This is a genomic window from Edwardsiella sp. EA181011, from assembly GCF_000800725.1.
Taxonomy (GTDB): Bacteria; Pseudomonadota; Gammaproteobacteria; order Enterobacterales; family Enterobacteriaceae; genus Edwardsiella; species Edwardsiella anguillarum.
The window spans coordinates 1,150,646-1,208,316 of record NZ_CP011364.1; the positions used below are offsets into that span (position 1 = coordinate 1,150,646).

The following is a 57,671-nucleotide window of genomic DNA, read 5'->3' on the forward strand; positions in this document are numbered from 1 at the left end:
CTTTGGCGTCGAGGCGGCTAAACAGCATATTGCCCGTCGTGAAGGTGGAATTATCTGGCATACGCAGGGATCGGGTAAAAGCCTGACGATGGTCTGGCTGGCAAAGTGGATCCGTGAAAACGTGCCCAATTCGCGCGTGCTGATTGTGACCGACCGCACCGAGTTGGATGAACAGATCGAAAGCGTGTTTATGGGCGTGGATGAAGAGATTTATCGCACCTCCAGCGGTAGCGATCTGATCGCAACGCTCAACCACCCGAACCCGTGGCTCATCTGCTCGCTGGTGCATAAGTTCGGTCGGCGTAGCGAAGCGGAAGACGCTGCGGCAACCGACGACTTCATCACTGAGTTGCAACAATCCCTGACCAAAACGTTCCGCGCCAAAGGTGATCTCTTCGTCTTCGTGGATGAGTGCCACCGCACGCAGTCTGGTAAATTGCATAACGCAATGACTGCGATTCTGCCGGAAGCCCTGTTTATCGGTTTTACCGGCACGCCGCTGATGAAGAAAGATAAAAAGAAATCAGTGGAGGTGTTCGGCCCTTATATCCATACCTATAAGTTTGATGAAGCCGTGGCTGACGGGGTGGTGCTGGATCTGCGCTATGAGGCCCGCGATATTGACCAGTATCTGACGTCTGAGAAAAAGGTCGATGACTGGTTTGAGGCCAAAACGCGCGGCCTGTCGAATTTAGCCAAGACCCAGCTTAAGCAGAAATGGGGCTCAATGCAGAAACTGCTGTCCAGCAAGTCGCGGCTGGAGCAGATCGTTAATGATATTCTGTTGGATATGGATACCCGCCCGCGCCTGATGGACGGGCGCGGTAACGCCATGCTGGTATGCAGTAGCGTGTATCAGGCCTGTAAGGTTTACGAGATGTTCAGCCAGACCGATCTGGCGGGAAAAGTGGCGATTGTAACCAGCTTTCGTCCCGATGCTGCCAGTATCAAAGGTGAAGAAACTGGCGCGAGCCTGACCGAGAAGCTGTTTAAATTCTCGACCTATCGCAAAATGCTGGCCGACTATTTTGAGCAAAGCGAAGAGAAGGTTGCCGGACGCATCGCAGAGTTCGAGCGGGACGTTAAACAGCGCTTTATTAATGAGCCGGGGCAAATGCGTCTGCTTATCGTGGTGGATAAGCTGCTGACCGGCTTTGACGCGCCGTCCGCCACCTATCTCTATATCGATAAAACCATGACGGACCATACGCTGTTTCAGGCGATTTGTCGGGTAAACCGGCTGGATGGGGAAGATAAAGAGTACGGCTATATTATCGATTATAAGGATCTGTTTCGCTCGCTGGATAAAGCGATAACCGATTACACCGCAGGCGCGTTTGACGATTACGATCGGGATGATGTTGATGGCCTGCTGAAAAATCGTCTGGAGCAGGCGAAGCTGGATCTCGACAGCGCGCTGGAGGTGGTTCGCAGCCTGTGCGAACCCGTCAAGGCACCGCGCGAATTGCAGGACTATCAGCACTATTTCTGTGGTCAGTCGGGAGAAAACCAGGCGGTATTAGGCGAAAAAGAGGCGCTGCGCCTTTCGTTCTATCAGAATGTCGCCCGCCTGCTGCGCGCTTACGCCAGCCTGGCGAATGAAATGCAGGAAGCGGGTTATACCAATGAGGAAGTGGAAAGCATTCGAGCCGAAGTCGCTAAATTCGAGAGACTGCGCTACGACATTAAACTAACCAGCGGCGATCTGCTGGACATGAAGCGCTTTGAGCCCGCCATGCGCCACCTGCTGGATATGTATGTTCGCGCCGACGGTAGCGAAGTGCTGATGGATTTCGAAGAGTTAAGCCTGATTGAGCTGATTGTTGAAAAAGGCGCAGCAGCAACTGCTGCTCTGCCGGACGAGATCCGCAATAATCAGGATGCGATGGCAGAAACCATCGAAAACAACGTGCGTAAAACCATTGTGGATGAAAACCCGGTGAACCCAAAATACTACGGGCGCATGTCGCTGTTGCTGGATGAGCTGATTACCCTTCGCCGCCAGAATGCGCTTGATTATCAGCAGTACCTGGAGCGTATCCGGGATTTGAGCAAGCAGGTTATCCGCCCAGAACAAACCAACGGAGCATCCTATCCAGAAACGATGGATACGCAGGCAAAGCGGGCATTTTATGATAACTTCGGCCATGACGAGGTGCTGGCAACCCGTATTGATACGACAATCCGCTATACCAAAAAAGCGGAGTGGATTGGCGATCGTTTTAAGGAACGAGAGCTTGCCCGTGCACTGCGTGAAGAAACCGCCAGTTATAACGTCAATATTGATGACGTTCTTGAGCTTGCCCGTAAGCAAAAGGAATACCACTGATGCCGGTCATGCAGATAGGCACGCTGCGCTTGCAGGTTAACCGTAAGGCAATTAAGAACTTGCATATCAGCGTCCTGCCGCCTGACGGCAAAGTCCGCGTTTCAGCCCCGGAACACATGACAGAAACGGCGATACGGATGGCGGTCGCTTCCCGCTTTCGCTGGATTCGAAAACAACAGCAGGATTTCGCCAGACAGCCACGCCAGTCCGAACGGGAAATGGTCAGCGGAGAATGCCACTATCTTTGGGGTCGTAAATATCGTTTGTTTGTGATCGAGCGTCAGGGACGTCATGAGGTGAAAATTGCGGGAAATAATAAACTCCAGCTTTATGTTCAGCCAGGAACCAGCAACGAAAATAAGGCACTGGTATTAACCGACTTTTATCGGCATGAGCTGAAACGGCAGGTCGCTAAATTACTGCCCGAATGGCAGGACAGAACCGGTGTTTCCGCGACGTTCTGGGGCATTAAAAAGATGAAAACCTTTTGGGGCACCTGTAATACCACCACAAAGCGAGTCTGGTTTAATCTGGAACTGGTCAAGAAACCACCTGAGTGTCTGGAGTATATTCTGGTGCATGAACTGGTTCACCTACTGGAGCGTCATCATAATGAGCGCTTCCGTCTACATATGGACCGCTTGATCCCTAACTGGCGCGAGCGGCGAGATTTGCTCAATAAGATGCCGCTGGCGTTTGAGGCGTGGGAGTATTGATCATCGGTACACTTGTCCCTCTTCATATTACAGGAGGGGGACTCCCTCCGTGTAGCGCTGGTTCACCTGACACTTCCCCTGAATGAACGTTCTTCCTTGTTGTAAACTTGGTGCGCTCTTTGGCAAAGTAGCTAAGGTGGCTCCTCAGGTTCAGTGTAAGCGTACAGCGTGACTTGCAACTACCCACAATTATATTAAGGTAATCATTATGATAGTTGGCTGAATTACTTTCAGGGATGGTTGAATGATTAATCAGGAACAGACCTCGCCTTCATGGCTCGATGAGGAAATTAATTCTTCTGTCTTTAGCGATCGCCGCCATGCCAACCGTTTTAAAAGTCTCATGCAAAAACTCTGGCGGGGAATGGGCAACAGCCTCCCTTTTGCCTGCCAGGATAATGCAGCAACAAAAGCCGCTTACCGGTTCCTTTCCAGCAACAGGATTGATGAGCAGCACCTGCGGCAGGGACATTCCGAGGCTACCAGTCAAAGGATACATGCACTGCAAGGCGAGAAGATTCTACTGCTTCAGGACACCACAACATTTGGCTACCACCGGGATAACCCTGATGCTGTAGGATTTGCAGGCAATCACACCGCTGGTCTAATCAAGACAGGGAATGATGCAGGTGTCAATTGTGGGATCCTGATGCATTCGAGCCTGGCAGTGGCGACATCAGGGCTCCTGCTGGGTCTGACCGCGGTGAAATTCTGGACCCGGAAAAAATTTAAAGGTACTAACGCACTTAAAAGGAAAATTAATCCGACTCGCGTTCCCATTGAAGAGAAAGAAAGTTATCGCTGGCTGGAGAATTTACGGCAGTCGACGGCATTACTGAAATGCCCGGAACGATGCGTTCATATTGGTGACCGTGAGAGTGATATTTACGAACTGTATTGCCTGGCATCGGAGTTAAATACACATTTTCTGGTCAGAACATGTGTTAATCGTCAGGCTGAAAATACAACTATGGAGGAGGAAATGAAAAGTGTGACTCCCGACCATCAGGGGCGTCATCGGATCTTTCTTCGACATGACCAGGAAGAAGTACGCGAAATAATACTAAATGTCAGATGGAAAACACTTACATTACATCCACCGATTGGTAAGGCAAAGCAGTATCCCGATCTACAGCTGACGGCACTTATTGCGACAGAAGAATGTCCGGATAATGATACCAGGGTTGAGTGGAAGTTGCTGACTGACCTGCCAGTGACAAATCTGGCTGAAGCCACGGAAAAGCTGGAATGGTACAGCCACCGCTGGAAAATAGAGACTTTCCATAAGGTTATGAAGTCTGGTTGCCAGGCTGAACGTTCCAGGTTGGGTTCGGCGGAACGGCTGACAAATTTATTATGTTGTTACTGTATCCTGAGCTGGAGAATATTCTGGCTGACAATGCTAAGTTGGGAAATGCCCGCAGCCCTGCAGAAATTGCTTTCAGCGACACAGAGCTAAAAATACTGGACGCGATGGTCAAAGACACAGCACAAATCATGTCATCGCCTCCACTGGAAAAATATACGATAAAACTTGCCCAGTTGGGCGGATACACGGGGAATAAAAATAAGTATCCACCCGGTAATATTGTTATCTGGCACGGTTTACGACGATTAAACGAAATCCAAATTGGATGGGAAATTGCTACCGGGAGATGTGGGTAGTTGCAAGTCACGCTGTACGCTTACGGTTCAGTAACTGGTGTCCAAAGCGCTTCACCTGAAGACTGGCTGAAGGCACGACCTCCTTCAGCCATCGTGATTGTTTAACGCAAAGTAGAAGTATCGGTGATACGCACGTAGATGTTCCCATCCTTCTGCATGTTGGTGGTGACGGGCACCTCGTTACCGTTAGTGATCAATACCGTACCGCGATAGAACTCAGTACCTTCTACACGATTCAACTCCATGGTCTTAACACAGGATCCCTGAATGCGGTTATCGTGCATGATTTCGGTCACCAGTTCGCAGGTGCGTGTTTTCACCAGTTGGTTAGATTCTTTCGCATCCGCCGCTAGGCTGATCAGCACCATAACCACAACGGATACGCACCAGAGCAGAAACAGGGGATGTTTGGCTCGGCTGTCCAGGGTGTCACGTTTCCACAGATAGACCGGTGATAACAGCCACCACCAGAATGAGGGTGAGTTCACCCCGGCCTGTTTGCGCTGCTTACGGTCGGCGTAAATATAGAAAATGCAGCTCCCGATGCTGGCAGGCCCGATGATCGCTGGATTAATCCAGGCACCCAGCGCTGATAAAATGAGCGGGACGATGATCAGGCTCAGGGCATTTATATCTGATTTATTGAAATTGAACATAACGTGTTTCCTTTTGCATTTTAACCACACCAAATAGAGTCTTTCAGCATATGAAAAAGCTCGCTAAGCTAAATTTATTGTTTTTAGTGCTGCAGATATGGGTAGCCCCGATTTATTACGCTTTGTATAAAGTTGCTCCATGTCTCGATGAGATTTTATACAAAGTCACTCATCTGCTCTGTATCTTAATTCATGGGGGACAACCGATACGGGGTTGGGTTTAACTATCAATTACGGATAGACTATTCGATTATATAAAGTAACGAACGGTTACTTCTTTTTGTAATATGAATAATTTTATCACGACAATAGTTTTTATTAAAGGGAAAGGAAGTATTACATTCTATTCACATTATTGTCACGGTAACGTTGGTGAAATGAAAAATAAAAACACACCCGAAAATGAAAATGTATTGTTAAAGTTGCGGCATAAACTGGTTTGATGTTTATATGTTTTTAACGTTTAACCCTCGGTGAGGGATCTTCCTGAATCGGACTGACCCTGGATAAAAATTAGCGCAGTGAAAAATGAGAGATTTTCATCTGCCTGGTGCGGGATATATACACCGGAGGCCGGAAAACAGTGCTGAGATGTGGCTGGTTAGAGGCGTTTAAAACTTGTGGCCTTTATGACCTGCGTGGATGGTCTGAAAGATTTCCCGGATGCAATCAACAGCATCTATCCATACATTCATATCCCGCTGTATATCATCTCTATAGCGCGTAACTGCCAGAAATACGTGATTGGAGAGACGGCAAGGCTGTCACCGACGGGCTTTAGGCTCCGGCAGCCATCGTAGCCTTGATGGTTCGGTTCCGGCTCGCAGAGGTCTGGGATGACAAATGTTCGCCAATCTGCAACGGTTGACGTATCTACAGGGAAAATCTTGACAGGCCTGTCGGCTATCCACCCGATATCCGCAAAGCTATCTACGCGATCAATACCGTCGAATTACTGAACAGCATTATCCTTGTGGATACCAAGAAACGCAGAGTGTTCCCGGCAGATGACTCGGTGCGCAGGGGGGATCACCGGTGGTACTGGCAGCATCGAGAACATGGATTATGTCGCGCTAGGGCTATCGGCTGGCGAGAGGGCGTTTTATTATCGAGCTCAGGTGACCGCCTGCGCGATCACCTGAGCTCAGTGGCCGTTACACTGTATGATTTACAGGGTCTGGATATTTCTTTAAAGTAATTTTTTTCAATGAATACCACAGGTGCTCTTTATCACTGTCTCTTAAGTTGGTTTGATTAAGCCTTTTCATAAAAGCGGCTTTGTCAGTCAACGGATCGCCCGCCGTTAACTGTGTCCTGATATCGGTAAGAATAGTGGTGTTTAACATACTGATTTTGGCTCTTACCTGCTCCAAGGACTCAGGTTGCCAACCCTTTTCCGGCATCGATAGCCAGTCAGCGCGATAGCGATATTGAATCGCTTTAGCCGTATCCATTTGTGCCTGTATGAAGGGCTTTACTGATTCACCATCCAATCCTAACGTCGCGGCCTCGCGCATCGCGTTTGCTAATACTTTGGCTTCCTGAGGTAAATCTTCAATCGCCAGATGATGGTTCGCTTTGTACCCAGCAACGTCTTTCATGTAAGACAAACGCTGATTAATTAATGAAGCGATATCTTCGCTTGGTATCGACCTCGCCAATCCTGTCGTAGAGGAGAATAGCCAAGCTAAAATAAGTAATTTTCCTGTTATTTTACGACCCACTTAACATCCCCTCTATTTTAACAAGCCGGTTTGCAGGTGCAGTTAATGTCAATCTGCGTATTGCATTATTTCCCCGGGAAATATTTATCCACTAACGCATAGAGGATTGCTGCTGTTTCAGCATCAGCGATCCCGTCATAATTTTTTTGTCGGAAGTGAAGCTGAAATGCACGGATTAAATTCTTGTATCCGTTGTCTGTTCCAGCATCTGAAGTGTCATACCCGTATGTCTTTAACTTGGCGATGATATCTGCTTTCGCTGGCTGAGTTCGGCTGAACTGTGCCAGGTAGTTCTGCATAGTCGACTCCTGATACCATGCGCCGATACCTGCATCGTACAGCGCTTTCCACGGGAAAGCCGCCCCTGGATCGCTTTTTCTCCCCGGGGCGATATCACTGTGACCGACAACATTCGTAGGTGTAATATCGGGATAGCGCTGTAGGATATTAGTTGCCAGCGCTTTAATGGCTTCAATTTGCTCTGGATTATAAGGCGGGAAAATAAATATATTATTGTTTTCAGTGGCTAGATTGACTGTCTCTATACCGATGGCCGTGTCGTTTAGATTGCTACGCCCTGACCATGAGCTGACGCCTGCATGCCAGGCACGCTCATTTTCATCAACCAGGTTGAAAATACGCATATCCTTAAAGCCGGCATCAATATATGTTTTTTCTGAAGGGTCAGGGATAAGATAGTGGGCGCTTACAGAAGATCCGGTCAACGCGGTAACTGACGCCTTAAAATCAATAGCAGTGTAATGCATGACCAGGAATCGAACGCGACGACTGAAGCCTTTTACCGAGCGATAACTATTATAATCAATCAGATACATAGTAAACCCCTTTTCTTGTAGTGTCAGTCATTAATACCAGTACATATGACAACAAAGAGTATACAAAGTTGATCCAGGCATTATCTCTGAAGCATTTTTGTGGCGTAATTTGCTGTTAAGGTAGAAAAGTTCTACGTATCTAGGCTGTGCTTCTTATGCACTAGCGCTATAGTCATCGCCATTTCCACAATATATTGAACTATGGTTCGCTGCGATCCTCTCGATGACGCATGGATTTTCATTCAGCCTTGACCGTCGGCAGAGTCCGCAACGCCATGGACAGGCAGGTAGAGTATCGTATTTGAGGTACTGTGCTCAGGCGAGCCATGGCGTGGCATAGCTGAGCGATACAGCCTGCGGCGGGCTATTTATAACCGTTTTAACCCGTGGTCAAAATCGGGATATCATTGATATTATTTTCGCGCGGCTGATATTTTTATTCGTGCTATGCCTATTGTCGGCCGTATAGAGATATGGCCTCTGCGGATATTCTTTTGTTTGGCGTTTCCGGCTGCGGCGAGCTTTGTCTGACCGGCGCAGCGCCATTCCGCGGGCGAGCCTCTCCGGCGGTGAGATTGAGTACCCGTACGCGGGGGCGAATCGCGGCGTCGGGGACGGTGATGACATGACGCTCTCGGCCCTGAGCGCAGTACCTCTTGCCGGCCGGGGGCGATATCCGTCGTGGATATGTGCGGCGTAGCGACAGGCAGAGGTGCGCAGGGGGCGCGGGTACCGGAGCGGCTTAGGGGGAGATGCCTGCGGCAGGAGGTCGGTCCGGTCGATCGCGGCTATAGCTGCCGGTATTCTCTATGTTGGGCCAGCTAATGGCTTTAACACGCAGTCCGGGGAGTCAGTCTGTGAAGCTCACCCGTGGCCAGCGGGAGGCGTGGCTGACCTTTATCCGGGAATGCGGTATGACGCAGACAGTCTACCCCCGGAAGACGGAGGCGTTATTTTCATCTAACCCGTTTGTTGGCGGTAACGGGTATAAATCGTCTTCAAATATTATGTCGGTCAGGGATCGGATTAATGGAGGATATGAGCTCAACCTTATGTCGTGATAAATAACGCACCTGAATAGCGGATATTCATTAAAGCGTTATATTTGCGCTGCAACATGGATTAGAAATGGATTTCGTCTGAATCTTATGTTCGGGTCTCCCCCGCGGTTCAATACCTGTGTAAAGTAAAGCACGCGATCTTTCTTCCCCCTGGTGAAAAGTAACGTTATCTGGCATCAACATGCCACGTTATACCGAGTAACGGACGGCGTTTTCCCTGAAGCAGGCGAAAACCGGCAGGCGGGAACAGCGGTCTGGCGAAGAGGGCGATTTCTGAGGCTGCGTTTTGCCGGAGGGAGACGTGGTCTGGTGTGTCGTGCCAGGCCGCCAGCGTTACCTTGTGAACGCGGATGAACGTCTGAAGCCGCTAAGAGTGCGGGTTCTCTAATGGCTGTAGATGGACAATGGCCGCAGATTTATTTTTAAGGTCCAGGAACCCAGGGCCGGCGAAAACGGTATGGTCATGGGCTTCTCGTGGGCGGTTAAGCCTGCGGAGAATGTGCTGATCGCGTTATTGAATCGCTGAGTTCGAGATGGGGAGTGAATGTGCCTGGAGACTCCCCCGGCAAGATGCGCAGGAAAAGATAGAGCGATAGCAATATAACCACTATTGCTCCGGTTCATCGTTAAATAGCTAGACATCGGAGGAATGCATCCGAAGCCTGCAAAAGTGCCGGGAGTGATTATTTACCCTGATGCGAATTTCCGGCAAGCGGATTTGTCATGGTTTTATTGTCCTCAGCCGATTTTATTTTATTGGGATATGTGCTGGACATTCATGTTATGGCTTGGATTAGTCTGTAATCCCACATTGTGGCGAGTTAACAATCAGTCTGGTCGCCCTGCTGGACTGTCGCTGTGAATTACGCCTGATGACTTGATTGACGTTATTTTATGGATACATAGTATGAACCGAATCTACTCTCTCCGCTATAGCACCGTTGCCCGTGGATTTATTGCCGTTCCCGAATTTGCCAGGAAGTGTGTCTGCCAGATCGCCGGGAGATCTCCCCTGAACGCTGCGTTATTATTATCTCTGCTGGGATCTAGTAGCCTGGTGGAGGCCTCTATTGTTAGTTCGAATATTGGTTATCAGCAATACCGTGATTTTGCAGAAAATAAGGGTGCCTTTAAACCCGGAGCCACCAATATCTCTATCTATAATAAAAAAGGTGAGCAGATTGCGACGCTGAATAAGACACCGATGCTGGACTTCAGTTCGGTGGATTCGGGCATCGGGGTTGCGACACTGATTAACCCCCAATATATCGTAAGCGTGAAGCATAACTCTGGATATCAGACCGTCGGCTTTGGTAATGGTGAGAATCAGTACAACATCGTGGCTCGGAACGAGCATGATTCTATCGATTTTCACGCGCCACGACTCAATAAGCTGGTTACCGAAGTCGCTCCCACCGCTGTCAGCGGCGCCTCACAGGAAGAAATACTTGACCCCTCGCGATTCACCGTATTTTACCGCGTGGGATCAGGGACGCAATATATTCAGGATGACGATGGCACTCTCACTGAAATAAGCGGGGCATACAACTATCTTACCGGAGGGCTATTACCTGCGTCGTATTACTCGCACGGTGGCCTGAGCGGAATTCAGGTGAATATGGGCGGGAATATCAATGATTATGGCGTTATGGCCAGTCGCCCCCGCCCCGGAGATAGCGGTTCACCCGTGTTTGGCTGGGATGCGGCTAATAAAAAATGGGTGTTGGTTGCGGTGCACGCGGCCAACGGTGGCGGGGTGACGTCGATAGAGAAATTGATACCCGGCGCTTTCATTTCACAGGTTTTTTCTGATGACAGCGACGCTCCGATCAGGTTTGATGCTTCGGCCGGGCACGAGCTCTCCTGGACCTTTGACGGTAGCCGGGGGATCGGAGCCTTAACGCAGGGAGCCTCGGTATATTCCATGCACGGGCAGCAGGGAGCCGATCTGAACGCGGGTAAGAATCTGGTATTTCTGGGACAGGCAGGGCTGATTGATCTGAAAAACAGCGTTTCACAGGGCGCAGGCTCCCTGACATTCCGCAATGACTACCGGGTAACCGCATCCACCGGGAGCACCTGGAGCGGTGCCGGGATTATTGTGGACAAGGATGCGTCCGTATACTGGCAGGTCAACGGTGTGAAGGGCGATAATCTGCATAAAATCGGTGAGGGAACGCTGGTTATACAGGGCGAGGGCGTCAATGAAGGAGGGCTGAAGGTGGGGGATGGCACCGTTGTCCTGCAGCAGCAGACAGATAAAGACGGCCGGGTTCAGGCCTTCGACAGCGTAAATATCGCCAGCGGTCGCCCCACCGTGGTGCTGTCTGATAACCGGCAGGTGCAGCCGGATAATATTTCCTGGGGGTATCATGGCGGTACGCTGGATATTAATGGCAATAGTCTTACCTTCCATCGTCTGAGGGCAGCGGACTATGGCGCGGTGTTGGCGAATAATGCGGAGGTTCGTGCCACGGTGGCCATGGATTATACCCTGTCACCGGGAAATGTAGCGCTGAATAGCTGGTCCGGCTCTCGCCAGGGAACTGTCGGAAGCCTTTATGAATACCGCAACCCTTATGCGAACACTACCGACTATTTCATCCTGAAAACCAATTCCTACGGTTATTTCCCGACGGATCAGCGCAGCAGCGATACGTGGGAGTACTTAGGTAATAACCTGGTCGATGCTCAAAAACAGGTGGCAGAAAGAGAGAATGCCCAAGGATATCTGTATCACGGTCAGCTAAAAGGGAATTTGAACGTGAGCAATGTCGTAGCCCCAGGCAGTAGCGGGAAGCTAGTGCTGGATGGCTCGGCAGATATATCCGGGAGTTTCACTCAGGAAAACGGACGCCTGACATTGCAGGGGCATCCGGTCATTCATGCGTATAACGATCGGGCTATCGCGGATAAGCTGGCCGCAACTGGTGATACGTCCGTGCGGACCCAGCCGACCTCTTTTGACCAAGAGGATTGGGAAAATAGGTCGTTCACCTTGGGTCGTCTGGTTCTGAAGAATACAGATTTTGGTTTAGGTCGTAACGCCACCCTGAATACCGCCATTGACGCCAGTAACTCCGTTGTCACGCTGGGTGACGACCGGGTATTTATTGATCAAAAAGATGGTGCAGGAACAGATTTTCGCCTGAGCGAGGGCATATCAGCGGCCCGTAACCAGGCTGAGAGGAGCGTATTTAATGGCAGCGCCGCGCTGAGCGGGAACAGCCAGCTGAATATTGTGAATGCTCTCTTTAACGGTGATATTACCGGCTATTCAGGTACATATGTGCAGCTGGCGCAGGGCGGCATATGGAACATGACGCAAGACTCCTCTCTTGATGTTTTGCAAAGCCGCGATGGGGTGCTTTCCCTGGTGACGGCCCGCTGGAAACCGAAGACATTGACGGTAAATACTCTGGATGCCAGCAACCTGCGCATTGGTCTGGGGGTTAATACATCGGACAACGCTAGTGACCGAATCGATATCCTGAATCAGGCTAAGGGCGAACATAATATTCTGGATATGTCTTACCTGTTTGACCAGACGGTGCAGCTAACGAATGACCTTACTCTGGCTTCGGCACCGGCGGGGACATCGCACGGCTATTTCTCTTTTGCCAGCCTGAATCGTGGCTTTACGGTATACACCCCGGACACACAGATCGTGGAGAAGGATGGCCGAGTTCAGTGGCAGTTGAAGCACAGCGCCATTCTGGAGAGCGCTGACAGTGCGACGACGCCGGCTGGCGATGGGAGCAATGGCGCTTCAGGCTCCGCTGGCAACGGCGCGGGCGGTTCGTCGTCGGGCAACGGCGTGGGAGATCCGCCGTCGGGCAGCGGCGCGGGGGATCCGTCGTCGGGCAGCGGCGTGGGCGGTTCGTCGTCGGGCAATGGCGCGGGCGGTTCGTCGTCGGGCAATGGCGCGGGCGGTTCGTCGTCGGGCAACGGCGCGGGGGATCCGCCGTCGGGCAGCGGCGCGGGCGGTTCGTCGTCGGGCAATGGCGCGGGCGGTTCGTCGTCGGGCAATGGCGCGGGCGGTTCGTCGTCGGGCAACGGCGCGGGGGATCCGCCGTCGGGCAGCGGCGCGGGCGGTTCGTCGTCGGGCAGCGGCACGGGCGGTTCGTCGTCGGGCAGCGGCGCGGGCGGTTCGTCGTCGGTCAGCGGCGCGGGCGGTTCGTCGTCGGGCAACGGCGCGGGCGGTTCGTCGTCGGGCAGCGGCGCGGGCGGTTCGTCGTCGGGCAGCGGCGCGGGCGGTTCGTCGTCGGGCAGCGGCACGGGCGGTTCGTCGTCGGGCAATATCAGCACGCCGGTTAATGGGGAGCATCTGTTCAGGAAAGAGGATAATACGGCGCTGCTGAAAAAGGCACGGAGTATGTTTGCCGCACGGGAATATATCCTCAGTGACCACGTAGATCACTGGGAACAGATTATTGATTACACGGATGCGCAGAGCGGGGCATGGGCCATGACTGGCTATAGCCACGGTGGTTATGACGCCTATAGCGTGAGGCAGAACGGCCTGGATTTCGGTTTCAGAAAGCACGGTGATTCAGGTGAATTCTGGGGCACGGCGGTGGAGCTATATGATGGCAACAGCAGCGCTACGGGGTTCCGCGATGATTACAGAGTATGGGGCGTCAGCCTTTTCGCCGGCCAGACATTAGCATCAGGCCTGTTTGTGGATGGTTCTGCGGGATACCGACAGCTGTCTGAGACATTTTCCGTTCAGGGCGATCTGAATGATCTGTCTGGGAATGTGAAGAGCCATATTGCCGCCGCTGGCGCCCGGATTGGGTGGCGGATAGATCTTAAAGACGCCGATATCGCTATCACGCCATCAGTCTCTGTGAACGGGGCCCGTATCGATGGCAATTATCTGCAGGGCAATGGCCGGTCGGCAGAACTGCATGCGGGGGGGCGCTGTGGCTGAAGGCTGGAGTGATGGTGGAGAAGGACTTTGGGATACTGTCGATTAAATCCGGGTTATCCCGGAATATTACGCTGAATGAGATGCCGGGTATCACGCTTACTGATAACTGGAGGGCAAGACACTATAACGCGGAGCGCGCCGATCGCTATACCGCCTCCGTGGGGCTTGACGGCAGAGTGACGGAAAAACTGCATGTACAGCTGACGCTGAACAGCAGTTTTGCCGGGGACTTTAAGACAGACGGTGAGGGGGGCTGGGAATACGCTATAGCTTCTGATATTTGGAGTCTGTAGAGAGCGTTCAGAATTCTGTATCACGTTAAAACTTCTACAGCGTTATCGCATTATTTAGGCGCCCCTCCAAATAAATGGCTAACTGCGACAATGTCGAATTCCAGCTCTGGATCGGCATTGTCCATTTTCCCTGTGCGTTCATCAGTCCCAGATAAATCAGCGTCAATAGACTGTTTTCATTAGGGAAAGTTTATTTTGTTTTCGTCAGCTTCCTGAACTGACGATGTACCGATTCGATAGTATTCGTGGTGTAAACATTGATGGCCCACGTTGCCACATTGGCGTGAGTGGGAGGCAGGCTGGCACCATAAAAAACGCCCCGTCACGCGGGGCGACGGGGCGTCTGTGAGGCAGGGCAGTCGCGCTATCAGCGCACGATGATGCCCAGTAGGATGCCCACCACGCCAAAGTCGGCGTCGCTGAAAGTGGTGTTGGCGATGCCGATCTGGCCGAGTACCGGTAGCAGGAACACCGGCAGGAAGGTGATCAGCAGCCCCTGGGCGAAGGCGCCCAGGATGGCGCCGCGCCGCCCACCGGTGGCGTTGCCGAACACACCCGCCGCCGCACCGACGAAGAAGTGCGGTACCACGCCCGGGATGATCACCGTCATATTCAGCGCGTACAGCACGAACATGCCGATGACCCCGGCGGCGAAGCTGCTCAAGAAGCCAACCAACACCGCGTTGGGGGCGTAGGGGAACACCACCGGGCAGTCCAGCGCCGGCTTGGCGTTGGGCACCAGCTTGTCGGAGATCCCCTTAAAGGCCGGGACGATCTCGGCGATCACCATCCGCACACCCTGCAAGATGATGTACACCCCGGCGGCGAAGGTGATGGATTGCATCAGCGAGAACATAAACCAGTTCTTGCCGCCGCTCACCTCACGCACATAATCACCGCCGGCGAACAGGCAGGTGATGATAAAGATGATGAACATGGTGAACGAGATCGCCACCGGCGTATCACGCAGGAACAGCAGGCTCTTCGGCACATTCATGTCTTCGGTAGAGTGCTCTTTGTTACCGAACTTGCTGCCGATAAAGCCGGCCAGTACATAGGATACCGTCGAGAAATGGCCGATGGCCACGTCGTCTGAGCCGGTGATCTTTTTCATGTAGGGATGGGCGATGGCCGGGAAGAACACCATACAGAAGCCGACGATCAGCGAACCGACCAGCACCAGCATCGTGCCCTGCATCCCGGCGGTCGCCAGGATCACCGCCACCATCATCGACATAAACAGCGTGTGATGGCCGGTGAGGAAGATAAACTTCCACGGCGTCAGGCGGGCGATAACGATGTTGATCAGCATGGCGAAGAACATGATCATCGCCATCTCACGCCCGAAACTCTTCTGAGCGATGGAGACGATGGCCTCGTTATTCGGCACCACGCCATTAATACCGAAGGCATGTTGGAAGATGGCGGAGAAGTCACCCAGCGAGCTGACCACCAGACCGGCGCCGGCACCCAGAATGACAAAACCCATGATGGTCTTGATGGTGCCTTTAATGCATTCGGTAACCGGTTTTTTCTGGGCGATTAAGCCGATGAGTGCGATCAGGCCGACTAATATCGCCGGTTCGGATAGCACATCCTGCATCAGAAAACGGAAGAATGACATAGTGCCTCCACTACAATGCGCCGAGTTTACGCAGGGCGACGCTCAGACGTTCTTTCATCGCCACTTTATCGATCATGTTATCCAGCGCGACGATCTCGCCGCCGACCTGCTGGGCGACCAACTGCTCGGCGATATCGGCGGTACCGACGAAAATATCGCTGGCGGTGCCTTTGGCGGAGCCTAAATCGACATGGTTAACCTCGGCGTTGACCTGCAGATCTTTTAGGATGGTCTTGATGCTCATTTCCATCATCAGACTGGTGCCTAAACCGTTACCGCATACCACTGTGATATTCATAATTATTCCCTCGGTGTAATTCGTAATTAATAACGCGCGATGACTTGCAGGATCTCATCGACGCTTTCTGCCTGTTGCAGCCTATCGATATCGTCTTGGTTATCGAATAGCTCGGCGAGTTTGGCGATGATGCCGATGTGGCTATTACTATCGGTGGCGGCCAATACGATCAGTAATTTAATCGGATCGTTACCGGCGGAGCCGAATTCGACGCCGTGTTTAATCACGGTCAGGCCTAATGCCAATTGATTAACGCCATCTTCCGGGCGTGCATGCGGCATTGCCATGCCTGGGCCCAGCACATAATAGGGGCCGATTTTGTTATGCGACTGAATAATGGCATCGACATAGCCAGGGGTAATCGCATTATTTTCTATCAGTGGGGCACAGGCGGTTTGAATCGCCTCACGCCAGTCCGTTACCTGCTCGATAACCTGAATGACGTTGGGGGTAAGCAGTTTCGTCAACATTCAATCGGCTCCTGGTCATGTCGGCTGTTTTTTTAAAATGATTCTCTTGTGAAAGGCATAGTAGAGAGCAATGGTAGCGCTATCTAGTTCGAGGAGGTGATTTCGTGATAGCGCTATCATTTTGCTGCGAAATTAATCCGCCGGCGCTCAAAGCGCGTCGCTGCGCTGATCATCGGCGGCAAGCTGTGCTACCGTAAGACGGTCAGTGATCAATGTGAATACACCCTACTTCATGGAAAAAACACGCAAGAGAAAAGGCACCGGGCGCGTCACCCTACAAGAGGTCGCACAACGAGCCGGTGTCGGCTCGATGACGGTATCGCGCGCGTTACGCACCCCCGAACTGGTCTCCGCTAAGCTGCGCGCCAAGATCGATCAGGCGATCGCCGAGTTAGGCTACATTCCAAACTCGGCGGCGGGGATCCTGGCATCGGGGCAGAGCCGTACGGTGGCGGTGGTCGTCCCCTCGCTGCGTGATTACGCCAGCTCGGTGTTCCTGCAATCATTGCAGGCGGCGTTGAACGACAACGGCTATCAGGTGGTCATCGGCTGTCACGATTACCAGGCGAAGAGGGAGGCCGAGGTACTTTCTACGCTGCTGCAGAGTAGCCCGGCGGCCCTAGTGGTGTTCGGCGCGCTGAATGCGGAGCAGGCCGTCGAGCTGCTCGCCAACAGCGCGTTGCCGGTGATCTGCGCCGCCGGCGAGGACGCATACCCCTTCGCCCTGAACCTGCAGAGCAATATCGGCGATGCGGCCTACTTCCTCACTGAGTACCTGCTGCGGCAGGGCCACCAGCGCATCGGCTATATCGGCGCCCAGATGGGGCGCAAGATACAAGGGCAACAGCTGAGCGGCTGGAGCCGGGCGATGCTGCACCATAACTATAGCGCCGAACAGAGCATTACCACGCCCTATGTGGCGACGATGGAGTTTGGCCGCCAGGCCATTAGCGACATGTTGACCCGCCAGCCGGAGCTGGAGGCGGTGGTATGCAGCCACGAGGCAATCGCGCTGGGGGTGCTGTTTGAATGCCAACGGCGGCTGATCAAGCTGCCCGGCATGTTGGCGCTGGCCTGCGTCGAAGGCTCCGCCAACTGCGACCAGATCCACCCCTCGTTAACCTCGCTGCGTATCGATTACGACAAGATGGCGCATGAGGCGGCGAAGCGCCTACAGCAATGGCTGGCCGCCCTGGATGGCGAGCATCCTGGCGCGCCGCAGACGGTGATCTTCCCCTATAAGTTTGTCGCCCGGCAGAGCGCCTAGGCGCGCGACCTACCCGTTAAATCCCAGCTCGGCGGAGATAGCCCCGGCGGTGGCGCGCTCCCCATGCGACATCAGGCGCGGTGGGCGAGGTCTGCCTCGCCGTCGCGCTGTACCAGTGCGATCAGGGTGCAGGGGGCCGCAGGCGCGCTATCGGCGCGCACGGGCTGGAGCTTTCCGCTCTCTGACAGGGTAAACAGCGGAATGACGCCCTGGTGCATCGCCAGGTACTCCGGCCAGCCGAAGTTCTTATTCAGGCGAGTGACCTTGATGATGGCGCCTCTGGCTATCAGGCTACTCAGTTTCCCGTAGCTGGCCTCGTGATTGAAAAGGCTCTCGTGGCGGCGGAAACGCGCGCTCTCCGCACGATCGCCGCGTCCCTTCAGCGGCGAGCCGGAGCGGATCGCGAAGACGTTCTCATCGCCGAGGATATGGCCGAAGTGGTAGATGGCCAGGGCGTTCTGGTGGCGGTTGGGCGACAGGGCGAACACCTGTGCCGTTTCGCCGAGATTGAGGTAGTTTTCCGCGTGCTCGGAATAGGCGTGGCCGTAATAGGCGGGGATCCCCTCCATGCGCGCCTGACGGTAATACTCCCAGCTGCTGTCGCTGACGATGACGGGGATCTCCAGCTTGATCAGCGCCTGGGCCAGCAGGCGGGCCACGCCGTTGGCCCCGATGATCAGTACGCCGCGCGGCTTACGTTGCTGGACGCGTAGCAGGCGGGCCACGAAGCGACTGGTCAGGCTCTGCAGGATGACGGTGCCGATGATGATGGCGAAAACCACCGTCACCAGCCGTCCGGCATCCGGGTAGCCGCTGCGCTGCAGCGTCAGGGCAAAGAGGGCGCTGACGGCCGCGGCGACGATGCCGCGCGGCGCGATCCAGCTGAGCAATAGCCGCTCGCGCCACCGCAGCGAGGAGCGCCAGGTGGAGACGGCGATGCACAGCGGCCGGGCGATGAACTGCACGGCGCACAGCACCCCGATGAGCGGCCAGCCCATCTGCCAGAGCGCCGCGATATCGAGGCGTGCCGCCAGGATGATGAAGAGGGCGGAGATCAGGATGACAGAGAGCTCCTCCTTAAAGGCGAGGATATCGCTGGTATCGACATCGCGCATGTTGGCCAGCAGGATGCCGATCACCGTGACGGCCAGTAGCCCCGACTCGTCGGCGATGGCGTTCGACAGGCCGAAGGCGGCCAGCACCGAGGCGAGGACCGCCAGGTTTTGCAGATAGCTCGGTACCCAGGCGCGGCGCAGGCTAACACCGATAAGATAGCCGCACGCCAGCCCGACGAGCAGGCCGGACAGGACGGTGCTGCCCAGCGTCCAGAAAAGATGGCCGTAAGACCGGGCGCTTTGCTGCAGGACGATGAATTCGAAGACCAGCAGCGTGAAGATGGCGCCGATGGGATCGATGATGATCCCCTCCCAGCGCAGCACCTGGTTGATGCGGGCGTTCGGGCGCACCACGCGCATCAGGGGGGCGATCACCGTGGGGCCGGTGACCACGGTTACCGCGCCGATCAGCGCCGCTAGCTCCGGCGGCAGCCGCAGCAGCCACCAGCAGGCGAGGCCGATGACGGCAAAGGTGACCAGCATGCCGATGCTGACCAGGTTACGCACGACGCCGCCCAGGCCGCGTATCTCCTCCCGCCGCAGCGTCAGCGCGCCTTCGAACAGGATGATCGCCACCGACAGGGAGACGAGGGGAAACAGCAGCTCGCCAAAGAGCGGGTCGGGCTGTACCAGGTGGGTGACCGGGCCGAGAACAATCCCAAACAAGAGCAGCAGCAGTATGGCCGGTAGGCGCAGTGACCAGGCGGCCCATTGCGCCAGCAGGGCGCTTAATCCAATCAGCACCAACATCAGCGGGGCAGATAACGCCATAGCGATCCCTTCCTGTAGACAGCGCGGTTAATGGGGACAGGTTTCTCTCTATTCTAGCGGGTCTATTTTTAGTCATCATTTATATAAATTCGCATCGTTCATTGTATTTCTGAATTTGATTTATATTGATGATCAATGGGTTGGAATTGTCTGAATCTGTATCGCGCCGATCGGCGGGGCTGAGCCCCCGAGCCCGGCGATATCGCGTTTTACCCGCGCTGTCCCTCGGCCGCGGGCTGTCCGGTAGAAAATTTCTTCGATCTTTAAGGTAACTTTTACCGTCTCCGACGGGTGTAGAGATGATCCCTGTTTTTTTCTCTACACACTGGAGTGTTGCCATGTTAAAGCCGATTGAAAGCCGTTCCCGTGAGCGTAAGAATCTGAGCGGGCTGTGGCAGTTTGTGCCGGATGTACAGCGTTGTGGTCACCGTGAACAGTGGTGGTGTGGGCCTTTGCCGGGTGCCAGATCCATTGCGGTACCCGCCAGTTTTAACGATCAGTTTGCCGATGAGGCCATCCGCAACCACGTGGGGGATGTGTGGTATCAGACCGAAGTGCGCGTGCCGCGCGGCTGGGCCGGGCAACGGATGGTGCTGCGCTTTGACGCGGTAACCCATGGGGCGACGGTGTGGGTAGATGAAACCCAGGTGATGGCGCATCAGGGGGGATATACCCCGTTTGAGACGGACATCAGCGCTCTGCTGGCCGGACGTGAGCAGGTGCGCGTCACCGTCTGCGTCAATAACGAACTCTCCTGGCACACCATCCCGCCGGGGCGGGTCACCGAGGTCAACGGTGAGCGCCGCCTGCAGTATAGTTATGATTTCTTTAACTATGCCGGGATCCATCGCCCGGTATGGCTCTATTCGACGCCGCAGGATTATGTCCGCGATGTCTGCGTGACGACCGAAATCAGCGCCGACGGGGCGCAGGGGCGGGTGCACTATGCGGTCGATGCCGGCGATGCCGGCGTGCAGTGCCGCCTGCTGGATGAGCAGCAGAACTGTGTGGCCGAGAGCGAGGGAGGCGAGGGGACGCTGACGGTCGCCAACCCACGTCTATGGCAGCCGGGGGAGGGCTATCTGTATACCCTGCAGGTCTGCGCCGGGGAGGGCATCGATGAATACACCCTGCGGGTGGGGATCCGCACCGTGGAGGTCACGGAGAGCGCCTTCCTGATCAATGGTAAGCCGTTCTACTTTACCGGTTTTGGCCGTCATGAGGATGCGGATCTGCGCGGCAGGGGGCTGGATCCTGTGCTGCTGGTGCACGATCACGCCCTGATGCGCTGGATCGGCGCCAACTCGTATCGCACCTCCCACTACCCCTATGCCGAGGAGATGCTGGACTGGGCCGATGAGCACGGGATCGTGGTGATCGATGAGACGCCGGCGGTGGGGATGATGGCCCTGAACGGCTTCACGCTGGATCTCTCCTCCCGTCTGGAGGAGAAACTGTTTTGTGAGGAGCGCATCGGCTCTCAGACCCAGCGGGCCCACCTGCAGGCGATCCGCGAGCTTATCGCCCGCGATAAAAACCACCCCAGCGTGGTGATGTGGAGCCTGGCGAACGAACCTGATGTGCGCGAGGCGGCGGCGCGCGACTACTTTGCTCCTTTGGTGCAGGCGGCACGAGAGCTGGATCCCTCCCGTCCGCTGTGCTGCGTCAACATCATGCTCTGCCCGCCGGACAAGGACACCATCAGCGATCTGTTTGACGTGCTGTGTCTGAACCGTTATTTCGGCTGGTATGTCAACAGTGGCGATCTGGCTACCGCCGGGCGTGAGCTGGAGCAGGAGCTGTCGGTATGGCATGCGCGGCACCACAAGCCGATCATCATTACGGAATACGGGGCCGACACCCTGGCCGGGCTGCACAGCGTATATCCGGAGATGTGGAGCGAGGAGTTTCAGGCACAGTTTTTAACCACCTATCACCGGGTATTTGATCGTCTGCCCTACGTGGTGGGGGAACAGGTGTGGAACTTCGCCGATTTCGCCACGGCGCAGGGGATCCTGCGCGCCGGCGGCAACAAGAAAGGGGTGTTTACCCGCGACAGAAAGCCCAAGGCGGCGGCTTTTACCCTCAAGGCGCGCTGGACGGCGGTGCAATACGGGGTGAAACCCGCGGGTGACAAGGGGGGAGCGCAATGAGTCAGTCACTGAGCTGGAGGGCGGTGATTGGCTATGGCTGTGGCGACATGGCCAATAACTTTGCCTTTGCCATGGGGGCGCTGTTTCTGCTGAGCTATTACACCGACGTGGCCGGCGTCGGTGCGGCAGCGGCGGGGGCCATGCTGCTGTCGGTGCGGATACTGGATGCCTTTATCGATGTGATCGCCGGGCGGGTGGTGGATAAGACCGATACCCGCTGGGGTAAATTCCGTCCCTATCTGGTGTTCGGTGCCCTGCCGCTGATGCTGTGCAGCATACTGGTGTTTTCCGTGCCCGCCGACTGGTCGCACGACGGTAAGGTGCTCTATGCCTATGCGACCTATATTGCCCTGAATATTTGCTACAGCTTCGTCAATATTCCCTATGGTTCGCTGGCGACGGTGATGACGCAGGATCCGGCGTCCCGGGCCAAGCTGGGGATGGCGCGCTCTATCGGCGCCAGACTGACCTTTGTGCTGATAGGTTTTGTGATTTCGCCGCGTCTCAGCTCCTCGACGCCGGCCGAGCTACAGACCCTGTATACCCAGCTGACGCTGGTACTGGCGGTGGTTGGGATCGCGCTGTATCTGTTCTGCTTCGCCAGCACCCGCGAGGTTGTCCAGCGCCAGGTGGCTCAGCCATCGTTTAGGGAAAGCCTGGGGATGCTGCGTCGGAACCGACCGCTGTTTATGCTGTGCGTTTGTGCGCTGTGTACCCTGGGGGCCTCTTTCTCTGTCAGCGCGAGCACCATCTTTTATGCCCGCTACATCTTAAATGATGTGTCGCTTTTGGCGCTGTTTGTGGCCATTCAGACGCTGCTGGGAATGTTGCTGGCGGCGCCCTCGGTGCCGTTCCTGGTACGTCGGTTGGGTAAGCGGAATACCTTTCTGGCCGGGCTGTTGTTGGCCGCATTGGGGTACCTTCTCATGTTCTTTATGGCCTCGCTGCCGGGAGTGCTTATCTCCCTTGTGGTGACCACGCTGGGACTGAGCACCTCGATGACGGTGATGTGGGCGCTAGAGGCGGATACCGTCGAATATGGCGAATGGTGTACCGGTGTGCGTATTGAGGGGCTCACTTACTCGCTGTTCTCCTTTACCCGTAAATGCGGGCAGTCCATTGGCGGTTCAATTCCTGCCTTTATTCTGGGGTACAGCGGTTATGTCGCGAATAGCGCTACCCAGAGCCCCAGCGCCCTGCTCAGTATTAAGCTGTGTATGACGCTGATCCCGGCCGTTTTGATTCTGGGCGGATTTCTAATCATGCTTTTCTACCCGCTGAGCGATGCGCGCTTTGCGGAAATTATCGGTGAGATTAAACAACGAAAAATACAGTCTGGGGGAGGCGCGGTAACACCGTAAAAATAAAGAATGGAACGCTGTCGCGGTATGACGTATCGGCAGGCTATTTTCTGAGAAATAGTCTGCCGGCACCGCAATAAATAAACATGCCACTTTATATTATTTTTCACCGGGATATAAAAATGAAAATTAAAATAATATGCCTTGGTTTATTGGGCGCGGTGATGACGTCGTCTCTGGGCTACGCCGCCGCGCTACAGGATGAAGAGGACTATATCCGTCTGCGCCTACGTAACGATCTGCGCCGGGCCGATAAGCCCAGCGCCGGGGACGGGCGGGATGTCTACGCCTGGGTGCAGGGGGTGATGCTGGATGCGAACAGCCACTACTACCACGATATTATCGGCATCGAGGGGGGGCCTACTATGTGTATAAACTGGGCACCCGCGCCAGCGCATCCAGCCGTTTTTATCTCGACGGCCACGATAGCTTTGGCTATGCCCTGGGGGCGATAAAGGTGAAGCTGGGGGAGTATGGCAAGCTGAAAATCGGGCGCTTCGGCACCGATGCGCTGTATGGCAGTCTGCCCTATTCGGTGCCGATGATCGACGGCGCCTCTAACCGCACCCTGCCGGTGGTGTCAGAGGGGGCAATGGGGCAGTTTGCCCTGACAGATCGCCTCGATTTATGGATGCTATACCGCCAGCGGGTCTTTACCGCCTTCGATGCCGATAAAGGGATTCGCTATGAAGGGGTGTTCAACCCACAGACCGGGGAATACGATGTGCATCGTCCGCTGGGGGCGGTCGCCGCCGTTTACCGGGATGACAACAGCCAGTTTGGCACCGGGGTGTCTTATCAGTCCGATGTGGCCCTGCAGGCCTCCAGTACCCTGAAGTATACTCAGACGCTGCAGAATGATACCGCGCTACAGTACGATGCCATCTTCTATTATGCCAGCCTGGACGGGATGAGCCGACGGGCGGGGAAACCGAATGAATCCATTATTGCTTCTGCCTCGGCGGCGTGGAAAGTGGGGCGCTGGGGAGTGTCGGCGGCGTTTGAGAAAGTGACCCATAATCTGGGATACGCCGTTAATACCGATATCGGCTACCCGTTCTCCCTGTCGATGGATCGTAACCATGAGGGGATGTGGTCCTATCAGGTGGGGCTGAGCTACAGCCCGTTGCCGAATATTAGCCTGATGCTGGCGCCGATCTACACCGACGGCTGGGAGTCATCGGAAAAGCGGGTGCGGGTGCAGGGGATCGGCCTGCTCGGCGGCGTCTCCGGGCGCATACCCTCCGGCCCGCTGGCGGGGCTGACGGCCTTTATCGCCGCCGACCGTACGCGGGAGAAACGCCCGGGCAGCCACCTGGGCGATCGTCTGAACTATTGGGATATTAAGGGCGGCATTCAGTATGACTTTGTGCTGAAGTGAGGCGGCCGATGGCCGCCGCCCCGCGGGCGGATAATCCCCCGCTGCCGCGAATACCGCAGTCATTCACTGCGCGATGGATAGCGCAGTGAATGCGCCCTGGCTGTGGTTAGGGAATTAATGCGTCGACCTGATCAATAATCCGCTGCCGGCGTTTTTCCGCCATTCTCTTTGAAAATGCGCGAATCGCGGCACCCAGCGTCGAGTTCCGGCCAGACGCCGGCGTAGTATCCCGCTGGGGATGATGATCGTCGGCGCTATCAAATGTAGAGGCGCTCGATGTCCGGTTGACCACCGGTGAGCCGATATAGCCAGGGAATAATGTATCGATATACCACATACTACACCTCGATTAAGCGTATAGGTTAAAAATAATTTGACGTCGCGCCGGGCAATATGCGGCGCGTGGACTGACTATTCTTACCTACGCATGAGCGGGTGTTCAGAATCGTCATTCCGTCGCGTTGCCGAACGATGGGGGGTCGTCTGATGCTGCGCTGAACATGTCTGCTCTCCTCAGGGGGAATGAACGGGTGATAGACAGTATGCGCCGATAAAGATAAACGTAACCTGTACCGGCCGGCGGGTTTTATTGTCGGAGCCCCGCCATCGTATTACGCCCGGTTTCGGGGCGCGGATATTTATCCCCGGTTTGTCGCCACATTTTGCCTAGCAAAATGGGATTTGTTGAAATAACGCGGGGGAGGTGTTATCCGTGAATTTGCATTTTGTCATCAACGATAGCGCGGCGCCGGGGGATCACGATCCATATCTCAGACGTGTTTATGATCCGGCGGCGTTACTTAATTATATTGCCGATGGTTATCGTCATCGCGATTAATGCTATGGATAGGGTTAACTTCGCCGTGTGGATTCCGGCGCTTCAGAAAGATTGGCACTGTAGTCTTGCGCCGAACGGCGATATCTCTTTTGTCTGGGGCATGGCCTATGCCCTGTTTAATTTCCCTAGGGGATGGTTGACAGATAAGCTGGGCGCGCTGCGCCAGGGCGGGCCGCGGGTACCACAGGGTGTGTCGGTGATGAGTATTGACGAGCTTACGCTGGCGGCGATCCTGGATGTGCCGCTGACGGCGGTGCACGTTTCGCGCGATGTCCTGGGGAGCGAGGCGGTGCAGGTGCTGCAGCCGCGGCGGCGGCGACCTTGGGCGCCGTATGGCGCGCGGCTGCTGTACGGAGCGCTGGTGGTCAGGGCATCGGTGCGGCGGATCCGAGCGGGAAACCGGCGCGGGGAGGTCTCCAGCGAGGGAGGCGATGACGACCGTCGAGGCCGGCGCCAATATCGATCGGGAGCAGCCCTGTTTTTGCAATATACATATAGCGCGGTCCGTTTCTTGAGTGCGATCTCATTTTTGCCGCTGAGGGGCAGGGATGATAGCGGGGATAAACGGGGTCGCCCGCGTCGCCTGAGCGCCGGGCGGTCGCAGCGTATGACGATCCGAGGGGAGGCGAGACGATGGGTTATCGGTTGGGCGGCGCTGTGCTGCTGTGTGCATTGACGGGGGCGGCCTGGGGGGCGAGCAAGAGCAAGAGCTATGATGTATTCATTATTCCCAGCGACGGGATGGAGACCCTGCTGGCACAGACCACGGCGCAGCTGGGGCAGTATCATTTGACCAGCCTGGCGGCGCAGGGGTTTCAGCCCCATGTCACGCTGTATCTGGCCGAGTATGGGCCCGATGCCCTGCCGCGGCTGAAGCAGGAGGTCGCGGCGCTCAGCCAGCGTCAGCGGGCGTTTCCTCTGCGTCTGACCCACCTGGTCCAGACGCGCGGCGACTGGCTGATGGTGGCGGTAAAGAACAGTCGGGAGCTGCAGGGCCTGTCGGATACGCTGGTGCGCCGGCTGTCACCCTATCGTGATAAGGGCGCACCGCTGCCGAGCTGGGTGAAAGCCTATCCGGAGAAGAAGGCGGCCTTTGTCCGCTATGGCAGCCCGAATGTGTTCAGCCACTTCGATCCCCACATCACCCTGCTGGCGCAGAGCGACCATGCGGCGCTAAGCCAGTTTATGCAGCATGATGGTCAGCGCTTTGGCGCGCAAACCCTAGAGGCGGTTGGGCTGGGGATCGCGGAGACGGACGCCAACGGACAGAGCAAGACGGTGCTGGCCCGCTACGATTTTGCCGCGCCGAGTGCGGGACAGTAAGGCTATCGCTTAGCGACGGATGATGCGACCGTCGTTGCCCTGGCCGTCGCGCGCCTGCTTGAGTTTTTCGGCGCCGGTGGCCTGGATCAGCCACAGCGAGGTGAAGCCGCGCAGATTGCCGTAGCTGTACTTGGGGTTATTCGGCTCCAGCGGCTGGGTGACGGTCAGCAGACGCTCGCCGTCACGGCGGCGGGTCTTATGGAATGAGACATAGATATCGTCGTCTTTCAGGTGAAATAGCACCTCCTGAGCGACGATGTCGGCATTAATATCGTTGTCCGCCACGCTCCACAGGAACATGACGATCTTGACCGGGCCAAAGGAGCTGTCTTCCACCAGATGGACGTTGATTTCGCTGGTCTGCAGTTTATTGCCCTTCAGCGCATCCTTAATTCGCTCAACCAGAATGGCGGCCCGTGATTTGGACATGGTCGTTTCCTTAAATGGTGAAAATGGCCGGGCCTGGGCGAGTATCCGCCCGCCCCACGGCGATACATGATTATCTTATCGGCTGTCTTATCGATTATGTTATCGGGCGCTCACCCGCGGCGTGCGTCGCCGCACGGTGGGCGTTTTTTCCGCAGAGGTTGACGCGGCGCGGGCGATCCCTATTAACAGTCTACCGCAGACACCGCCAGAGTGGTATCGCCTGGGCGGTGCGGATGGGCTTTAGCTGAGGGATAAAAACGCCTACTATATTTGCCCCGCGTAAATGGATGTGACGAAAAACGACAGCGACGCCGTTGTCCCCGCTGTTCTCCTCGTCCCCGACTGCGGCCTGGTGGCGCCCGCCCCTGCGGCGGCCGTCATACCCTGCTAATAATAAAGGTGATAATGATGGGTGTTTCTCAAAGGATTAAAGGTTGGGCTGTGACCTGTTTGCTGGCCGTCTCCTGCGTGGCTTCGCCGGCGTTTGCCGCGCAGTCTGGTAAGGATATGAGCATCTGGTTCGACGTCGGCGGCCCGGTGGGCGAGTCCTACGTGACGGTGGTGCAGAACGGGGCCAAGCAGGCGGCCGAGGATCTGGGCGTCGATCTGCGTCTGGTTTACTCCGACTGGCAGCCGCAGAAGATGATCGAAAACTTTAAGCAGGCGCTGGCGGCCAAGCCGACCGGCATCGTGGTGATCGGCCTGCCGGGCGATACCGCCTATCAGCCGTTAATCAAGGAAGCGATCGATAAGGGGATCCTGGTGACCTCCATCGACACCGAGCTGCCGGGCACCATGGCGGCCGAGCAGAGCAAGGGCTTCGGCTACGTTGGCGATAACAACGCGGTGCGCGGTCTGCGCCTGGCCAAAGAGGCGGTGCGCCGCAGCGGGCTGAAGGCGGGCGATCGCGCGCTGGTGTGGGGGCTTAAAGATCGCGCCGCCCGCAGTGAGTCAACCCTGGGGCTGATCAAGGGGCTGGAGCAGGCCGGGGTGAAGGTCGACTTCCTGCAGATCTCACCGGAGGTGGATAAAGATCCCTCTCTGGGCGCGCCGGCCTTTACCGCCTATATGGCGACCCACCCGGACGTGAAGATGGTGCTGGTCGATCACGGCGCCCTGACCGCGCAGATGGGCAACCTGATGCGCAACGCCGGGATCAAGCCGGGCGAGGTCTACGTGGCCGGCTTCAGCCTGTCGCCGGCGACCGCCGAGGCGATTAAGTCCGGCTATGTACAGTTGGTGGCCGATGCCCAGCCCTACCTGATGGGCTACTTCTCCGTGGTGCAGATCGTCCTGAGCAAGCGCTATGGCTTCTCCGGTCTGGATATCAACACCGGCGCCGGGTTTGTCTCTAAAGAGAATATCGGTCTGATCGCCCCGCTGGCCAGCCAGGGTCTGCGCTGATGACGCAGCCTGCGCTGGAACTGATCGGGCTGAACAAATGGTTCGGCCCGGTTCACGCCTTGCGCGATATTCACTTTCAGCTGTTCCCCGGCGAGGTGGTTGCCCTGCTGGGGGATAACGGCGCCGGCAAATCGACCCTGATCCGGGCGATCGCCGGCGCCGAGCGCTTCGATAGCGGTACGCTGAAGGTGGCGGGGCAGGCGGTCGACGGGCGGCGCTACAACGTGCTGGGGGCCCGCCGCCAGGGGATCGAGACCGTGTACCAGAACGGCGCGCTGGGGCTGGGGCAGTCGCTGTGGCGCAACCTGTTCCTCGGGCGTCACCTGCGCAACCGCTGGGGCTTTATCGACGAGCGGGCGGAGCGACAGCGGGCGCAGGCGCTGCTGCGTCAGCTCAACTTTCGCGGCGTCGGCGCCAACGTCGATGCGTTGGTCGGCCAGCTCTCCGGCGGTGAACGCCAGGGGTTAGCCATCGGGCGCGCCATGCTGTTCGACGCCCGCCTGGTGATCCTGGATGAGCCGACCACCGCCCTGTCGCTGGGGGAGGTGGAGAAGGTGCTGTGCTTTATTGAGCAGCTGCGCGCCCAGGGGAGAGCCTGCCTGCTGATCACCCACAACATGGCCGACGCCTACCGGGTGGCGGACCGTTTCGTGGTGATGGATCGCGGCGCTATCGTCGCCGCCTATCGTAAGGATCAGCTGACGCTGGCCAGCCTGCAGCAGGCGTTGTTGGATGCCGTGAGGTCATGAGTCGATGAAACTGTTTTTTACCCGTCACCGGGCGCCGCTGCTGACCGGGTTTATCCTGCTGCTGCTGTGGAGCCTGTTTGCCGCCATCAGCCCGGTGACCTTTCTGCACGCGCGGATCTATACCTCGCTGCTCTCCACCATTCCGCTGACGGTGCTGCTGGCGCTGGGGATGACGCTGCTGATCATCGCCCGCGAGATAGATTTGAGCTTTCCGTCGGTGGTGGCGCTGGGGGGCTTCGTCTTCGCCTGGCTGTATCAGCATACCGGTTCTGCCCCGCTGGCGCTGGGCGGCGCAGTGGTCAGCGGTCTGCTGTGTGGGTTGCTGAACGCCTTGCTGGTGGTGCGCCTCAATATCCCGTCGATTATCGCCACCATCGGCACTCAGTTCTTTCTGGGCGGTCTGTCGACGGTGCTGGCCAACGGCCTGGCGATCAGCCTGCCGACGCTGCGCGACGATGGGCTATCAACCCTGCTGGTGGGGCGCCTGGGCGATTGGCTGCCGGCGCAGAGCCTGTGGGGGCTCCTGGTGACGCTGGTGATGTGGCTGTATCTGGCGCGTCACCGCTTCGGCGATCAGATCAACTTCATCGGCGACAATCCCGAGTCGGCGCGTCTGATGGGGGTGCCGGTCAACGCCACCCGCTTCTGGCTGTTTATGGTGATGGGCATTCTCTCCGCGCTGGTCGGGGTACTGCTCAGCGTCGAGATGAGCAGCTGGTGGCCGAATCAGGGGCAGGGTTACATGCTACTGGTGTTCGCCTCGGTGTTTATCGGCGGCACCTCGGTGCTGGGCGGGCGCGGTTCGCTGATGGGCAGCCTGTTCGGCGCCTGCATTATCGGCATGCTGGAGGCCGGGATCATCAGCGCCGGTCTGGACGGCTTCTGGACCCGTCTGGTGTACGGCGTGATTATTCTTGCGGCGCTGGTGGTGCATGGCTCTCTGCTGCAGCGCCGCCCGCGACGGCGTTAAGGCTGCGCCGTCGGCGCAGCGTATTGATTAAGGCAATGTAATGAGCAAGATCACCCTGATCGGCGCGGGCAGTATTATGTTTTCGCGTCAGATCATTTCCGCCCTGCTGTCCAGCCCGGTGCTGGCCGGCAGCGAAATCATCCTGATGGATCTGGATGAGCAGGTGCTGGCGCGCAGCCAGCGCCTGATCGGTATGATGGTGGCGCAGTCGGGGGTGCCGGTGACGGTGCGCCACACCACCGACAGACGCAGCGCGCTGCGCGGCGCCGACTTTGTCATCAACGCCATTCAGGTGGGCGGGCTGGCGCCCTGGCGGCTGGATATGGAGATTCCGGCGCGCTACGGCGTGATTCAGGAGGTGGGGGACACCCTGGGGCCGGGCGGTATCTTCCGCGCCCTGCGCCATATTCCCCCGATGCTGGATATTCTGCGCGATATGGAGGATCTGTGTCCGCAGGCGCTGTTCATCAACTATGCCAATCCGCTGGCCCCCTTGACCTGGGCGGCCAAAGAGGCCAGCGGCGTGCGCAGCATCGGCCTGTGCTACGGGGTGCGCTATACCGTGGCGCAGCTGGTCGGCTATCTTGGGCTGGGGCCGTGGGTTGACCACCCCTCCACGCCGCAGCGCTGGCAGCGCCTGATGTACCACGAGGTCCCGGCGGATATTGAGTATGGCTTTGCCGGGATCAACCACATGACCTGGATCACGGCGCTGTCGCGCCATGGCGAGGATCTGTTACCAAGGGTACGCGCCCTGGCGGACGACGAACCTACCCGTCAGGCCGATTTGGTCCGCTGCGAGGTGCTGCGCTTCTTCGGCCTGTGGTGTACCGAGAACCACTGGCACTGCAGCGACTATCTGCCCTACTTCCGCAAGAACCCACAGATGATCGATCGCTTCCTGCCGCAGCGCTGGAATCTGCTGGCGCTGGAGGAGCAGGTGCACGCCGCCGGCAAGGCGGAGATCGATGCTCAGCTGGCGGGCGAGCGTCCCTTCGTTATCGCGCCGAACATGCTCAACGCGCCCAAGCTGATCACCGCGCAGCTCAGCGGCGAGCGCATCCGTATCAACGGCAATATGGCCAACCGTCAGCCGCAGGGGCTGCTGGTGGAGAACCTGCCGGCGGAGTGCGTGGTAGAGGTGCCGATCTGGGTGGACGGCGACGGCCTGCACCCCCAGACGATGGGGCGCTTGCCGACTCAGTGCGCCAGCCTGTGCAAGAGCAATATCGCGGTGCAGGAGCTGGTGGTGCAGGCGGCGCTGACCGGCGATCTGGACGCGGCGCGCTATGCGCTCTCCCTCGATCCGCTGACCGCCGCCGTCTGTACCCTGGAGCAGATCCAACAGATGTTCGATGCGCTGTTCGCCGCCCAGCGGCAGTGGCTGCCGCAGTTTAACGCCGCACGGACGCCGGCCTGAGGCGTAAGGGGGCCGCGTTCTGTGCCCCTCTTACGGAGATCCCTTTCGGCCGTATGGGGCCGTATTGCCTGCCGAGGTGGTGGCGTGTTCAGTGATATCCTGCGGCTGCTGGCCGTGTTTGAGCGGGCGGCGTTGATGCTGATGATGCTGTTTTTCCTCACCCGCATCCGCCCGTTTCAGTCGCTGCTGCAGAAGCAGAAGCATTCGGCCACTGAGCTGGCCACCGTGTCGGTGCTGTTCTGCGCCTTTGCGGTCTTCAGCACCTACACCGGCCTGCGGGTCGAGGGGGCGCTGATCAACGTGCGCATTATCGCCATCGTCGCCGGGGGGATCCTGTTCGGCCCCTGGGTGGGCATTCCCGCCGGGATCGTCTCCGGACTGCACCGCTATCTGATCGATGTGGATGGCTACACCTCGCTGCCCTGTCTGCTGAGCAGCGTGGCGGCGGGGCTGCTGGCGACGCTGATCCACTACCGGGTACGCCGTTCGCGCCTGTGGCTGTACGGCATTCTGGCCGGCATGGCCTGTGAGGGGCTGACCATGCTGCTGATCCTGCTGTTGACCCAGCCCCACGCGGTAGGGATCGCTATCGTCGATCAGATCGGGGTGCCGATGATCGTTGGGGCGACCTGCATCGGTCTGATCATCCGCCTGGTGCAGGATCTCAACGATGAGAAGGAGCTGATCGCCGCGCGTCAGGCCAAGCTGGCGATGGACGTCGCCAACCAGACGCTGCCCTACTTTCGCCAGATAACCCGCAGCGCGTTCGAGTCGGTGTGCGAGATTATCCGCCGCGAGATCGGCGCCGATGCGGTCTCGATCACCGACACCCAGGATGTGCTGGCCTACGCCGGCGCCGGGCGCGAGGAGTATCCGCTGGAGGGGCATCACGCTATCGGTCAGCTGACGCGCGAGGCGGTGGAGAGTGGCCAGATCCTGCTGAACAATAACCTGAGCAGCTATAGCCTGTCGGGCTTTCACTCGGTGATCATCATTCCGCTGCGCGAGCAGCAGGAGGCGGTGACCGGGACGCTGAAGATCTACTACCATCGCCGCTATCGGATCAGCGGCGCGCTGCGCGAGCTGGCGGTGGGGCTGTCGCAGCTGATGTCTACCCAGATGGCGGTGGCGCGCACGGAGCAGCTGCGCGAAGGGACGCGCAGGGCGGAGTTCAGCGCGCTGCAGAGCAAGATCAATCCCCATTTTCTGTTTAATGCGCTGAACGCCATCTCATCCCTGATCCGCATGGATCCGGATCAGGCGCGTCAGCTGATCGCCTCGCTGGCAGACTACCTGCGCTATAACCTGGCGCGCGGCGACAGGTTGATCGACTTGCAGGAGGAGCTGATGCAGGTGCGCAACTACATCGCTATTGAGCAGGCCCGATTCGGCCGCCGGCTGAACGTGACCTTTGCGTTGGATCCGGTATCGATCTCGCTGCCCAGCCTGCTGCTGCAGCCGCTGGTGGAGAACGCCATCCTGCACGGCATTCAGCCGCGCAGCGGGCCGGGGCAGGTGACCATTGAGGTGCGCGATGAGCCGACGCGGGTGCGCATTGCGGTGCGCGACACCGGCTACGGCATCAGCCAGGCGGTGATCGCCCAGGTGGCGAACGGCGAGTCCAGCGGCGACAGCATTGGGCTTGGTAACGTGCAGCAGCGCCTGCTGCTGCTGTATGGCGAGGGGCTGCATATCCGCCGCCTGGAGCCGGGAACCGAGGTCTGTTTCTATTTGCCGAAATCCGGGAGGAGCGCATGCTGACGGCGATCATTGTGGAGGACGAATACCTGGCGCGAGAGGAGCTGGCCTACCTGATCGGGCGTCACAGCCAGATCCGGGTGCTGGCGCAGTTTGAGGATGGCCTGGAGGCGTTCAAATACCTGCAGGGGCACCGGGTGGACGCGGTGTTTCTCGACATTCAGATCCCCTCCATCGACGGGATGATGCTGGCGCGTAACCTGCTGGGCCAGCAGCGCGGCGAGGGGGGACCGGCGGTGGTGTTTGTCACCGCCCATAAGGAGTTTGCCGCCGAGGCCTTTGAGCTGGAGGTGTTCAACTATATCCTCAAGCCCTATAACGAGGCGCGCATCGTTCAGGTGCTGCAGCAGCTGGAGCAGCAGGCGCTGCGCCCGGCGCCCGGGAGCGTCGAGGTCAACGCGCCGGCGGCGACGGTCAACCTGACCAAGGGGGAGCGCATCATCGTCACCCCCTGTGAGCAGATCTACTACGCCGAGGCGGATGAGAAGCTGACCTATGTGTACACCCGCGACGATCGCTTTGTCCTGTCGATGAGCCTGAGCGAGTTTATCAGCCGGCTGCCGACGGAGCGCTTCTTCCGCTGTCACCGCTCTTACTGCGTGAATATCGATAAGATCCGCGAGATCGTGCCCTGGTTTAACAGCACCTACTTGATCCACCTGCATGATCTGACGTTCGAAGTGCCCGTTAGCCGCAGCAACATCAAAGCCTTCCGCCAGCTGATGCGTTTATAGCCTGCATTCTATTCCCCATGGGCTGCATTTCATTCCTCTCATCGTGCATCTCATGCCTTTTTCGCCCGCCTCGCGCGGGTGTGCGCCTATAGTGCCCAGTATTCGGCAGCCCGCCGCTGCCGCCAACTGACATTCACGAGGTAACTATGGATCCGCATTCCCGCCAACGTACCCGCGTACTGACGCTGATCGGTACGGTCATCACCCAGTTTGCCCTCGGCTCGGTCTATACCTGGAGCCTGTTTAACGCCCAGCTGTCGCAGCGCCTGGATTAGCCGGTCAGTCAGGTGGCCTTTACCTTCGGCCTGCTCAGTCTGGCGCTGGCGCTGGCCTCATCGTTGGCGGGCAAGCTGCAGGAGCGTTTCGGGGTGCGCCGGGTGACGCAGGGAGCGGGAATTGCGCTGGGGATCGGCTTTTTTCTGACCGCCCACGCCAACAGCCTGGTGATGCTGTACCTGTGCGCCGGGGTGTTGGTGGGGCTGGCGGACGGCGCCGGCTATCTGTTGACCCTCTCCAACTGCGTGAAGTGGTTTCCGCAGCGGAAGGGGCTGGTCTCCGCCTGCGCTATCGGCGCCTATGGGCTGGGCAGCCTGGGCTTTAAGTTTATCAACGGCCTGCTGCTGAGCCACGCCGGGCTGTCCCAGGCTTTCACCTACTGGGGGGCGATCGCCATGGTGATGGTGCTGCTGGGGAGCCTGCTGATGCGTGACGCGCCGCCGCGTCAGGACAGCGCCGCCGCCGTGGACGGTCAGGATCGCCGCGTGGACTTCACCCTGGCGCAGGCGATGCGTCAGCCACAGTACTGGGTGTTGGCGCTGATCTTCCTCTCCGCCTGCATGAGCGGGCTGTACGTCATCGGGGTGGCCAAAGATATCGGTGAGCATCTGGCGCACTTGTCTGGCAGCGTCGCCGCCGGGGCGGTGGCGATCATCGCCGTGGCGAATCTGGGGGGACGGCTGGCGCTGGGGGTACTGTCGGACAAGATGCCGCGTATCCGGGTGATTTCGCTGGCGCAGTTGGTGACCCTGCTGGGGATGGCGCTGCTGCTGTTCGTGCCGCTCAATGAGACGCTGTTTTACCTAGCGGTCGCCTGCGTCGCCTTCAGCTTCGGCGGCACCATTACCGTCTATCCGTCGCTGGTCAGCGACTTCTTTGGCCTGAACAACCTGACCAAAAACTATGGGGTGATTTACCTTGGCTTCGGCATCGGCAGCATCATCGGTTCGATCGTGGCGGCGCTGTTCGGCGGTTTCCTGGCTACCTTCTACCTGATTTTCGGCCTGCTGCTGGTGACCCTGTGCTGCTCGCTGCGGGTGGCGCGTCCGCGTCTGCCGCACGTCGATGCGCGTCTGGCGCTGGAGTCGTAATCCTTCCTGATGTCGCCCCTGCGCTTCAGAGAGCAACAACAGCGCGGCCTATCGGCCGCGCTGTTGTTTGACGATGCGGCTCGGTTACGCGGCCAGCAGGCTGCGAACATAGTCGATAATCGCCGGATCCTGCCCCTGCTCAAACAGGCACTGCTGGAAACGCGCGCCGCCGACGGCGGTTTTGACCAGATCGCGATCGAGAGCGTTCAGGGTATCCAGATAGTTGTCCTTGATCACCGCCGCCTTTACCCGGTTGAGGATCGCCGCGTTGCGCACCTGCGGTTCGCGGCGCTCCTGCGGGTAGCCCTGGCCGCGCTCGCCGGCGAAGGCCTTTTCAAAGATATAGCGCAGATTCAGCTCGGCGCCCCAGCCAAAGCCCTTGGCGAACGGCAGGGACAGGGCGTTGCCGTTATTGATCTGGGCGAACAGGAAGGCGTCGGCCGGATCGATGCAGTAGCCGCAGACGACGCCGGGGTGCGCGTTGAGGGAGAGCAGGGCGCCCTGACCGGTGCCGCAGCCGGTGACCACAAAGTCAACCGCGCGGGCGTTGAGCAGGATGCTGGCCATGATCCCCAGGTGAATATAGGTCAGATGGTGATCCTGTTCGTCGCACATGCCGACGTTATAGACCTGGTGCCCGCCGTCCTGTGCCACGGCGTTGAGTTCGTTCAGCACCGCCGCGTTCTTGGCGGCCTGGCTGTTTTCCATCATGAGTGCAATTTTCACAACATATCCTTACATCGTAACCCAAAGGAAGGGCGGGAATTGTCGCCGCAGGCGCGGCCCGCAGCGCGAATCCGTCCGCGAATCTCTGGCTAGTCTACTGATGCTGGTCTGCCAATTCAATTAATTTGAAATGATGTTTTATTATTTGTGGGGGCGCCAACCGCGCAGCCGGATCTTGGGCGGGGAAAAAAAGTGCCGACGGACGGGGGCCACCGTAAAGGGCATAGGAGGCTTTAGCGGTGTCCGTCCGTCGGCATCAGGGCTTGTCAGCCGATGTCACGCCGGAGAGATGAGCCGCGGCAGGCAAAGCCTGCGCCGCGGCTCGGGAGACGGCGTGATGACGCGGCGACGGCACGTCGCGTCAGAAAGGGTGGATAAATAGTGAGGGGGAATCTCTTCCTTTCCCCCGGCGCCGCTGCGGCGCCTCCTACGCGCAGCCGTCTTCAGGCAGGAAAATGCAGAAGGTTACTGCGGGGCACCGCGGCGCTCCGCACAAGAGACGCTACTGCTTGAGCACTTTCACCGTATAGCGCCCGTCGGCCTGACGATAGGCGCCGTGGATGTCGGTTTCGAAGCCCGGATAGTGGGCGCCGATTTCGCACAGCATCTGCAGGAACTCCAGCACCGGCCGGCTCTCCTCCGTCAGCATTTCGCCCGGCATCACCAGCGGCACGCCCGGCGGGTACGGCAGGATCATGTTGGCGTTGACCTTGCCGATCATCTCGTCGAGGTAGACCTCTTCGGCCTGGCCGCGCAGCTCCTGTTGGAAGGCGTCGTGCGGGTTCAGCACCATGGTCGGCAGCACCTCGAAGGCGCGGTACATCAGATCCGGCAGGTTATGGTGCAGGATCAGCGCGTGGATGCCTTGGGCCAGTTCCTGGATCCGCATGTGCTCATAGAACTCCGGATCCTCACGGTACAGCGACGGTAGCATGTTCTTCACGCGCAGGTTCAGGTCATAGGCCCGTTTGAAGTCGGTCAGCGCGCGCAGCAGGCTCAGGGCCTTGGTCTTGTCGATGCCGATGCTGAACAGGAACAGCAGGTTGTACGGGCCGGTCTTCTCGACGATGATGCCGTGCTCGTCCAGGTACTTGGCTACGATGGAGGCCGGAATGCCGTCATCCGCCATGGTACCGTCCGGGTTCATCCCCGGGGTCAGCAGGGTGACCTTGATCGGGTCGAGGTACATGTGGTTGTCATCAATGCCCTTAAAGCCGTGCCAGGACTCTTTCGGGTCCAGCTTCCAGCAGGCGACCTGGTCAATATTGTCCGGCTGCCAGACGTCGAAGAACCAGCCGTCGGATTCGCTGCGCAGGCGCTTGATCTCCTTACGGAAGCGGATGGCACGCGCGATAGAGTCATCGATCAGGCGTTTACCGGCGTGGCCCTTCATCATCGCCGCCGCGGTTTCGATGGAGGCCACGATACCGTAGTGCGGTGAGGTGGAGGTGTGCATCATGTAGGCTTCGTTAAAGGTTTCCTGGTTGAAGTCGCCTTTCACGTGGATCATGGATGCCTGCGAGAACGCTGCCAGCAGCTTGTGGGTGGATTGGGTTTCGTAGATAACCTTACCCTCTACGCGCTCGCCGCTCATGCCGCACAGTCCCTGGTAGATCGGGTTGAAGTTGGTGTAGGGCACCCAGGCGGAGTCAAAGTGGATGGATTTTACCTCCAGGGTTTTCTTGATGTACTCCGCGTTGTAGAACAGGCCGTCGTAGGTGGAGTTGGTGACCACCGCATGCACCGGCCAGGTGGCGTTCGGGGTCTTTTTCACCCGCGCCTCGATGGTGTCATGGGTGAACTCGCGTTTGGGGATCCCACCCAGAATGCCGTAGGCGTTGCGGGTCGGCCGCAGGTAGATCGGGATAACGTCGCTCATCATCATCAGGTGGGTCAGCGACTTGTGACAGTTACGGTCGATCAGGATGGTGCTGCCAGCCGGGGCGGAGTACATGCCGACGATCTTGTTGGCGGTGGAGGTACCGTTGGTCACCATGTAGCTGCGATCGGCGTTGAAGGTGCGGGCGATATACTCTTCCGCCTCTTTGTGCGGGCCGGAGTGGTCCAGCAGGGAGCCCAGCTCGGAGACGGAGATGGATATGTCGGACTTCATGGCGTTGGCGCCAAAGAAGTCATAGAACAGGCTGCCGGCCGGACTTTTCTGGAACGCGGTGCCGCCCATGTGCCCCGGGGTACAGAAGGTGTATTTGCCCTCTTTGACGTAGTGGAACAGCGCCTTGGTCAGCGGCGGCATGATGGCATCGATGTAGCCGTCGGTTCCCTGGCGGATCTTGTCGGCGATGTCGGCCGCGCCGCCCAGCGTATACTCAAAGAACTGAATGTTCATGCGCAGGTCGCCTAGGCTGACGTCCAGCGTGGAGTGGGTGTTGGCGAAGGCATACAGCGGCAGCATCTCGTTCAGCGCCGTGATGTGCTTACACAGATCCAGACTGTAGCTATCCCAGTCGAAGACCACCCCGGCCAACTGGGCATTATTGCGCACCAGATCCAGCAGATCGTCGACCGAGGTGCTTTCGATGATGCTAAAACTCCGATCGCGCAGCTGGGCGTACAGCTCCTCCAGCGGAATCCGCTTGAAGGTCGGCGAGGGGTTACACAGGAACAGAATGTCTTTCATTTCACGTTCTCCGAGTTAAACATGTTGGATCTTGTCTTTCGGGCAGGTGTTGTTGTCCCGCACGAACAGGCCATAGCAGCTCCAGCCGGCAAAAGTGACCAGTGACCCCATCAGCATGGCGTCGGAGCCGGAGGAGTAGAGGGCGTAGAAGCTGTAAACGGTGCCGATGATGGCGGTGAGCAGGATCATCACGTGGGTCTTGTTGGCCATCTTGTACAGGCGGTGCATCGGGATCAGCGCCGCCATGGAGAGGATGTAGGGGATCAGGTTGGTGACCACCGCCAGGTTAACCAGCGAGTTGAACTGATTGTTCAGCGACGGGCTTATGGTCATCAGCGACAGGATGGTTTGCGCCACCCCCAGAATGATCATCCCGGCGATCGGCGCATCCTTGGCGGTGACTTTGGCAAAGATCTGCGGGAAGTAGCCGATGTCGGAAGAGGACTTAAACACCTGGGCGACGGTGAACTGCCAGCCCAGCAGGGAGCCGATACAGGCGACGACCATCAGGGCCATGATGATCTTACCGACCGTCGGGTCGAACATGTAGGAGAAGGCTAGGCCGAACGGCGCGGTCGAGTTGGCCAGATCCATGTTGGGGACGAAGCCGGCCATCACGTTGGTGGACAGGATATACACGATGGCGCAGATCAGGGTGCCGCCGAAGACGGCGACCGGGATGTTTTTCTCCGGGTTTTCCACGGCGTCGGAGTTGGCGCAGGCGGACTCCAGCCCCAGGAAGGCCCACAGGGTCATGGCGATGGAGGCACCCAGACCGGAGGCGAAGGAGAGGTGATGCGGGTTCCAGGCCTGGATGTACATATTCGGGCTAAACCAAAACCAGCCGAGAATGGAGATACCGACCACCGGGATGATCACCCCCCAGACGGTGACGGAGCCGATGCGCCCGGTGATGCGCGCCCCGCCGAAGTTGGCCACGGTGGTCAGCCAGATGACGGCGATGGTGGCGATACAGGTCATGATCGGCGACGGATGCCAGTCGAACAGCACGGCGCCGTAGCCGACGGCGGAGATAGCGATGGCGATATTGGCGATCACCAGGCTGATGGCGTAGGTGAAGTTGGCCATGAAGTTGCCGGACTTGCCGAAGGCGTACTCGGCGTAGCCGCCCATCCCGCCGGACTTGCGGCTGAACATCCCGCACTTGGAAAAACCGTAGGCCAGACACAGGCTGCCGAAGGCGGTGACCAGCCAGGAGAGTATCGACATAGTCCCCACGGAAGCCAGCTTGGTCGGCAGCATGATGATGCCGGACCCCATCATGTTCACCGCCGTCAGTATGGTTAACTGCACGACGCCCATCTTATTGCCGCTAGACGTACTCATAGTTTCTCTCTCTCAAAATGCGGGGAGCCGGGCAGGAGCAACCCAGGAGCCGCGGCCCCCCGCCAACCTTGTTTTATTGGTAATGTCGATGTAAAGGCTGTTACTGCTTGATCACATAGCCATAGGCGCGCTTGCGACCATCCTCATCCTGCTGGATGTAGACCCCCTGCAGCTCCGGCGCGAAGCCCGGCAGCAGGTTGATGCCCTCTTCCAGCGCCAGGAAGTAGCGCTGCACCGAGCCGCCCCAGATCTCGCCCGGCACCACGCACAGCACCCCCGGCGGGTACGGCAGCGCCCCTTCCGCCGCGATGCGGCCTTCGGCCTGCGCCAGGGAGACCAGCTCGACGTTGCCGCGCACGAACGCGATGTTGGCCTGCTGCGGGTTCATCGCCACCCGTGGGAAGTGCGCCTTGCGGAACATCTCCTTCTGCAGCTGCTTCACGTCGTGGCTGACGTACAGGTCGTGCATCTCCTGGCACAGCTGACGCAGGGTGTAGCCGCGGTAGCGCGCCTCGTTGGCGCGGTAGAGGGACGGCAGCACCTCGGCCAGCGGGGCGTCCTGCTCCAGCAGGCGCTCGAAGCGGGCGATCTGGGCCACCAAATGCTGCATCTTGGCCATGTCCTCCGCCGGGGTCAGCAGGAACAGGATCGAGTTCAGGTCGCATTTCTCCGGCACGATGCCGTTTTCGCGCAGGAAGTTGGCCAGAATGGTCGCCGGCACCCCAAAGGCCTGGTATTCGCCGCTCTTGGCGTCGATGCCCGGAGTGGTCAGCATCAGCTTGCACGGGTCGACAAAGTACTGATGCTCGGCATAGCCCTCAAAGGCGTGCCAGCGATCGCCGGGGATGAAGTTAAAGAAGCGCAGATCGTTGGCCATCTCCTCGGTGTCGAAGGCGTCCCACGGGCGGCCGTCCACGGTCTCCGGGATGAAGGGGCGGATGTGCTGGCAGGTCTTCAGCAGCAGCTTACGGGTTTCAATGCCCACCCGGACGCACTCCATCCACATGCGCTTGCCGCTGTCGCCGGCGTGCATGCGGGCGTTGACGTCCAGGGCGGCGAACAGCGGGTAGAACGGGCTGGTGGAGGCGTGCATCATAAAGGCGTTGTTCAGCCGTTTATGGTTGACATAGCGCGCCTGCCCCTTGATATGCCGGTCTTTCTTGTGGATCTGCGAGGTCTGGGAGAAGCCGGCCTGCTGTTTGTGCACCGACTGGGTCACCAGGATCCCCGGATCGTTCTCGTTCAGCTCCAGCAGCAGCGGCGAGCACTCTTTCATCATCGGGATGAACTGCTCATAGCCGACCCAGGCGGAGTCGAACAGGATGTAGTCGCACAGGTGACCTATCTTGTCCACCACCTGGCGGGCATTGTAAATAGTGCCGTCGTAGGTACCGAGCTGGATAACCGCCAGGCGGAACGGCCGCTGTTCCCCGGCGCGCGCCGGGGCGACCTCACGCACCAGGTCACGCAGGTATTTCTCTTCAAAGCAGTGTGCGTCGATGCCCCCGATGAAACCGAACGGGTTGCGTGCGGTTTCCAGGTAGACCGGCGTAGCGCCGGCCTGAATCAATGCGCCGTGGTGGTTAGATTTATGGTTATTACGGTCAAAGAGGACCAGATCACCGGGCGCCAGCAGCGCGTTGAGCACCACTTTATTGGAGGAGGAGGTGCCGTTGAGCACAAAGTAGGTCTTGTCGGCGTTGAACACCTTGGCCGCATGCTGCTGGGCGGCGCAGGGGGCGCCTTCGTGGATCAGCAGGTCGCCCATGGAGACGTCGGCGTTGCACAGATCGGAGCGGAACAGGGCCTCGCCGAAGTAGTCGAAGAACCGGCGGCCGGTGGGATGGCGGCGGAAGAACTGCCCGCCCTGATGCCCCGGGCAGTCAAAGGCAGCGTTGCCCTGCTGGACATAGGCCTGCAGGCTGCCGAAAAACGGCGGCAGCAGCTCGGCCTCATATTTCTGCGCCGCGCTTTCCAGCTGCTTGCCATAAAAGTCCTGATTGCCATCGCCGCAGGCAAATACGCCGGTCAGGCGCGGCAGATATTCGGCCGGCAGACGCTGATCGCACGCCTCGGCGACAAAGACGGGCAGGCCAAAGGCGCTCTGCTCGACCTTCTCCAGCGCGCCGCCCAGCGCATCCTGTACCGACAGCACCACGGCGGCAACGTCGGTAAGATCGCTATTTTCGAGTGCCACAAGGTTTCGCTGTGTATTAATACACTGCATCACGTTGTCGCTGATTGCTATTTTTAATGTTTCCATTTTATTGGTCTCATTACATTATTTAGGATAAACCCATCCCGTCGAATTTAATTGAATTAAATTCGCTGTAAGTCATTTTTTATGGCAGCAGTAGGGCACAGTAATCTGTCGTAAAGACACTACTGTCCAATGGATATACGGCTGCCTGATGGCCTTAGCCATCGTCGCGACACGGGTCGGTTACGGATTGTCAGAGATAACGCAAAGCTCTAGCCAAACGCCCGCCGAGTGCGGCCTGGCGCAGATTACAGGTATGGCTGGATTAGGCGCGTGACGATCCGCACGCGACGGATGTCGGGAAGGAGGGTTATCGAGCGTTGAACTTGTGGAAATCGAAGCAGCTGCGGTGAGCCACCATCATAATATGGGTCACACGTCGAATGTGTGGCCAGTTTTTATTATTGTTTTCCATTCTTCGACTCTCTCGCTATCAGGAAATACACTCAACTGAGTTCACCACAGCGTGGATTATTGAACTCCTTGCCGGTCTATGTTTGGCAATCGCTGCCGGACATATCCCCGTTTAAAAAACAGAGTCAGTGTAAGTTGGTGGTAGCGGGATACTGTGATATTTATCACTATTAGTAAAATTAATCCTCGAATACGTTTTTGTAGCGTTGCTTACCGGCGCGTCGGTTTTATCGGCGTTAACGCTTGCGTTAATTTAGCTGATTGACGTGTAAGGGAAATGAGTAAATTGAATGATGGTGTCTCGCGCCGGTCTCTGTTATTCGCCAATTATCGTCCATAAATTAATTATTACATGAGTGACATTCATTTATTGATATTGTCGCAGTGGGTAATTTGCGCGCGGATGGGGATTTATGCACATCGAATGCGCTAGCGGGCGCGGAATAATGGGGATTTCCCGCGGCGTCTAACGGCCACGATAGGGCGAAAAGTGCTTGTCGCCAGAGGGAAAAAAGCGTCGCCGCTGGAAAGAGAGGTAAATAGTTCAGAAAACATCGTAAAAAGACATATCCATAGTTTCTATATTGTTTTTAGCAAAAAACTGGCTACACTTTTTTTACAATATCACCTGACGGCGTACGCCAGTGCAAAGGGAAGGGCGATCGTTATTTTCGCGTTCGCGTCGCGCGCGCGATCCGATGGCTTGCCTTGCTGGGGGACGTCGCCGGCCGACCAAACGCGCCCGGTACACCCGCCGGTGCTGCAAGGAGAAGAGACGTGCGTTATGAATAACGAGGATACCTTTTACCAAGCCATGCGCCGTCAGGGAGTGACCCGGCGGAGTTTTCTCAAGTATTGCAGTCTGGCCGCCACGTCGCTGGGGCTGGGGGCAGGGATGGCGCCAAAGATTGCCTGGGCGCTGGAGAATAAGCCGCGCATTCCGGTCGTCTGGATCCACGGTCTGGAGTGCACCTGCTGTACCGAATCCTTTATCCGCTCTTCGCATCCGCTGGCCAAGGATGTGATCCTTTCGCTGATCTCTCTCGATTATGACGATACCCTGATGGCGGCGGCCGGGACGCAGGCCGAGGCGGTATTCGACGACATCATCACCCGCTACCACGGCAAGTACATTCTGGCGGTGGAGGGAAATCCGCCGCTGGGTGAGCAGGGGATGTTCTGCATCAGCAGCGGCCGTCCGTTTATTGAAAAGCTGAAGAAGGCCGCCGCCGGCGCCAGCGCCATCATCGCCTGGGGGACCTGCGCCTCCTGGGGCTGCGTGCAGGCCGCCCGTCCCAACCCGACCCAGGCGACGCCCATCGACAAGGTGATCACCGACAAGCCGATCATCAAAGTGCCCGGCTGTCCGCCGATTCCGGACGTGATGAGCGCCATCATCACCTATATGGTGACCTTTGACCGTCTGCCGGACGTTGACCGCATGGGGCGTCCGCTGATGTTCTACGGTCAGCGCATTCACGATAAGTGCTACCGCCGCGCCCACTTCGACGCCGGTGAGTTCGTCCAGAGCTGGGATGACGACGCCGCCCGTAAGGGATACTGCCTGTATAAGATGGGCTGTAAGGGGCCGACCACCTATAACGCCTGCTCCTCCACCCGCTGGAACGACGGCGTATCCTTCCCGATCCAGTCCGGCCACGGCTGCCTGGGCTGCGCAGAGAATGGCTTCTGGGATCGCGGTTCGTTCTACAGCCGGGTGGTCGATATCCCTCAGATGGGGACCCACTCTACCGCCGATACCGTCGGCCTGACCGCGTTGGGCGTGGTCGCCGCCGGGGTAGGGGTACATGCGGTGGCCAGCGCCGTCAATCAGCGTAAACGCCACAACCAGCAGCTGACACAGGCAGAACAACAACAGCCGGGCAATGAGGATAAACAGGCATGAGTTACCAGTATCAAACCCAAGGATATACGTTAAGCGATGCCGGCCGTCGCCTGGTGGTGGATCCGATCACCCGCATCGAAGGGCACATGCGCTGCGAAGTGAACATCAACGATCAGAACATCATTACCAACGCCGTCTCCTGCGGCACCATGTTCCGCGGACTGGAGATCATTCTGCAGGGGCGTGACCCGCGCGACGCCTGGGCGTTTGTGGAGCGTATCTGTGGGGTATGCACCGGGGTGCACGCCCTGGCGTCGGTGTACGCCATCGAGGATGCCATCGGCATCAAGGTGCCGGACAACGCCAATATCATCCGTAACATCATGCTGGCCACCCTGTGGTGCCACGACCATCTGGTGCATTTTTATCAGCTGGCGGGGATGGACTGGATCGACGTGCTGGATGCCCTGAAGGCCGATCCGCGCGCCACCTCGCAGCTGGCACAGAGCCTCTCCTCCTGGCCGATGTCGTCGCCGGGCTACTTCTTTGACGTGCAAAACCGCCTGAAAAAGTTCGTGGAGGGCGGTCAGCTGGGGATCTTCCGCAACGGCTACTGGGGGCACCCGCAGTACAAGCTGTCGCCGGAGGCCAACCTGATGGGCTTTGCCCACTATCTGGAGGCCCTCGATTTCCAGCGTGAGATCGTCAAGATCCACACGGTATTCGGCGGTAAGAACCCGCATCCGAACTGGATCGTCGGCGGCATGCCCTGCGCCATCAACATCGATCAGAGCGGCGCGGTCGGCGCGATCAACATGGAGCGCCTCAATCTGGTGCAGTCGATCATTACCCGCACCGCCGACTTTATCAACAACGTGATGATCCCCGATGCGCTGGCCATCGGCCTGTTTAACAAGCCGTGGAGCCAGATCGGCACCGGTCTGTCCGACAAGAGCGTGCTGAGCTACGGCGCCTTCCCGGACATCGCCAACGACTTCAGCCAGAAGAGCCTGCTGATGCCGGGCGGCGCGGTGATCAACGGCGACTTCGCCAACGTGCTGCCGGTGGATCTGGCCGATCCGCAGCAGGTACAGGAGTTTGTCGATCACTCCTGGTATCGCTACCCCAACGAGCAGCAGGGACGCCATCCGTTCGACGGCATTACCGACCCCTGGTACAACCCGGGCAACGTGAAGGGCAGCGACACCAATATCCTGCAGCTGGATGAGCAGGCGCGCTACTCCTGGATCAAGGCGCCGCGCTGGCGCGGTCACCCGATGGAGGTCGGCCCGCTGGCCCGTACCCTGATCGCCTACCACAAGGGCGATGCCGCGACCATCGAGTCGGTGGATCGTATGATGTCATCGCTCAAGCTGCCGCTCTCCGGCATTCAGTCTACCCTGGGCCGCATTCTGTGCCGCGCCCACGAGGCGCAGTGGGCCGCCGGCAAGCTGCAGTACTTCTTCGACAAGCTGATGACCAATCTGAAGAACGGCAATCTGGCGACGGCCAATACCGAGAAGTGGGAACCGGCCACCTGGCCGCAGCACTGCCGCGGTATCGGCTTTACCGAGGCGCCGCGCGGTGCGCTGGGCCACTGGGCATCGATCCGCGATCAGAAGATCGATCTCTATCAGTGCGTGGTACCGACCACCTGGAACGCCAGTCCGCGCGATCCCAAGGGACAGATCGGGGCCTATGAGGCGGCGCTGATGGGGACCCAGATGGCGATCCCCGATCAGCCGCTGGAGATCCTGCGCACCCTGCACAGCTTCGACCCCTGCCTGGCCTGTTCAACCCACGTGCTCGGCGATGACGGCAGCGAACTGATCTCCGTCCAGGTACGCTAAGCGCTAAGGAGAAGAACGATGAGTGAAAAGACATCCCCGCGCGCCGAGGAGGCGCGTGATGATGCCGTCAGCCACTATGTGTTCGAGGCGCCGGTGCGCCTGTGGCACTGGCTGACGGTGGGCTGCATGCTGGTGCTGATGGTGACCGGGTACTTCATTGGCCGGCCACTGCCGTCGGTCAGCGGCGAGGCCACCTATCTGTTCTACATGGGCTATATCCGTCTGGTTCATTTCAGCGCAGGGATGCTGTTCACCGTGCTGTTGCTGATGCGCATCTATTGGGCCTGCGTCGGCAACCGCTACTCGCGCGAGCTGTTCGTGGTGCCGGTGTGGCGCCGCAGCTGGTGGCAGGGCGTGCTGTATGAGATCCGCTGGTATCTGTTTCTGGAGAAGCGCCCGAGCGGTGACATTGGCCATAACCCCATCGCCCAGGCGGCGATGTTTGGCTATTTCCTGATGTCGGTATTCATGATCCTCACCGGGTTCGCGCTGTTCAGCGAGCACAGCCAGTACGCCATCTTCGCCCCGTTCCACTATGTGATCGAGTTCTTCTACTGGACCGGCGGCAACTCCATCGATATCCACAGCTGGCACCGCCTGGGGATGTGGCTTATCGGGGCGTTTATCGTTGGGCATGTGTATATGGCCATCCGCGAAGACATCATGTCTGACGACACGGTTATCTCTACCATGATCAATGGATTTCGCAGTCATAAGTTCCCGAAGCGCAAACGCGACAAGGAGGCGTCATGAGTGAGCAGCGCGTGGTGGTGATGGGGCTGGGCAACCTGCTGTGGGCCGATGAGGGCTTCGGCGTACGGGTGGCCGAACGGCTGTATGCCCATTACCACTGGCCGGATCAGGTGGAGATTGTCGACGGCGGCACCCAGGGGCTGAACCTGCTGGGCTATGTCGAAAGCGCCAGCCATCTGCTGATCCTGGATGCCATTGACTACGGCCTGGCGCCGGGCACCCTGCGTACCTACGCCGGGGAGATGGTGCCGGCCTACCTCAGCGCCAAGAAGATGAGTCTGCACCAGAGCAGTTTCTCCGAGGTGCTGGCCCTGGCGGACATTCGCAGTCACATGCCGTCTCATGTCGCGCTGGTCGGTTTGCAGCCCGCGCTGCTGGATGAGTACGGCGGTAGCCTGACCGAGGTGGCGCGGGCCCAGCTGCCCGCGGCGGAGCAGGCGGCGCTGACGCAGCTGGCCGATTGGGGGATCGTCCCGCAGCCGAGCGAGGAGAGCCGTTGCTTGAACTACGAATGTCTGTCGATGGAGAACTATGAGGGCGTCCGCATTCGCCAGTATCGGATGACGCTGGAGGGACAGGAGGAGTGTTGAACGACAATCCGTTTTCCGCGCTGTGGCAGCGCATGCTGGCGCGTGGCTGGCAGCCGGTAGAGGCGCATTCGCTGGACGGCTGGCTGGCACAGGCGCCGGACGGCGTGGTGCTGCTGAGCTGCGATCCGCGCCGTACGCCGGAGGTCAGCGACAACCCGGTGATGATCGCCGAGCTGCTGCGTGAGTTTCCCCAGGTTGACTGGCGCATCGCGATGGCCGATCTGGATCAGAGCGAGGCCATCGGCGATCGCTTTGGCGTGCGTCGCTTTCCGGCAGCGCTGGTGTTTATCGGCGGCGAACTGCGCGGCGTACTCAGCGGGATCCACCCGTGGGCCGAGCTGATCGCCCTGATGCGCCCGCTGGTTGAATCCGCCCTTCCGCAGGAGTCCTGATCGATGAGCGAGACCTTTTTCCATCTGTTGGGGCCGGGCACCCAGCCCGATGACGACAGCTTTAGCATGAACCCGCTGCCGATCACCTGCGGGGTAAACGGCGATCCGAGTATGGCGGCGCTGGAGCACTGCGCCCACAGCCCGCGGGTCATGGCACTGCTGACGCGCTTACTGAGTCAGCTGGCGCAGGGGATTCCCCCCCTGGGCGAGGTGATCGGCTGGGATCTGTCGGCGCTGGATGACGAGGATATGACCTTTCTCAACGCCCTGCTGGGCGAAGGAGAGGTCTCGGTGCGTATTCAGCATCCGGACGGCAGCGAAAGCGAGATCCAGGAGGCGATCTTCTGTGGCCTGTGGCGGGTTCGCCGTCTGCTGGGGGGCTGCGTGCTGGAGGACCGGCTGGAGGCGGGCTGTGCACCGCTGCCGCTGTGGCAGGCGGCCAGCGCCGATACGCTGCCGAACGATTCGCTGCTGCCGCCGCCCATCGATGGGCTGATGAACGGGCTGCCGCTGGCCCATGAGCTGCTGACGCACGTGCGCGATCCGGCGGCCCAGCCCCACAGCATCAACCTGACCCAGCTGCCGCTGAGCGAGGCCGATCGTCTGTTTTTAACGCGGCTGTGTGGGGCAGGGCGGATTCAGATCCGCACCTTTGGCTACGGCGAGAGCCGTATCGACGCGACGGGGCTGCGCCATGTCTGGCACGTACGCTGTCTGGATACCCTGAAGGGGACGCTGCTCGACAGCTATGAGGTGTGCACCCTGCCGGAGCTGGTGCTGGCGGCGCCGGAGGATCTGGCCGACTCGGCCCAGCGTCTGGGCGACGTCTGCCGCTGGCTGGAGGAGGTGGCCCATGTTTGAGCGCGGCTACGCCCAGACGATCGCGGACGATGCCCGGCTGGAGTGCAACCTGTGCTGGTGGGTGTACGATCCGGCACAGGGGGACAAGGTGGGACAAATCCCGCCCGGGGTTCCCTTCAGCGCGCTGCCGGCGCACTGGCGCTGCCCACAGTGTGACGCGGATAAGCCGCACTTCCTGCTATTGGACTGAGCGCTTTTCGCGCGTCAGCCCGCCTCATTTTGCGCCGCCGTTAGGCGGCGCAGTCATCTGATAAATACGTACATAAAATAGGGTTTTCGGGCCTTTGTGTAGCACGATTGGCCTATATATGGGGGCCGGGTCTGCGGCGGCGCGCGCGGCGATCTACTATTAGGCGGTATCCCGTAAAAGTATGGATATGTCGTCAGTGGTCATGGCGGCTTTGGGCTGCGCAAAAACGGCGGGGGAGCCTCCCCGTTGGCAGGGCGCACGTCCGGGCACGCGTTGACGCGGTGATCCGTTGCGGGAGACAGCCGGGTCCATATTCCCCATCTTATCGCCTACAGGAGTCCGCATGTGGGATGTTATTGACTTATCGCGATGGCAGTTTGCGCTGACCGCGCTGTATCACTTCTTGTTCGTACCCCTTACCCTGGGGCTGATTTTTTTGCTGGCCGTCATGGAAACCATTTACGTGGTGACCGGCAAAGCGATCTACCGCGATATGACGCGTTTCTGGGGTAAGCTGTTTGGGATCAACTTTGCTCTGGGCGTGGCGACCGGCCTGACCATGGAGTTTCAGTTCGGTACCAACTGGTCATTCTACTCCAACTACGTGGGCGATATCTTCGGCGCACCGCTGGCGATGGAGGCGCTGATGGCCTTCTTCCTCGAGTCCACCTTTGTCGGCCTGTTCTTCTTCGGCTGGCAGCGGCTGAACAAGTATCAGCATCTGCTGGTGACCTGGCTGGTGGCCTTCGGCTCGAATATCTCCGCCCTGTGGATCCTGAACGCCAACGGCTGGATGCAGTTTCCGACCGGGGCTCACTTTGATATCGACACCCTGCGTATGGAGATGACCAGCTTCAGCGAGCTGGTATTTAACCCGGTCAGCCAGGTGAAGTTTGTCCACACCGTGATGTCCGGCTATGTGGCCGGGGCGATGTTCATCATGTCCATCAGCGCCTGGTATCTGCTGCGCGGCCGCGAGCGTGACGTGGCGCTGCGCTCCTTCGCCATCGGGTCGGTGTTCGGCACCCTGGCCATTCTGGGGACGCTGCAGCTGGGCGACAGCTCCGCCTATGAGGTGGCCAAGGTTCAGCCGGTGAAGCTGGCGGCGATGGAAGGGGAGTGGCAGACCGAACCCGCGCCTGCGCCGTTCCACCTGGTGGCCTGGCCGGAGCAAGAGCAGGAGCGTAACGCCTTCGCCATCAAGGTACCGGCTCTACTCGGCCTGTTGGCGACCCACTCGCTGGATACGCCGGTGCCGGGTCTGAAGAATCTGATGGCCGACGCCCTGCCGCGCCTGCAGCGCGGGCGCGAGGCCTGGCTGCTGATGAATACCCTCTCGCAGGGCAACCGCTCGCCGCAGGTGCTGAGCGCGTTCCGCGCCGTCGAAAGCGATCTGGGGTACGGCATGCTGCTGAAGCAGTATGCGCCGGATATGAACAATGTGACGCCGGCGCAGTATCAGGCGGCGCAGCGCGGCCTGATCCCGCAGGTGGCGCCGGTGTTCTGGAGCTTCCGTATCATGGTGGGCTGCGGCTCGCTGCTGCTGCTGGTGATGCTGATTGCGCTGGTTCAGACGCTGCGGGTGCGCATCGATCAGCACCGCTGGGTGCTGCGTATGGTGTTCTATAGCCTGCCGCTGCCGTGGATTGCCATCGAGGCCGGCTGGTTTATGACGGAGTTTGGCCGTCAGCCCTGGGCAATTCAGGATATCCTGCCGACCTATTCCGCTCACTCGGCCCTGACGGTAGGCCAGCTGGCCTTCTCGATGGGGCTGATCCTGGGGCTTTACACCCTGTTCTTAATCGCCGAGGTCTATCTGATGCAGAAGTACGCGCGTCTCGGGCCGAGCGCGATGCAGAGTGAACAACCGGCGCAGCAGGGGTAAAGGAGACTGTTATGTTTGATTATGAAACGCTGCGGTTTATTTGGTGGCTGTTGATCGGCGTGATCCTGGTGGCCTTTATGGTGACCGACGGATTTGACATGGGGGTCGGCTGCCTGCTGCCGCTGGTGGCGCGCAGCGACGACGAGCGGCGCGTGCTGATCAACAGCGTCGGTGCCCACTGGGAGGGCAACCAGGTATGGCTGATCCTGGCCGGCGGCGCGCTGTTTGCCGCCTGGCCGCGGGTCTATGCCGCCGCCTTTTCCGGCTTCTATGTGGCGATGATCCTGGTGCTGTGTGCCCTATTCTTTCGTCCGCTGGCCTTTGACTACCGGGGCAAGATCGCCGATGCGCGCTGGCGCACCCTGTGGGATATCGGGCTGGTGATCGGCAGCCTGGTGCCGCCGCTGGTGTTCGGCGTGGCGTTTGGCAACCTGATCCTGGGGGTTCCCTTTGCCTTCACCCCGCAGCTGCGCGTGGAGTACTTTGGCACCTTCTGGCAGCTGCTGTCGCCTTTTGCCCTGCTGTGCGGGCTGCTCAGCCTGTGTATGGTGATCATGCAGGGCGGTGTCTGGCTACAGCTGAAGACCGACGGCGTGATCCGTCAGCGGGCCCGCTCGGCGACCAACCGCAGCGCGCTGCTGGTGGTGCTCTGCTTCCTGCTGGCCGGCTACTGGCTATGGGTCGGCATCGATGGCTATGTGCTGCTCAGCCAGGATGCCAATGGCCCCTCCAACCCGCTGCTGAAGGCGGTTGCGGTGCTGCCCGGCGCCTGGATGAGTAACTTTATCCGTTCGCCGCTGCTGCTGCTCTTCCCGCTGCTCGGCGTGCTGTGTCCGCTGCTGACCCTGTTCGCCAGCGCCCGCGGTCGTGGAGGGTGGGGATTCCTGCTGGCATCGCTGGCGCAGGCCGGGGTGGTGTTTACCGCCGGGGTGACGTTGTTCCCGTTTGTGATGCCCTCCAGCATTAACCCTGTCTCCAGCCTGACGCTGTGGGATAGCACCTCCAGCCAGATGACATTGAGTATCATGTTGGTGATCGTGCTGATCTTCCTGCCGATCGTGCTGCTCTACACCCTGTGGAGCTACTATAAAATGCTGGGGCGGATTAATCCGGAGACCATCCGCCGTCACGATCACGAACTGTACTGAGGAGAGGGCGCGATGTGGTATTTACTGTGGTTTGTCGGCATTTTGCTGATGTGTTCGCTGTCGACTCTGATCCTGGTATGGCTTGAGCCGCGGCTGAAATAGCCTGGGTCAACCGGGGGCGGGTCGATGCCGCCCCCGTCATCGTTCTACCGGCGTCGTCCGACGCCGTTTTTATTCCCGCCTATAATATAATCATCATAACCACCAGATATTATTATCGAGTGATAAAATTTCTGCGTGTTAATTCTTATCGAGTGACGTAATGCGTAATAAGCCCCTATCCCGGGTCTACCGCACGCTCAATCATGAAATTCACTATATGATGAGCTTTATTGGCGGCTGCCTGGAAATCGTCAGTTTTATGTATTTATACAAGGCCTTAATCGGCTATATGACCTCTAACATGATCTTCGGCATTGCGGCGTTGGCCAATGGGGGGATGGACTTTGAGTCGGTCTACCATATTTCTATCATCCTGATCTGGATGGTGCTGGCGGCGCTGCATCAGCTGCTCGTCAACCGCTATCACTCCCGCCTGAACAGCCCGTGGCACGGCTATGCCATTGCCATGAGCATCAACTGCCTGCTGCTGCTGGCGTTCATGCTGCTGGGGGCGGCGATGAGCCACTATGGGCTGCTGGGTGCCAAGCCGACGCCGCGGGTGATGCCGCTGGTGACCATCGGGCTGATCTTTATGTATATCCAGAACTTTGTGATTAAGCACGGGGGAACCCGTCAGCCGACGGCGACCTCGGTGGTGACCACGGTGTACGTGCTGATGATGAGCCGTCTGTTCAGCGTGTTCGATCGTCACCGCAATCGACGTGAGCGGGTACGCCTGTACCATGAGGGCCTGCATTACCTGATGGTGATCGCGCACTTCTTTGTCGGGGCGCTGGTGACCGCGCTGCTGAGCCGGCACATCGGTTTCTACAGCCTGAGTCTGGCGCTGCTGGCGCTGGTGCTGTTTACCCTGCGCATCTGGGTGGTGCATGGCCGCCACCGGGCAGTGCAGATCTAGTTTGGACGCAGTAAAAACGGCAGCCGTTGGCTGCCGTTTTGGTCTATCGCTAGCCTCAGCGCTCCATCGGCGGGGGAAGGCTGGCGCTGCCCATGGCGATCAGCGCCTTGCGGATCAGGTGATGGACCGGATCCTGCGACGAGCGCTCGTGCCACATCAGATGATACGGGAAGTGGATGGCCATGCCGGGAATAGCGACCGCCCGGTACTCCCCGCTTTCGACCAGCGCCTCGCCGACGCTGCGCAGCGTTATCAGCAGGGTATCGTCGTCCACCAGCTCATCCAGCCAGCGGCGGAAGTTGTTGGTCAGGGTCATGGTGATATTCAGCAGTCCCTCATCCAGGCGGTTGGCCTGCAGGAAGCTGTCCTGTAGGTAGGGACTGATATTGTAGATAATCAGCGGCGTGCAGAGCAGCTGCTCGCGGGTCATGGTCAGCATCTGCGTCGGTTGTTGGCCGATGGCGCGGACACGGCGTAGGAACATGAATTCGGAGGATCCGAGCGTCTTCAGGTGAATACCGCTGGGGCAGGCGTGGGGAAAGTGGCGTACGGCGACGTCCACGTTGCCCTGCTTCAGGCTTTGCACGATGTCTTCTGCGGTGGTGGCGCTGGGCGGCCGGAAGTTGATCACCAGGTTGGGATACAGGGTGCGCACGTTGCCGATCAGGGCGGAGACCTCCTGAATATTGAACCAGTGGGGCAGACAGATGTTATAGCGGTGCTTCACCCCGCAGCGCAGCTGGTCGATCATCGACTGACTGGCGTACAGCGTATTGCGCACGATGGTGCACAGGGTCTCGCCGACCGGGGTCAGGGTAAACAGATTATTGCACTTGGTGTACAGCGGATCGTTGAACTCTTTGCGCAGCTCCATCAGCAGCTTGCTCATGGAGGGCTGGCTGATGCTCAGGCATTCGGCGGCCCGGCTGACGCTCTGCTCTTCATTCAGTGCGGCCAGGGCGATCAGGGCACCGTAGTGGGTGTCATACATGGACTTCAGAAAATTATCGTGCGACATGGTGTCACCTGTTGCGGTGTCGTATTCACCGTTAGCGATCATAGACAGGCCGACCGCCGCGGCGGCCGACCGTAGAAAATAGGGGCGGGGTTAGCGTGCGACCCGTACGCCGCCGCTGACGCCGTGGGGACTAAACAGCACCTGCCACAGCTGGATATCCCGGGCGCGGAAGGCGCCGGCGCAGGCACAGAGATAGTAGCGGAACATACGGTAAAAACGCTCGCCGTAGCGATCCTTCAGCTGTGGCCAGGCGGCGCGGAAGCGAGCCTCCCATGCCATCAGCGTCTTATCGTAATCGCTCCCCAAATTGTGCCAATCCTCCATGACCATCATCCCCTCGCTGCAGCTGACGATATCGCGCATGGAGGGCAGGCGTCCATTAGGGAAAATATAGCGGTTAATCCAGGGATCGACACCGTGATCGGAGATATTACTGCCGATGGTGTGCAGCAGAAAACGCCCTTCAGGGTGCAGGCAGCGTTTGACCGTGTTGAAGTAGGTGGCGTAGTTTTTGGGGCCGACGTGCTCAAACATGCCGACGGAGACGATGCGCTCGAATGGCTGGTCCAGATCGCGGTAGTCCATCAGGCGCAGGGTTACCGGCAGACCGGCGCAGCGCTGGCGGGCCAGCTCGCACTGCTCCTGCGAGATGGTGATCCCGGTGACCTCTACGCCGTAGTTGCGGGCCATGTACGCCGCCAGTCCCCCCAGCCGCAGCCGATGTCGAGCACTCGCTGACCCGGCTGCAGATCGAGCTTGCGGCAGATCAGATCCAGCTTGGCCTCTTGGGCCTGCTCCAGCGTTTTGGCCTCTTTCCAGTAGGCGCAGGAGTACTGCATGTGGGGATCGAGCATGGCCTCAAACAGATCGTTGCCCAGATCGTAGTGTTCGCGGGCAACCTGACCGGCGCGCCGGCGCGACTGCAGGTTAAACAGGCGGGCGCTGACGGCATAGATCAGATCGTTGAGGTTGCCGGGCAGCTTCTTGTCCAGGCCGTGGCGCAGGGCGCGGTCAAAAAACATATCCAGGCGTTCGCAGTCCCACCAGCCGTCCATATAGCTCTCGCCCAGCCCCAGGGAGCCGGCCTTGAGCACGGTGGAGAATAGCTGCGGGTTATGGATCTGCAGGTCATAGGGCTGCTGCCCCTCAAGGCCTATGCCGGCCTGCTGCAGTAACGGCTGCAGGATATGGTAACTGCGGGACTGATAATCTATTTCGCTGACTACGGTGCTCATATTTATTCCGGAGATGAATTTTTTTCGCATAATATCCGGCGTTTATTATCGATAACAAAGCATATAAAAATTCCCATTAAGCATAAATTAATAGAATAAAATCATTCCAGTAGAAATATTCCAACCCAATGTCCAGATTGATATGCTATTTAATAATAGAGTCATTTTTTTAGGTCGGCGATTTTATGGTGTTCTGGGATAGCCTCTCTGTTTTGTCTACGTCAAGAATGCCGAGGCCGCGCGCTGGCGCGTGTGACGCCTGGGTCTCCCTACGCCGTGGTCCGGAGCGCTCGCGATGAGGGTATGCGATCGCGTTATTCTGGCCGATCCCGACGGCCGCTTTATGCTCAACGCTATGCGTACCGCGATTGGACTGACGCTGGGGATCGTGGTCGATCAGGTCGGTCCGTTCGCCGAATGGGGGATCTACAGTATTTTGCTGGGCGTATTCTCCGTACAGGTGGTGATGGGCGATCGCCTCGCCAGCCATGCGCTGAGCGTCCTGATCAATACCCTGCTGATCGGTAGCGCGGTGCTGCTGGGCAGCCTGTGCAGTATCCCGCTGCAGGTGGTGATGGTAGCGCTGCTGGCGGCCCTAACGCTGTATCTATTCTCCTGCCGGCCCGCGATGGCCATGGTGTCGCTGTTTGTGACGCTGTTCGCCATTATCGCCAATGGGCTGGCGCAGGAGCGCCCCCCGGTCATGGGGCAGCTGATCCCGGCGCTGCTGGCCGGCGGCGCCTGCGCGCTGGGCGCCTTCCTGTTGCTTCCCGCCCGCACCAGCCGCCGCTACCGGCGGCGCCTGCCGCGCGTACTGCTACACCAGCTGGGAGAGACCTGCCGCTGGCTGGCCTATCTGCCCGCTGTACGCGATTTTAACCAGCTGGCGCCGGCGCTGAAAAAGGCCACCTTCAATCGTCAGGCTACGCTGCAGCGCCTGCTGAGCGCATACCACGCGGGATGCGACGGCGGTGGCGCCCCCCCGTCGCCCCGCACCGCGATGCTGATGGCGCTGGTGGAGGGGGTGATCACCCTGAGTTACTGGCCGGTGGAGCCGCTGGGGCGGGATGATCTACGCCGGGTCAACGCGCTGCGTCGACGCTGCTTTCTGGCGCTGGCCTCGCTGCTGTGTCGGGTGGAGTCGCTGGACTACCGTCAGCGCGCGCAGCAGCTGACGGCGCTGCGTCAGTGGCTTGCATGCGCGCTGCCGGAGGGGGCGCATCCCACGCTGCGCCTGCTGGTCTCCCTGCTGCAGGCGCTGGTCGAGCAATGCGCGCCGCTGGCGCTCCCCGCGCAGCAGGAGGCGTCATGCGATTGATCGGCGCTAAGACGCCGCTGCCGCCGCTGGTGCTACACCAGATGGCCAGCGCCGCGGTCTCCATGGTAGTGGCCCAGCTGCTGATCGCATGGGTGCCGCTGGTACAGGGATTTTGGGTTCCCCTGACCGCGCTGGTGGTCAGTCTGACCATCACCTCCTCATCGGCGGCATTTCGCCGCGGTTTCCAGCGGGTACTGGGAACGATGTGCGGGGTCGCGCTGGGCAGCTGTGGCATCCTACTGATCGATCATACTGCTATCTTCCTAATTCTGCTGGTGTTGACCGGAACGCTGGCCTACTGGAGCAAGTGCCTGAGCCGCTACTACGGCCTTTTTGTCTGCCTGATCACGACCCTGGTGGCGATGCTGCTGGCCAGCTTTTTTAATCATCAGCGCCCGCTGCTGTGGACCCTGCTCAGCTATCGCCTGATCGATACGCTGTGTGGCGCCCTGGTGGCCTATCTCTGTTCGCTGCTGATCATGCCGCGCCACCAGCATGATCAGGTTTTTGCGACCCTGACCGGCCTGCTGCGCC

Annotated in this window: 45 protein-coding genes and 5 pseudogenes (2 of these 50 running past the window's edge); 33 read left to right on the top strand and 17 right to left on the bottom strand. The window is 58.6% G+C overall.

Annotation, left to right across the window (positions count from 1 at the left end):
* The 3 genes from QY76_RS05180 to QY76_RS05190 form a co-directional block, all read left to right on the top strand.
* Positions 1-2,329, top strand: the 3' portion of a protein-coding gene (locus QY76_RS05180; protein ID WP_045427192.1) for a type I restriction endonuclease subunit R. 767 nt of this gene lie to the left of the window's left edge; 2,329 of the gene's 3,096 nt are visible here — the last part of the coding sequence; its start codon lies off the left edge, out of view; it ends in the stop codon at positions 2,327-2,329.
* Positions 2,329-3,045, top strand: a complete 717-nt coding sequence (locus QY76_RS05185; protein WP_012849890.1) for a M48 family metallopeptidase — start codon at positions 2,329-2,331, stop codon at positions 3,043-3,045. The genes QY76_RS05180 and QY76_RS05185 overlap by 1 nt, the downstream gene beginning before the upstream one ends.
* A 244-nt stretch (positions 3,046-3,289) precedes the next feature.
* Positions 3,290-4,504 (top strand): IS4 family transposase, encoded by a 1,215-nt coding sequence (locus QY76_RS05190; RefSeq protein ID WP_049648766.1) that lies wholly within the window; start codon positions 3,290-3,292, stop codon positions 4,502-4,504.
* Between the two features lie 307 nt (positions 4,505-4,811).
* Here QY76_RS05190 and QY76_RS05195 read toward each other — a convergent pair whose 3' ends face one another.
* The 3 genes from QY76_RS05195 to QY76_RS05205 form a co-directional block, all read right to left on the bottom strand.
* Positions 4,812-5,366, bottom strand: a complete 555-nt coding sequence (locus tag QY76_RS05195; RefSeq protein WP_015462350.1) for a hypothetical protein — start codon at positions 5,364-5,366, stop codon at positions 4,812-4,814.
* Between the two features lie 1,154 nt (positions 5,367-6,520).
* The gene (locus tag QY76_RS05200) at positions 6,521-7,090 is read right to left on the bottom strand and encodes a chorismate mutase (protein ID WP_034164770.1); all 570 of its coding nucleotides are present in this window, start codon (positions 7,088-7,090) and stop codon (positions 6,521-6,523) included.
* Positions 7,091-7,155: 65 nt separating this feature from the next.
* The gene (locus QY76_RS05205; RefSeq protein ID WP_015683482.1) at positions 7,156-7,926 is read right to left on the bottom strand and encodes an N-acetylmuramoyl-L-alanine amidase; all 771 of its coding nucleotides are present in this window, start codon (positions 7,924-7,926) and stop codon (positions 7,156-7,158) included.
* Between the two features lie 297 nt (positions 7,927-8,223).
* On the opposite strand from QY76_RS05205, the pseudogene QY76_RS19670 reads away from it, so the two are divergent.
* The 3 genes and pseudogenes from QY76_RS19670 to QY76_RS19045 all read left to right on the top strand — a co-directional run.
* Positions 8,224-8,365 (top strand): annotated as a pseudogene (locus QY76_RS19670) (IS5/IS1182 family transposase); the annotation flags it as partial.
* Between the two features lie 1,529 nt (positions 8,366-9,894).
* Positions 9,895-13,920 (top strand): S6 family peptidase, encoded by a 4,026-nt coding sequence (locus QY76_RS17400; protein WP_235439447.1) that lies wholly within the window; start codon positions 9,895-9,897, stop codon positions 13,918-13,920.
* A gap of 11 nt (positions 13,921-13,931) precedes the next feature.
* The gene (locus tag QY76_RS19045; RefSeq protein ID WP_053111562.1) at positions 13,932-14,213 is read left to right on the top strand and encodes a hypothetical protein; all 282 of its coding nucleotides are present in this window, start codon (positions 13,932-13,934) and stop codon (positions 14,211-14,213) included.
* 34 nt (positions 14,214-14,247) lie between these two features.
* On the opposite strand, the pseudogene QY76_RS17665 reads toward QY76_RS19045, so the two are convergent.
* The 4 genes and pseudogenes from QY76_RS17665 to QY76_RS05225 all read right to left on the bottom strand — a co-directional run.
* Positions 14,248-14,469 (bottom strand): annotated as a pseudogene (locus QY76_RS17665) (transposase); the annotation flags it as partial.
* 111 nt (positions 14,470-14,580) lie between these two features.
* Positions 14,581-15,837 (bottom strand): PTS ascorbate transporter subunit IIC, encoded by a 1,257-nt coding sequence (locus QY76_RS05215; RefSeq protein ID WP_015683476.1) that lies wholly within the window; start codon positions 15,835-15,837, stop codon positions 14,581-14,583.
* A gap of 10 nt (positions 15,838-15,847) precedes the next feature.
* On the bottom strand, positions 15,848-16,135 hold the full coding sequence (locus tag QY76_RS05220; RefSeq protein WP_005289977.1) for a PTS sugar transporter subunit IIB: 288 nt from the start codon (positions 16,133-16,135) through the stop codon (positions 15,848-15,850).
* Positions 16,136-16,161: 26 nt separating this feature from the next.
* On the bottom strand, positions 16,162-16,605 hold the full coding sequence (locus QY76_RS05225) for a PTS sugar transporter subunit IIA (protein WP_005289978.1): 444 nt from the start codon (positions 16,603-16,605) through the stop codon (positions 16,162-16,164).
* Between the two features lie 232 nt (positions 16,606-16,837).
* Here QY76_RS05225 and QY76_RS05230 point away from each other — a divergent pair, with 232 nt between their 5' ends.
* Positions 16,838-17,872, top strand: coding sequence for a LacI family DNA-binding transcriptional regulator (locus tag QY76_RS05230; RefSeq protein WP_034164767.1), 1,035 nt, complete (start codon positions 16,838-16,840; stop codon positions 17,870-17,872).
* A 71-nt stretch (positions 17,873-17,943) separates the two neighbouring features.
* Here the strand turns inward: QY76_RS05230 and QY76_RS05235 are convergent, their stop codons facing one another.
* Positions 17,944-19,758, bottom strand: coding sequence for a sodium:proton antiporter (locus QY76_RS05235; RefSeq protein WP_045428219.1), 1,815 nt, complete (start codon positions 19,756-19,758; stop codon positions 17,944-17,946).
* A gap of 338 nt (positions 19,759-20,096) precedes the next feature.
* Between QY76_RS05235 and uidA the strand changes: the two genes are divergently transcribed.
* From uidA to uidC, 3 genes and pseudogenes are all read left to right on the top strand, one after another.
* Entirely contained in the window at positions 20,097-21,911 is a 1,815-nt protein-coding gene (gene uidA, locus QY76_RS05240; RefSeq protein WP_045428216.1) for a beta-glucuronidase, read from the top strand.
* Positions 21,908-23,272 (top strand): glucuronide transporter, encoded by a 1,365-nt coding sequence (gene uidB, locus QY76_RS05245; protein ID WP_045428213.1) that lies wholly within the window; start codon positions 21,908-21,910, stop codon positions 23,270-23,272. Before uidA ends, uidB begins: the two co-directional genes overlap by 4 nt.
* Positions 23,273-23,394: 122 nt before the next feature.
* Positions 23,395-24,653: pseudogene (uidC, locus tag QY76_RS05250) on the top strand (glucuronide uptake porin UidC).
* Positions 24,654-24,759: 106 nt separating this feature from the next.
* Here the strand turns inward: uidC and QY76_RS17670 are convergent.
* Positions 24,760-24,990: a hypothetical protein gene (locus QY76_RS17670; protein ID WP_012849841.1), complete on the bottom strand. Its 231-nt coding sequence runs from the start codon at positions 24,988-24,990 to the stop codon at positions 24,760-24,762.
* A gap of 649 nt (positions 24,991-25,639) precedes the next feature.
* Between QY76_RS17670 and QY76_RS19170 the strand changes: the two are divergent.
* Positions 25,640-25,930: pseudogene (locus tag QY76_RS19170) on the top strand (substrate-binding domain-containing protein); the annotation flags it as partial.
* 194 nt (positions 25,931-26,124) lie between these two features.
* On the top strand, positions 26,125-26,814 hold the full coding sequence (locus tag QY76_RS05260; protein ID WP_045428205.1) for a 2'-5' RNA ligase family protein: 690 nt from the start codon (positions 26,125-26,127) through the stop codon (positions 26,812-26,814).
* Positions 26,815-26,823: 9 nt separating this feature from the next.
* On the opposite strand, the gene QY76_RS05265 is transcribed toward QY76_RS05260, so the two are convergent.
* Positions 26,824-27,243, bottom strand: a complete 420-nt coding sequence (locus tag QY76_RS05265; protein ID WP_012849837.1) for a hypothetical protein — start codon at positions 27,241-27,243, stop codon at positions 26,824-26,826.
* A 408-nt stretch (positions 27,244-27,651) separates the two neighbouring features.
* Here QY76_RS05265 and QY76_RS05270 point away from each other — a divergent pair, with 408 nt between their 5' ends.
* The 8 genes from QY76_RS05270 (at position 27,652) to QY76_RS05300 (ending at position 35,645) form a co-directional block, all read left to right on the top strand.
* Complete coding sequence (locus tag QY76_RS05270; protein WP_045428202.1) at positions 27,652-28,647, top strand: substrate-binding domain-containing protein; 996 nt, start codon at positions 27,652-27,654, stop codon at positions 28,645-28,647.
* Entirely contained in the window at positions 28,647-29,396 is a 750-nt protein-coding gene (locus tag QY76_RS05275; RefSeq protein WP_034164760.1) for an ATP-binding cassette domain-containing protein, read from the top strand. Before QY76_RS05270 ends, QY76_RS05275 begins: the two co-directional genes overlap by 1 nt.
* A 4-nt stretch (positions 29,397-29,400) precedes the next feature.
* Positions 29,401-30,366, top strand: coding sequence for an ABC transporter permease (locus QY76_RS05280; RefSeq protein ID WP_034164759.1), 966 nt, complete (start codon positions 29,401-29,403; stop codon positions 30,364-30,366).
* 40 nt (positions 30,367-30,406) lie between these two features.
* Entirely contained in the window at positions 30,407-31,786 is a 1,380-nt protein-coding gene (locus tag QY76_RS05285) for an alpha-glucosidase/alpha-galactosidase (RefSeq protein WP_034164758.1), read from the top strand.
* Between the two features lie 135 nt (positions 31,787-31,921).
* Positions 31,922-33,547, top strand: coding sequence for a LytS/YhcK type 5TM receptor domain-containing protein (locus tag QY76_RS05290; RefSeq protein ID WP_045428222.1), 1,626 nt, complete (start codon positions 31,922-31,924; stop codon positions 33,545-33,547).
* Positions 33,544-34,278 (top strand): LytTR family DNA-binding domain-containing protein, encoded by a 735-nt coding sequence (locus QY76_RS05295; RefSeq protein WP_200901076.1) that lies wholly within the window; start codon positions 33,544-33,546, stop codon positions 34,276-34,278. The genes QY76_RS05290 and QY76_RS05295 overlap by 4 nt, the downstream gene beginning before the upstream one ends.
* A gap of 146 nt (positions 34,279-34,424) precedes the next feature.
* Positions 34,425-34,553, top strand: a complete 129-nt coding sequence (locus QY76_RS19565) for a hypothetical protein (RefSeq protein ID WP_256379293.1) — start codon at positions 34,425-34,427, stop codon at positions 34,551-34,553.
* Positions 34,554-34,565: 12 nt separating this feature from the next.
* A complete protein-coding gene (locus tag QY76_RS05300) occupies positions 34,566-35,645 on the top strand; it encodes an OFA family MFS transporter (RefSeq protein WP_235439450.1) in 1,080 nt (359 codons plus the stop codon).
* A gap of 84 nt (positions 35,646-35,729) precedes the next feature.
* Here the strand turns inward: QY76_RS05300 and QY76_RS05305 are convergent, their stop codons facing one another.
* The 5 genes from QY76_RS05305 to speFL form a co-directional block, all read right to left on the bottom strand.
* Positions 35,730-36,371, bottom strand: a complete 642-nt coding sequence (locus tag QY76_RS05305; RefSeq protein WP_034164755.1) for an RpiB/LacA/LacB family sugar-phosphate isomerase — start codon at positions 36,369-36,371, stop codon at positions 35,730-35,732.
* Between the two features lie 502 nt (positions 36,372-36,873).
* Positions 36,874-39,009, bottom strand: coding sequence for a lysine decarboxylase CadA (locus tag QY76_RS05310; RefSeq protein WP_034164754.1), 2,136 nt, complete (start codon positions 39,007-39,009; stop codon positions 36,874-36,876).
* Positions 39,010-39,024: 15 nt separating this feature from the next.
* A complete protein-coding gene (gene potE / locus QY76_RS05315; RefSeq protein ID WP_034168430.1) occupies positions 39,025-40,356 on the bottom strand; it encodes a putrescine-ornithine antiporter in 1,332 nt (443 codons plus the stop codon).
* A gap of 100 nt (positions 40,357-40,456) precedes the next feature.
* On the bottom strand, positions 40,457-42,619 hold the full coding sequence (speF, locus tag QY76_RS05320; RefSeq protein WP_049648767.1) for an ornithine decarboxylase SpeF: 2,163 nt from the start codon (positions 42,617-42,619) through the stop codon (positions 40,457-40,459).
* Positions 42,620-42,926: 307 nt separating this feature from the next.
* Positions 42,927-43,031 (bottom strand): leader peptide SpeFL, encoded by a 105-nt coding sequence (speFL, locus tag QY76_RS18410; protein ID WP_015462313.1) that lies wholly within the window; start codon positions 43,029-43,031, stop codon positions 42,927-42,929.
* 783 nt (positions 43,032-43,814) lie between these two features.
* On the opposite strand from speFL, the gene hyaA reads away from it, so the two are divergent.
* The 11 genes from hyaA (at position 43,815) to QY76_RS05370 (ending at position 53,566) form a co-directional block, all read left to right on the top strand.
* Positions 43,815-44,936 (top strand): hydrogenase 1 small subunit, encoded by a 1,122-nt coding sequence (hyaA, locus tag QY76_RS05325; RefSeq protein WP_034165849.1) that lies wholly within the window; start codon positions 43,815-43,817, stop codon positions 44,934-44,936.
* Positions 44,933-46,726, top strand: coding sequence for a Ni/Fe-hydrogenase large subunit (gene hyaB, locus QY76_RS05330; RefSeq protein ID WP_045426666.1), 1,794 nt, complete (start codon positions 44,933-44,935; stop codon positions 46,724-46,726). The genes hyaA and hyaB overlap by 4 nt, the downstream gene beginning before the upstream one ends.
* Before the next feature lie 18 nt (positions 46,727-46,744).
* The gene (gene hyaC, locus QY76_RS05335; protein ID WP_034165851.1) at positions 46,745-47,479 is read left to right on the top strand and encodes a Ni/Fe-hydrogenase b-type cytochrome subunit; all 735 of its coding nucleotides are present in this window, start codon (positions 46,745-46,747) and stop codon (positions 47,477-47,479) included.
* Positions 47,476-48,069 (top strand): hydrogenase 1 maturation protease, encoded by a 594-nt coding sequence (gene hyaD, locus QY76_RS05340; protein WP_045426668.1) that lies wholly within the window; start codon positions 47,476-47,478, stop codon positions 48,067-48,069. Before hyaC ends, hyaD begins: the two co-directional genes overlap by 4 nt.
* Positions 48,063-48,461, top strand: a complete 399-nt coding sequence (gene hyaE / locus QY76_RS05345) for a hydrogenase-1 operon protein HyaE (protein WP_045426671.1) — start codon at positions 48,063-48,065, stop codon at positions 48,459-48,461. The genes hyaD and hyaE overlap by 7 nt, the downstream gene beginning before the upstream one ends.
* Before the next feature lie 3 nt (positions 48,462-48,464).
* Positions 48,465-49,322: a hydrogenase expression/formation protein gene (locus tag QY76_RS05350; protein WP_045426674.1), complete on the top strand. Its 858-nt coding sequence runs from the start codon at positions 48,465-48,467 to the stop codon at positions 49,320-49,322.
* Positions 49,315-49,512 (top strand): rubredoxin, encoded by a 198-nt coding sequence (locus tag QY76_RS05355; RefSeq protein ID WP_034165855.1) that lies wholly within the window; start codon positions 49,315-49,317, stop codon positions 49,510-49,512. Before QY76_RS05350 ends, QY76_RS05355 begins: the two co-directional genes overlap by 8 nt.
* Before the next feature lie 343 nt (positions 49,513-49,855).
* Positions 49,856-51,397, top strand: coding sequence for a cytochrome bd-II oxidase subunit 1 (gene appC, locus QY76_RS05360; RefSeq protein WP_034165856.1), 1,542 nt, complete (start codon positions 49,856-49,858; stop codon positions 51,395-51,397).
* A gap of 11 nt (positions 51,398-51,408) precedes the next feature.
* Complete coding sequence (gene appB / locus QY76_RS05365) at positions 51,409-52,545, top strand: cytochrome d ubiquinol oxidase subunit II (protein WP_034165857.1); 1,137 nt, start codon at positions 51,409-51,411, stop codon at positions 52,543-52,545.
* A 12-nt stretch (positions 52,546-52,557) separates the two neighbouring features.
* Positions 52,558-52,647 carry a cytochrome bd-II oxidase subunit CbdX gene (gene cbdX / locus QY76_RS17680; protein ID WP_015462307.1) on the top strand — a complete coding sequence of 30 codons (90 nt, stop codon included), beginning with the start codon at positions 52,558-52,560 and terminating at the stop codon, positions 52,645-52,647.
* A gap of 160 nt (positions 52,648-52,807) precedes the next feature.
* Positions 52,808-53,566: a DUF1275 family protein gene (locus QY76_RS05370; protein WP_034165858.1), complete on the top strand. Its 759-nt coding sequence runs from the start codon at positions 52,808-52,810 to the stop codon at positions 53,564-53,566.
* Positions 53,567-53,621: 55 nt separating this feature from the next.
* Here the strand turns inward: QY76_RS05370 and QY76_RS05375 are convergent, their stop codons facing one another.
* Complete coding sequence (locus tag QY76_RS05375) at positions 53,622-54,584, bottom strand: LysR family transcriptional regulator (RefSeq protein WP_034165859.1); 963 nt, start codon at positions 54,582-54,584, stop codon at positions 53,622-53,624.
* Positions 54,585-54,674: 90 nt separating this feature from the next.
* Positions 54,675-55,819, bottom strand: a pseudogene (gene cfa / locus QY76_RS05380) (cyclopropane fatty acyl phospholipid synthase).
* A gap of 295 nt (positions 55,820-56,114) precedes the next feature.
* Here cfa and QY76_RS05385 point away from each other — a divergent pair.
* Together QY76_RS05385 and QY76_RS05390 are read left to right on the top strand one after the other, a co-directional pair.
* Positions 56,115-57,137, top strand: a complete 1,023-nt coding sequence (locus tag QY76_RS05385) for a hypothetical protein (RefSeq protein ID WP_045426677.1) — start codon at positions 56,115-56,117, stop codon at positions 57,135-57,137.
* Positions 57,128-57,671, top strand: the 5' end (the start) of a protein-coding gene (locus QY76_RS05390) for an FUSC family protein (RefSeq protein ID WP_045426680.1). Its footprint extends 581 nt past the window's final position; only the first 544 of its 1,125 coding nucleotides appear in the window; it begins with the start codon at positions 57,128-57,130; its stop codon lies off the right edge, out of view. The genes QY76_RS05385 and QY76_RS05390 overlap by 10 nt, the downstream gene beginning before the upstream one ends.

Bases quoted from the DNA above. Each gene is read 5' to 3' on its own strand.
- QY76_RS05185 (WP_012849890.1), top strand. From the start codon at position 2,329: ATGCCGGTCATGCAGATAGGCACGCTGCGCTTGCAGGTTAACCGTAAG.
- QY76_RS05190 (WP_049648766.1), top strand. From the start codon at position 3,290: ATGATTAATCAGGAACAGACCTCGCCTTCATGGCTCGATGAGGAAATT.
- QY76_RS05195 (WP_015462350.1), bottom strand. From the start codon at position 5,366: ATGTTCAATTTCAATAAATCAGATATAAATGCCCTGAGCCTGATCATC.
- QY76_RS05205 (WP_015683482.1), bottom strand. From the start codon at position 7,926: ATGTATCTGATTGATTATAATAGTTATCGCTCGGTAAAAGGCTTCAGT.
- QY76_RS17400 (WP_235439447.1), top strand. From the start codon at position 9,895: ATGAACCGAATCTACTCTCTCCGCTATAGCACCGTTGCCCGTGGATTT.
- QY76_RS19045 (WP_053111562.1), top strand. From the start codon at position 13,932: ATGGTGGAGAAGGACTTTGGGATACTGTCGATTAAATCCGGGTTATCC.
- QY76_RS05215 (WP_015683476.1), bottom strand. From the start codon at position 15,837: ATGTCATTCTTCCGTTTTCTGATGCAGGATGTGCTATCCGAACCGGCG.
- QY76_RS05220 (WP_005289977.1), bottom strand. From the start codon at position 16,135: ATGAATATCACAGTGGTATGCGGTAACGGTTTAGGCACCAGTCTGATG.
- QY76_RS05225 (WP_005289978.1), bottom strand. From the start codon at position 16,605: ATGTTGACGAAACTGCTTACCCCCAACGTCATTCAGGTTATCGAGCAG.
- QY76_RS05230 (WP_034164767.1), top strand. From the start codon at position 16,838: ATGGAAAAAACACGCAAGAGAAAAGGCACCGGGCGCGTCACCCTACAA.
- QY76_RS05235 (WP_045428219.1), bottom strand. From the start codon at position 19,758: ATGGCGTTATCTGCCCCGCTGATGTTGGTGCTGATTGGATTAAGCGCC.
- uidA (WP_045428216.1), top strand. From the start codon at position 20,097: ATGTTAAAGCCGATTGAAAGCCGTTCCCGTGAGCGTAAGAATCTGAGC.
- uidB (WP_045428213.1), top strand. From the start codon at position 21,908: ATGAGTCAGTCACTGAGCTGGAGGGCGGTGATTGGCTATGGCTGTGGC.
- QY76_RS17670 (WP_012849841.1), bottom strand. From the start codon at position 24,990: ATGTGGTATATCGATACATTATTCCCTGGCTATATCGGCTCACCGGTG.
- QY76_RS05260 (WP_045428205.1), top strand. From the start codon at position 26,125: ATGGGTTATCGGTTGGGCGGCGCTGTGCTGCTGTGTGCATTGACGGGG.
- QY76_RS05265 (WP_012849837.1), bottom strand. From the start codon at position 27,243: ATGTCCAAATCACGGGCCGCCATTCTGGTTGAGCGAATTAAGGATGCG.
- QY76_RS05270 (WP_045428202.1), top strand. From the start codon at position 27,652: ATGGGTGTTTCTCAAAGGATTAAAGGTTGGGCTGTGACCTGTTTGCTG.
- QY76_RS05275 (WP_034164760.1), top strand. From the start codon at position 28,647: ATGACGCAGCCTGCGCTGGAACTGATCGGGCTGAACAAATGGTTCGGC.
- QY76_RS05280 (WP_034164759.1), top strand. From the start codon at position 29,401: ATGAAACTGTTTTTTACCCGTCACCGGGCGCCGCTGCTGACCGGGTTT.
- QY76_RS05285 (WP_034164758.1), top strand. From the start codon at position 30,407: ATGAGCAAGATCACCCTGATCGGCGCGGGCAGTATTATGTTTTCGCGT.
- QY76_RS05290 (WP_045428222.1), top strand. From the start codon at position 31,922: ATGCTGATGATGCTGTTTTTCCTCACCCGCATCCGCCCGTTTCAGTCG.
- QY76_RS19565 (WP_256379293.1), top strand. From the start codon at position 34,425: ATGGATCCGCATTCCCGCCAACGTACCCGCGTACTGACGCTGATCGGT.
- QY76_RS05310 (WP_034164754.1), bottom strand. From the start codon at position 39,009: ATGAAAGACATTCTGTTCCTGTGTAACCCCTCGCCGACCTTCAAGCGG.
- potE (WP_034168430.1), bottom strand. From the start codon at position 40,356: ATGAGTACGTCTAGCGGCAATAAGATGGGCGTCGTGCAGTTAACCATA.
- speF (WP_049648767.1), bottom strand. From the start codon at position 42,619: ATGGAAACATTAAAAATAGCAATCAGCGACAACGTGATGCAGTGTATT.
- speFL (WP_015462313.1), bottom strand. From the start codon at position 43,031: ATGGAAAACAATAATAAAAACTGGCCACACATTCGACGTGTGACCCAT.
- hyaA (WP_034165849.1), top strand. From the start codon at position 43,815: ATGAATAACGAGGATACCTTTTACCAAGCCATGCGCCGTCAGGGAGTG.
- hyaB (WP_045426666.1), top strand. From the start codon at position 44,933: ATGAGTTACCAGTATCAAACCCAAGGATATACGTTAAGCGATGCCGGC.
- hyaC (WP_034165851.1), top strand. From the start codon at position 46,745: ATGAGTGAAAAGACATCCCCGCGCGCCGAGGAGGCGCGTGATGATGCC.
- hyaD (WP_045426668.1), top strand. From the start codon at position 47,476: ATGAGTGAGCAGCGCGTGGTGGTGATGGGGCTGGGCAACCTGCTGTGG.
- QY76_RS05350 (WP_045426674.1), top strand. From the start codon at position 48,465: ATGAGCGAGACCTTTTTCCATCTGTTGGGGCCGGGCACCCAGCCCGAT.
- QY76_RS05355 (WP_034165855.1), top strand. From the start codon at position 49,315: ATGTTTGAGCGCGGCTACGCCCAGACGATCGCGGACGATGCCCGGCTG.
- appC (WP_034165856.1), top strand. From the start codon at position 49,856: ATGTGGGATGTTATTGACTTATCGCGATGGCAGTTTGCGCTGACCGCG.
- appB (WP_034165857.1), top strand. From the start codon at position 51,409: ATGTTTGATTATGAAACGCTGCGGTTTATTTGGTGGCTGTTGATCGGC.
- cbdX (WP_015462307.1), top strand. From the start codon at position 52,558: ATGTGGTATTTACTGTGGTTTGTCGGCATTTTGCTGATGTGTTCGCTG.
- QY76_RS05370 (WP_034165858.1), top strand. From the start codon at position 52,808: ATGCGTAATAAGCCCCTATCCCGGGTCTACCGCACGCTCAATCATGAA.
- QY76_RS05375 (WP_034165859.1), bottom strand. From the start codon at position 54,584: ATGTCGCACGATAATTTTCTGAAGTCCATGTATGACACCCACTACGGT.
- QY76_RS05385 (WP_045426677.1), top strand. From the start codon at position 56,115: ATGAGGGTATGCGATCGCGTTATTCTGGCCGATCCCGACGGCCGCTTT.